The sequence below is a fragment of the Methylomonas koyamae genome (assembly GCF_001644025.1).
GTDB classification, from domain to species: domain Bacteria; phylum Pseudomonadota; class Gammaproteobacteria; order Methylococcales; family Methylomonadaceae; genus Methylomonas; species Methylomonas koyamae_A.
Genome location: NZ_LUUK01000166.1, coordinates 1 through 41,231, shown reverse-complemented (window position 1 = coordinate 41,231; position 41,231 = coordinate 1). Strand labels below are relative to the sequence as shown.

The window sequence follows — 41,231 nt, the reverse complement described above, 5'->3', positions numbered from 1 at the left end:
CGGCCAAGGCAACCGACCTTGCAACTCCGGGAAGGGTTGGCGCCCCGCCTCCGGTTCCTTGACGGAGCGAATCTGCTCCGGAGGTTTTCCAGGCTGTTTGAGTGGGCTTGGTGCCGGAGGTTCCGGCGCCGGCGGGGCGACTCTCTCGGCATTATCATCAGTTTTTTGCAACGATGCCACCAAGGCCTGTAATTTTTTCTCGTCGCCGATTAAACGATCCAATAAATGCCGCTTTTCGGCGTGTTCTTTTTCCAGGCTCGCCAATAATTGCTCGCGCTGGACTTTCAGCGTCCGCATGGTCTCGGCCTCCTCCTGTTTCTTCTCGAGCGAGACTCGCAGCAGTTGGGATTCGGTGTCGTTTCGCGCTTCTAACTGCCCGAGAATCCGGCTATCCTCCTCGATCGCGTGCAGTTTCTGTAAGCGCGCCTTGCCGATATAATCCGAATACACCCGCATCCGCCCAGACAGAGCCGGGTCACGCTGGTTCAGCACGACTTGTAAGCCTTTACTGTCTCCGCCCATCGCGTAGACCGCACGGATCAATCCCGCCAATCCTTTTTCCTGATTACGCAGATCTCTTTGAGTGTCGGCGAGTTTGGTTCGTATCTCTTGCAGCGATTGTTCATGCGCCTTGATCTCCACGCGAATGGTGCGTAACGCGTTGGCAGCCTCGCCATATTGCCGTTCCAGTGTTTGCAGTTGATCTAGCAATCGACTTTTTTCCGCTTCCAGCTCGCGTACGTCGCCGCCGACGTGTTGAATCTTGTCATGAATCTCGGCCAAATCTCGGCTATCGGTATTCTCGGCACAAACCGGAATTGCCAGGCTCAATCCTGCCAGAAGAATCGACAAACGCAGGCAAACACGCATGGTTCAGGCCATAACCCGAAAAAGATAGGACGCTCGCATCAAAACGGGCACGCTCGGCATATGTTCCCGAATATTAGGCGCCATCCTTGCCCCTTGCCGTCCTACCGGAAGCCAAAATCCCCGCGGTTTTACACTTCACCATTCATGGACCATTTATCTATAAGGGAAAATCGCGCCGCCATTTACCGGATTTGCACGAAGACTATATTTTGGCAGCCATGAGCCAAGGTATTGAATTCGAAGGCTCACTCTGTTAGATTTGCACGCCTTTGACTGCTGCGGTTTCTGGCGATAGGCCAAAGGCTTGTGCTTCGGCATTATACAGCACAGAGATGGTGTCATCGCTTGAAAGCACCTGACTCGCCGCCCAATTCTTAGCTCATTTCGGGATCAATGGAAGAAATAGACCACAGCAATTCCTACGACGACCAGGACATCAGTCGCGCCGCCTGCTGCTTGAAAGCGATGTCTCACCCGTTACGCCTCAAAATTCTTTGCGTGTTGGGCAGCAACTCAATTAGCGTCCAGGATATTGTGGAGCAGGTCGGCACTAGCCAGAGCAACATTTCCCAGCATTTGGCCATTTTGCGGGACAAAGGCATCCTTGATTACAAAAAGGAAGCAAACCGCGTTTACTATTTTATCGACGACGAACGCGTAATACACCTGATCCAAATGATGCGCAGCGTGTTTTGCAGCACTTGAATTTTAGTTTCCGAAACCTCAACAGAATTTAACGATGGACCAATATATCGAATTTGCCACCAACCACTATTTGCTTGCCTTTTCGCTGGTCTGCGTCATTTTTTTGCTGATCCAGGATTTGATTTCCAACTCGTTCAATAAATTCGAAAGCATCTCCCCGCTGATTGCGGTGACCAAGATGGACAATACCAACAGCGTGGTGGTGGATGTCCGGGAGTTGAACGAATTCGGCAAAAGCCATATCGAGAACGCCATTAACATCCCATTAGGCAAACTGGAGGAGAAGCTGGCCTCGCTGGAAAAACACAAACAACACCCGGTAATCGTCACCTGCCAAACCGGCGCGCGTTCGGCGGCGGCATGCAAGACGCTGACCAAGGCGGGTTTCGAACAAGTATTTAACATGACCGGCGGAATGCAATCCTGGGAAGACTATAAACTGCCGGTCAAAATCAGCAAAACTCAATCCTAACCCACAACACCGAAGGGAAACTCATGGCCGAAATCAACGCCCAGACCGACAAGCAGTTCGTCATTCAAAAGATTTATACCAAGGACATTTCTTTTGAAACCCCCAACGCGCCGAAAATCTTTACCCAAAAATGGGAACCCACGCTGGACTTGAACCTGGGCACCCATGTCAACGCGATAGACACCTCGGTTTACGAAGTGTCGCTGACCTTGACGGTTACCGTCAAAGTGGGCGAGGCCACCGCATTTTTAGTTGAAGTCAATCAGTCGGGCATTTTCATGATCGCCGGATTCACCGATCAGGAAATGGGGCCGATGCTAGGCAGCTTCTGTCCCAACATTTTGTTCCCTTACGCTCGAGAAGTCATTTCCGACTTGGTCAGCAAGGGCGGCTTCCCACAATTGATTCTGGCTCCAGTCAATTTCGACGCGCTGTATATGCAGCAATTACAACAAGCTCAAGCTCAGCAAGCTCCTGAAGATAAAACCTTAAACTAAGCCGTTTTAATGCCGCCCGCGATCAGCATATTCGGTGCCGGTTCATGGGGAACGGCTCTGGCGATTCAAGCCGCCAGAAACGGCAGCGCCACCATGCTGTGGGCTCACAATCCACGGCATGTGGCCGACCTAAATACCGATCGGCAAAACCGGCGCTATCTGCCGGACAAACCGTTTCCGGCGAACCTGGCCGTCACCAGTAATCTGAAACAGGCGGTTGAATTCGGCGACATTTTGCTGATATCGGTTCCCAGTCACGCGTTCCGGGACACTTTGACCGCAATCAAGCCGATGCTAGACGAGTCGCCGAAAATTGCCTGGGCGACTAAAGGCTTTGACGGCGCGGAAGGTGCGTTACTCAGCGATGTTGCCGCCGACGTTCTGGGACATGGCGCGGCGACGGCGGTACTATCGGGCCCAACCTTCGCTCGGGAAGTCGCCGACGACCTACCCACCGCGCTCACCGTTGCTTCGATTTCCGAACCTTTCGCGGCGGAACTGGCCGGAATTCTCCACAATCAACGCTTTAGAGTTTATACCAGTACCGACATCGTCGGCGTGCAAGTCGGCGGCGCGTGTAAAAATGTCCTGGCGATAGCGGCCGGCATTGCCGACGGCTTGGGATTTGGAGCGAATACGCGCTCCGCGTTGATTACCCGCGGCCTTAGCGAAATTATCCGCCTCGGCATTCGCTTGGGCGGCCAGCCGGATACCTTCATGGGTTTGGCCGGTCTGGGCGATTTAATTCTAACTTGCACCGACGACCAGTCGCGCAATCGCCGCTTCGGATTGGCCTTGGGACAGGGTAAGAGCCAAAGTCAGGCGCTGGCCGACATTAATCAGGCCGTGGAAGGTATCTCCGCCGCGCGCCTGACCCAAACTCTCGCACAAAAACATCTCGTCGAAATGCCCATCACCGAGCAGGTTTACAACGTATTGTTCAATCAGCTCGCTCCGCTACAAGCCGTTCAAAATCTGCTGGGTCGTAATCCGAAGTCGGAATATTGACCTGTCGCACCGACTTCCCGGTCACCCAATACGCAATTCATTTTAAAAACAGGGGTATTACGCCCCACGGATTGTGCGTTGCCTAACAAATTCCCGTTAAGGTTTTGATAAAAATCGAGTTTCACTCGTTTCCCTGGATTTCGGGGTTTTTCCCAGCCAATCCTGTCTAAGTCATTGTAGAAAAAGAAAGAATTTAATCTAAATGCCTCTTGACTAACCCACCGTTGAAAACTATAGTGGTACAAAAGTGCTATAAAGTGGTTTAAAAGGGAATTTTTTGGAAATTTGAGGCGTATCTTGTTTCGAGGCATTAGTTCAATCAGTTTGGATGCGAAAGGGCGCGTTGCGATTCCTACCCGGTACCGGGAGGAGTTACAAGAGTGCTGTGACCGCCAAATGGTTGTGACTGTCGCCGTCGACGACAAATGCATAGGCGAGCCGGGCTGCCTGTGGCTGTACCCGCTTCCCGAGTGGGAAAAACTCGAACAAACCATCAGCAAGCTGCCGACACTTAATAAGATGGCCGGCAAATTGCGCCGATTTGTGATTGGCAACGCTTCCGAATGTGAAATGGATACTCAGGGCCGCTTGTTGCTGCCGGAAAAGCTCAGAGAGTTTGCCGGCATGGAGAAACATATTGTTTTGGTCGGTCAACTGAACAAGTTCGAGATCTGGAACGACGAAGCCTGGAAGGCCAAGGAACAGGAGTGGATGGACGGCAACGACACCGAGGGCCTTGAAGAACTCGGCTCCTTGTCGTTCTGACCGGGATGTCCGGCCACCAGACTGTTTTATACGAAGAAGCCCTGCGGGAACTCCGGATAAAACCTAACGGCGTCTACCTGGACTGCACCTTCGGGAGAGGCGGCCACAGCCGCGGTATCTTGACCCGGCTTGGCGAATCCGGCCGACTATTGGCCACGGACCGCGATTACGATGCGATTGTTAGCGCGACCGCCGACGAACTGAAAGCGGATCCGCGCTTCAGCCTTCATCACGCTTGCTTCTCGGAGCTGGCTACCGTGGCGGAGCAATCGGGCTGTCACGGCAAATTGGACGGCATCTTGATGGATTTGGGCGTTTCTTCGCCGCAACTGGATAAGGCCGAACGCGGTTTCAGTTTTCTCCGCGACGGCCCGTTGGACATGCGCATGGACTCGCAACGCGGCCCGACGGCCGCCGAATATCTGGCCAAGGTAGAAGAATCGGAACTGGCAAGAATTTTTTTCGAATACGGCGAAGAACGCTATTCGCGCAGAATAGCCAAGGCCATTGTCACCCAGCGGCAATCGCACCCGCTGACGACGACAGCGCAATTGGCCAAACTAATAGAAGACAACGTGCCGTTCCGAGACAAACACAAACACCCGGCCACACGCTGTTTCCAGGCCATCAGGATAGAAATCAATCAGGAATTGGAACAGTTACGCACCGCCCTGCGGCTGGCGTTGGAGGCGTTGGCGCCTGAGGGGCGATTAGTCGTGATTTCGTTTCATTCGCTGGAAGACCGCATTGTGAAGAACTTTATCCGCGACGAGGCCGGCGCGAAGCACGACCCAGGCAAATTACCGGTCCGGGAGCGCGATATTGAGCAAGGCCGACTGCGCAAAATCGGCAAGGCGATCCGCGCCCAGTACGACGAATTGCAAGCCAACGCCCGCGCGCGTAGTGCGGTAATGCGCGTGGCGGAGAAACGCTGATGGCTATCGCTCGAAATATTTTCCTGACGGCGTTAGTGGCGATGTTGCTGATCTCGGCGATTGCAGTGATCTACAGCAAGTACGAATCGCGACTGTTATTCATGGAAATTCAGAAAAAGGAAAAGGAACTTGACGATTACGAAGTGGAATGGGGTCGCTTGCAACTGGAATTGACCACCTTGACCGAGGAAAACCGAGTGGAGATCGCGGCCCGGCAAAGGCTGATGTTGACGTTGCCAGCGCAGGACAAAATCATCTACATAAAACCGTAAATGCGTATTACCACGGGGGCGGTCGGGTTGCCGCAAAGTTCAGATTTTGTGATTCGACGCCGCATGTTGTTGACGTTGATGCTGGTGGCGATGTCGGCCTTGATCGGTCGTGCCGTGTATTTGCAGGTGCTAGACAAGGAGTTCCTGCAAGACAAGGGCGACATGCAGCACATCGACATCGTACCGGTGCCGGCCTATCGCGGCCAAATTCAGGATCGAAACGGCGAACCGCTGGCGATCAGCACGCCGGTGCAATCGATCTGGGTCAATCCGCGACAATTGAAAGACGCCGAACAGGACAAGCTGACGCCGATGGCGAAAATCCTCGGCTATCCGGAAAAGGAATTACGGGCGCAGTTAAAAAAAGAGAAAGACGCCAACAAACGCTTTTTGTATCTCCGCCGGCAGATCAATCCGGATGTGGCTGAAAAAGTCAAGGAACTCGATATTACCGGCGTGTATTTCGAGCGCGAGTTCAAGCGCTATTATCCGGCCGGCGCGGTTTCGGGGCATTTGTTGGGATTCACCAACATTGACGATGTCGGCCAGGAAGGCATGGAGCACGGCTACGAACATATCTTGCGCGGCCAGCCCGGCAAAAAGCGGGTGATTAAGGACGGCAAGGGCCAAATTATCAAGGATGTCGAAAATATCGAAGAAGCGGTACCCGGCCGGGATTTGGTCCTGACCATAGACGAGCGCATCCAGTATCTGGCATATCGGGAATTGCAAAACGCCATGCTTCAAAACAAGGCGCATTCAGCCTCGCTGGTCGTGTTGGACGCCAAAAACGGCGACGTGCTGGCCACGGTCAGCCAACCGGCGTTCAACCCGAACAACCGTAAGGAACTGAGCAGCAACCGTTATCGCAACCGGGCGATGGTAGACAGTTTCGAGCCCGGCTCGACGGTCAAGCCTTTCGTCGTCGCGGCGGCTTTGGACGGCGGCTATATCAGCCCGAACGTGATGATAGAAACCCACGGTGCCTATCACCTGGGCCGCAACGTCGTCAAGGACGTGCATAACTACGGCACATTGGATTTGACGCATGTATTGCAAAAATCCAGCAATATCGCGGTCACCCAGATCGCGATGACGATGCCGCCGGAATATTTTTGGGGAATTTACAGCAAACTCGGCTTCGGCACCTCGGCCGGCGTCGGTTTTCCGGGCGAAGCCAGCGGCACGCTATTGGATTATCAGAATTGGCATGAATTCGACCAGGCGACGCTGTCGTTCGGTTACGGCGTTTCGACCTCGGTATTGCAATTGGCCCGCGCCTATACCGCGCTAGCCGACGACGGCGTGCTGCATTCGGTCACCTTGTTGAAGCGCGACGAGGACCCGGACGCCCAACGCGTATTCAAACCGGAAACCGCCCGCCGAGTTCGGGACATGCTGGAACACGTGATCAGCAAGGAAGGCACCGCCTACCAAGCTCGCGTCGAAGGTTACCGCGTTGCCGGCAAGACCGGCACCGTCAAAAAAGCGATGGCCGGCGGCTATACCGAAGACAAATACCTGTCGGTGTTCGTCGGCATGGCGCCGGCCAGCAACCCGCGCTTCATCATCGCGATCGTCGTCGACGAGCCGACCAGCGGCCAGTATTACGGCGGTTTGGTCGCCGCCCCGGCGTTTTCGCGGGTGATGGCCGGCGCATTGCGGGTTTACGGAGTCGAACCGGACGGCGTCGACACCATGCATTTACTGTTGAGCAAACGATGAAATTGACCGAGCTACTTTCAGGCTACGCCACCGCCACCGACGATATCGACATCGCCGGTCTGGCCTTGGACAGCCGGCAAGTTCGCCCCGGCGACGCTTTCATCGCGCTGAACGGCTCGAACCAACACGGACTGACTCATGCCGGCCAAGCGCTGATTAACGGTGCTATTGCCATCGTTTACGACCCGGCCGGCCGGCCGGAACAAGCGGCCGTTACGGCCGGCATCACCGCCGTCGCGGTCGCCGGATTGAGCGAGAGCCTGGGCGACATCGCCGCACGGTTTTACCAAAAGCCGTCCGACCGCTTGACGGTCATCGGCGTGACCGGCACCAACGGCAAGACCACTTGCAGCCAACTGATCGCCCAAGCGCTCGATGCTTGCGGTGTGATCGGCACGTTGGGCTGGGGCGAGGTCGATAATTTGCAGCCGACCGCCAACACCACGCCGGACGCATTGGCGGTGCAACAAATGTTGGCCGAACTGCTGCGGCGAAACAAACGCGCGGTGGCAATGGAAGTCTCATCGCACGGACTGGAACAGGGCCGAGTCAACGGCGTGACATTCGCCGGCGCGGTGTTTACCAATTTAAGCCGCGACCACTTGGATTACCACGGCACGATGGCCGACTACCTGCAAGCCAAGTTGAAGTTGTTCGGATGGCCGACGCTGCAATTCGCGGTAGTCAACCTCGACGACGCCTGCAGCGCCGAAGTTTTGGCGAGCATCGCGCCGAGCGCTACGCACTGGACTTACAGCAAATCCGGCAAAACCCTGGCGGACGCACATGGCGTGGTCGCGGAAAACATCGAGTACCACGCCGACGGCATCGCATTCGACGCGGTGTACCAAAAGCAACGCCTACGCGCGGTAACCGACATCGCCGGCGATTTTAACTTGGAAAACCTGTTGGCGGTGTTGTGCGTATTGCTGGCGACCGGCCATGAGTTTGCAAGCGCGGTCGCCAAACTGGCCGATTTACGCGCGATTGCCGGCCGCATGGAACGCTTCGGCGGCCAGGATAAGCCGACGGTATTCGTAGATTACGCGCACAGCCCCGACGCCTTGGAAAAAGTCTTGCGCGCGGTCAAGGGCGCTCGCCGACTGAAAGTCGTGTTCGGCTGCGGCGGCGATCGCGACAAGGGTAAACGGCCGCAAATGGGGCGTATCGCCGAAACCTGGGCGGATCAGGTCATCGTTACCGACGACAACCCGCGCCACGAAGCTTCGGCCGACATTATCAAAGATATTTTAAGCGGCTGCGAAAGCCAAAAAATTACCGTAATCAACGACAGAGCCACCGCCATCGTCACCACCATACAACAAGCCGAAGCCGACGACTGCATCGTCGTGGCCGGCAAAGGCCACGAAGACTACCAGGACATCGCCGGCGTCAAATGGCCGTTCAGCGACCAGGCCGTGGTTCGCCAAGCGCTGGCCGAATGGAGGGCGCCGTGAACCTAAACCTGATAGACATCGCGGCGGCCGTGGCCGGCAGCTTGACCGGACCGGATCGAACGATAAGCGGCGTCGGCATCGACACCCGTACCTTACAGCCCGGCGATTTATATATCGCGATCAAGGGTCGCCAGTTCGACGGTCACGATTTCACCGCCAATGCGGAAGCGGCCGGCGCGGCGGCGTTGCTGGTCGAGCGCCCGGTCGAATCGAGCCTGCCGCAAATCGTCGTCGCCGACAGCCATTTGGCGTTGGCCGAGTTGGCCGGCCACTGGCGCCGGCAATTACCGGTGCGGGTAGCCGGCGTCACCGGCAGCAACGGCAAAACCACGGTCAAGGAAATGCTCGCCGCCATCTTCGCCACCCAAGGCGAAACACTGGCCACTCAGGGCAATTTGAACAACGACATCGGCGTGCCGCTGACCTTGTTGAAATTACGTGAATCCCACCGGTACGCCGTCATCGAAATGGGCGCCAACCACCCCGGCGAAATTGCCTACACCAGCCGGCGTGTCCAGGCCGACGTCAGCGTCATCACCAACGTCGGCCCCGCCCATATCGAAGGTTTCGGCGATACCGACGGCGTGGCCAGAACCAAGGGTGAAATCGTCCAGAATCTAGGCGCGGCGGGCATCGCGGTTTTAAATCGCGACGACGCCTACTACGACTACTGGCTGAGCTTGGCCGGCCAGCGCAAGACCGTGTCGTTCGGCTTGACGCCAGCCGCCGATATTCGCGCCGAACGGATCGAAACCGCGTTGGACCCGGCAGGCTTCGACACCCATTTCGACCTGATCGCCGGCGCCGAGCGCCTGACCATCCACCTAAAGCTGGCCGGCGCCCATAACGTCAAAAACGCGCTGGCCGCTTCCGCCGTGGCCCTGCAATTCGGCATTCCGCTTGCCGACATTCGGCGCGGCCTGGAACAACTGCGGCCCGTGACCGGCCGCATGCAGGCCTTGCAAGGAAAGCTGGGCAATATCGTCATCGACGACACTTACAACGCCAATCCAGCCTCGTTGAAAGCCGCACTAGACGCGGTACCTGTCCGGCAGCGGCCGCTATGGCTGGCGCTGGGCGCTTTCGGCGAACTGGGGCCGGAAAGCCCGCGACTCCACCGCGAGATGGGCGAATTAATCAAAGCCGCGGGCGTGACGCGCCTGTTCGCGACCGGCGAACTGACTCGCCATACCGTCGCCGCGTTCGGCGCCGGCGGCGATTATTTCGACACACAAAAACAATTAATCGACGCGCTGACGACCGCGCTGGCCGGATCCGAAACCGTACTGGTGAAAGGTTCGCGGGCCCAGAAGATGGAAAACGTCGCGGCGGCGCTCATCCACCCCTTTAGAGCAGCCTAATGTTACTTTTACTCGCAGACTACCTCAGTAGCTTGGACAGCGGTTTCCGGGTACTACACTACCTGACCTTCCGCGCGATTTTGGGCGTGTTGACCGCGTTGGCAATGTCGTTTTTGATCGGTCCGGCGATGATCGAGAGACTAACTCGCCGTAAAATCGGCCAAAGCGTGCGCGACGACGGCCCGCAAAGCCATTTATCTAAATCCGGCACGCCGACGATGGGCGGCACGATGATCTTGTTTTCGGTGGCGATCAGCACCTTGCTGTGCGCCGACCTAAACAACCGTTATGTCTGGGTAGTATTGGTGGTGACCTTGGCGCACGGCGTGATCGGCTTCATCGACGATTATAAAAAAGTGCTGCTCGGCAACAGCGACGGCTTGTCCGCCAGGGCCAAGTATTTCTGGCAATCGGTGGTCGCGCTGGCGGCCGGCATTTATTTGTACAACACCGCGCAAGTCCCCGCCGAAACCCAATTCATCGTACCGTTTTTCAAACACGTCACGCTGGACATGGGGTGGAGTTACGTGGTGCTGACTTATTTCGTCATTGTCGGCTCCAGCAATGCCGTCAATTTAACCGACGGCCTGGACGGCCTGGCCATCATGCCGACCGTGATGATCGCCGCCGCGCTGGCGATCTTCGCCTATTTGTCCGGCCACGCCAATTTCGCTCAATATCTGCAAATCCCGCACATTCCCCGCTCCGGCGAATTGGTGGTGTTTTGCGCGGCGCTGATCGGCTCGGGCCTGGGATTTTTGTGGTTTAACGCCTATCCGGCCATGGTCTTCATGGGCGACGTCGGCGCGCTGGCCCTAGGTGCAGCGTTGGGCATCGTGGCGGTCTTGGTGCGTCAGGAAATCGTGCTAGTCATCATGGGCGGCATCTTCGTCGTCGAAACCGTGTCGGTCATCATCCAGGTTGCGTCCTATAAAACCCGCAAGAAACGGGTATTCCTGATGGCACCCATTCATCACCATTACGAACTGAAAGGCTGGCCGGAACCCCGCATCATCGTCCGCTTTTGGATCGTATCGGTCATCCTGGTGCTGATCGGCCTGGCCACCCTGAAACTGAGATAAGCATGGACATCGACGCGTTACTGGCCAAACTGGAACACCACTTCGCGCTGACCGCGGCGAACAGCAAGCTGTTGATCGTCGGACTGGGCGCGACGGGCCTGTCGGTTGCCCAATTCCTGCAAAAAACCCCGTTGAAATTCGCGGTCGTCGACAGCCGGAAAAATCCGCCGCTGATCGATGTCTTGCGCGAACAAATGCCTGACGTGCCGGTGTTCACCGGCGGTTTCGATCAATCGGCCCTGGCCGTCGCCACCCATCTGGTCATCAGTCCCGGCGTGTCGCTGGCCGAAACAGCGATTCGCCAAGCCATGCAGGCCGGCGTCAACGTCATCAGCGACATCGACTTGTTTGCTTGCGCGACCGACAAGCCGATCGTCGCGATTACCGGCTCGAACGGTAAAAGCACCGTCACCACCATGCTGGGCGACATGGGCAACGCGGCCGAGGTTAAAACCGCGATCGGCGGCAATCTGGGCACGCCGGCGCTGGATTTATTGCAGCAAGACGCCGATCTATACGTGCTGGAATTGTCCAGCTTTCAGTTGGAACGGACCACCGCGCTGAACGCGGCGGCCGCGACGGTGTTGAACGTGACGCCGGATCATCTGGATCGCCACGCCGGCATGGCCGACTACGCCGCCGAAAAACAACGGGTATTCAGGGGCGACGGCGCGATGGTGTTGAATCTCGACGATCCGCTGGTGATGGCGATGCGCGAAGCCGACCGCCCCTGCCTGACCTTCTCGATCCGCGACACCGCCGACTTCTATCTGCGTCGCGGCGAAACCGATTATTTGATGCAGGGCGAGCAAGCCCTGATGGCCGCCAATCGCTTGCGCCTGGAGGGCAGCCACAACCTCGCCAACGCGTTGGCGGCGCTGGCGCTGGGCCAAGCGGTCGGTTTGAGCATGACGGCGATGTGCGACGCATTACGCAAGTTCAAGGGGCTGCCGCACCGAATGCAGAAAATCGCCGAAAAAGCCGGCGCGCACTGGGTCAACGATTCCAAGGCCACCAACGTCGGCGCCTGTATCGCCGCGTTGCAAGGCTACGAACGCAAAGTGATTCTAATTGCCGGCGGCGACGCCAAGGGCGCCGACATGAGCGAACTGGCACCGGCCGTTGCCGAAAAGGCCAAGGCGGTCGTCGCGATGGGCAAGGATGCCGATCTGATCGCCGCCGCGTTGCAAGAGCGCGTGCCGGTCCATTTCGCCGGCAATATGAAGGAGGCGGTCCGGATCGCCGCCGGTCTGGCCTGCGAAGGCGACACGGTCTTGCTGTCGCCGGCTTGCGCCAGTCTGGATCAATACCGTAGCTACGTGGATCGCGGCAACAAGTTCGCCGAAGCGGTGATGGAACTGCCGTCATGCTGAAACCGACCCCGAAGCCCCGCGCGCAAAATCGGCTCCACGTCGATCCGGTGTTAATGCTGGCTTGCTTCAGCCTGCTCGGCGTGGGTTTCATCATGGTCGTGTCCGCCTCGTTGCATTTGGGCGTCAAGATGGCGGAAGACATCTCGCATTTTCCGTTTAAGCAATTGGTGCACATCGCGCTGGGCCTGGGTTTTGCCGCCGCTGTATTGAATGTGCCGATGAAAAGTTGGGAAAAAATGGGCCAGCCGCTGTTCATCGCCGGACTGGTATTGCTGTTGGTGGTGCTGGTGCCGGGCGTCGGCGTCCGCGTCAACGGTAGTATTCGCTGGCTATCGATACTCGGCCTGCGTATCCAGGTTTCCGAAGTGGTCAAATTCATTTCGGTCATTTACATGGCCGGCTATATCACTCGGCACGGCGATCATGTCCGACGCTCGATTTTCGGCCTGCTTCGACCGTTGATGCTGTTCTCGGTAGCCTGCATGCTGTTGCTGCTGGAACCGGATTTCGGTTCGGCGGTGGTCATTTTGATCATCGCCATGGGCATGATGTTTCTGGGCGGCGCGCGTTTGTCGCCTTTCGTCGTACTGGTGGCTTCGGTTTCTATGGCCGCCGCGATGCTGGCCTACACCTCGCCGTATCGCTGGAAGCGGGTGATCAGCTTTCTGGACCCGTGGGAACACGCCAGGGACAGCGGCTATCAGCTGACCCAGGCGCTGATTTCCTTCGGCCGCGGCGAGTTTGCCGGGGTTGGCCTCGGGAACGGTCTGCAAAAACTGTTTTATCTGCCCGAAGCCCACACCGACTTCTTGTTTTCGGTATTGGGCGAGGAACTCGGCTTGTTGGGCGTCATCCTGGTGGTCGGCTTGTTCACGGCGTTGTTGATCCGTGCCTTCGCGATCGGCGAGCAAGCCCAACTCGCCGGCCTGCAGTTCTCCGGCCTGGTGGCTTACGGTCTGGGCATTTGGTTCGGCTTTCAAGCCTTCGTCAACATGGGCGTCAACATGGGCATCCTGCCGACCAAGGGTTTGACCTTACCGCTGATGAGTTACGGCGGCGGTAGCATGATCGTCATGTGCGGGGCGGTGGCGGTGTTGTTTCGGATTCATTACGAGGTGACCGAACACAACAAGAATAACGTGAAAGGGCGGCCGGCATGAGCGGGCGCATTTTAATCATGGCCGGCGGCACCGGCGGCCACGTCTTCCCAGCATTGGCCGTCGCCCAAGAGTTGCGCGAACGCGGCTGGCGGGTCAGTTGGCTGGGCACCGAAAAAGGCCTGGAAGCCAAGGTGGTGCCTACTCACGGTTTCGAAATCGACTGGCTGGCCGTGGCCGGCCTACGCGGCAAGGGCTTGCTCGCTAAGCTGGCCGGCGCCTTGCGTTTACTAAAAGCTTGCAGGCAAGCGCGAACCATCTTGCGGCAACGCCATCCCGACCTGGTTTTAGGTATGGGCGGGTTTGTCGCCGGTCCGGGCGGTTTGATGGCGAAATGGTTGGGCATCCCGCTGATAATCCACGAACAAAATCGGGTGCCCGGCACGACCAACCGCTGGCTAGCCCGTTTGGCGGCCCGCGAGGTATTGGAAGCATTTCCGAATAGCTTCGAAAGTGACGTCGGCGCCATCTGTACCGGCAATCCGCTCAGACAGGCTTTCGCCGAAATCGCCGATAAATCCGAATGGACGCCGAGCGCCGGCAGAAATGTCCGGATTCTGGTGTTGGGCGGCAGTCAGGGCGCGAAAGTCTTGAACGAGACGCTGCCGGACGCCCTGGCCGGCCTGGACAAACTGGACGTCAAACACCAAACCGGCGGCGCCATGCAAGCCGAGGTTGCGGCGCGTTACCGCGAGTTGGCAATGAACGCCGAAGCGCTAGCCTTTATCGACGACATGGCCGGCGCCTACCAATGGGCGGATCTGATCGTTTGCCGGGCCGGCGCGATGACGGTCAGCGAAGCAGCCGCATGCGGGCTGCCGGCGATTTTCGTGCCGTTGCCGCACGCGATCGACGACCATCAGAACGCCAACGCCCGCTATTTAACCGAGACCGGCGCCGCGCTGCTGCTGCCGCAATCCGAATTGAACGCGCAAAATCTGCGCAAGGCTATCCAACAAGCGATGACCGCATTACCTGAAATGAGCCGCGCCGCCAAGGCCCTCGCCCGCCCCGACGCCACCCGAACCGTCGCCGACCTGTGCGCAGAGTTGCTTAGCCTAGAGGCCGCGCCATGAACCGTCCCAGCATTCCCGCCGCCAATCAGGCGCTCGGCGACATCGACAAAATCCATTTCGTCGGCATCGGCGGCACCGGCATGAGCGGTATCGCCGAAGTGTTGAGTAACCTGGGTTACAGCGTGTCCGGCTCCGACATCAAGGCATCGCCGGTGACCGATCGCCTGGCAAGCCTGGGCGTCAAAGTTTATTTCGGCCATCGGGCCGAAAACGTCGCCGATGTCGATGTCGTGGTCACGTCGACCGCCGTAGACCGTAAAAACCCGGAAATCGTCACGGCTTACGAAAATCGGGTTCCGGTGATTCCGCGCGCGGAAATGCTGGCCGAACTGATGCGCTTCCGCTTCGGTATCGCCGTCGCCGGCACCCACGGCAAGACCACGACCACCAGTTTGACGACGATGATGCTTGCCGAGGGCGGCCTGGATCCAACTTTCGTGATCGGCGGGCGCTTGAACAGCGCAGGCGCCAACGCCAAGCTCGGTTTGGGCAAATATCTGGTCGCCGAAGCCGACGAAAGCGATGCCTCGTTTTTGTTCCTGCAACCGATGATGGCGATCGTCACCAACATCGACCAGGACCACATGGAAACTTACGGCGGCAGCTACGGCAAACTGAAGGAAACCTTCCTGAAGTTCTTGCACCAACTGCCGTTCTACGGGTTGGCGGTGATGTGCATCGACGACCCCGGCGTTTGCGACGTGCTACCTAACGTGTCCAAACCGGTGAAAACTTACGGCGTCAGCAGCTACGCCGACGTGCGAGCGGTCGACATCCAGCAAGATGGCCTACGCACCCACTTCACGGTACTGCGCTGGGGCAATTTGCCAGCATTGCAAGTCACGCTGAATTTGCCCGGCTGGCACAACATGCTGAACGCGCTGGCGGCGACCACGATCGCCACCGCGCTGGGCGTGGCCGACGAGGCCATCGTCAAAAGTCTGGCCGAATTCAAGGGCGTAGGTCGGCGGTTTCAAATCAACGGCGACATCGAATTTGCCGGCGGCAAGCTGACGCTGGTCGACGACTACGGTCATCACCCGCGCGAATTGGCCGCGACCTTGGAAGCCTTGCGCCAAGCCTGGCCGACACGCCGCAAAGTGGTGGTATTTCAACCGCACCGCTATACCCGCACCCGCGATCTGTTCGAGGATTTTGTCGAAGTCTTGTCCGGCGTCGACGTGCTGATCTTGCTGGATGTCTATTCCGCCGGGGAAGCGCCGATCACGGGCGCCGACGGCAAGGCTCTGAGCCGTTCGATCCGAACCCGCGGTCAGGTCGATCCGGTGTTCGTGCAAAACCGCGAGGACTTGCCGACGATATTGGCCGGTATCGTTGCCAAGGATGATGTGATTTTGACGATGGGCGCCGGCAACGTCGGCCAGATCGCCGCCGATCTGCCGCAAAAACTGGCCGAGGCGCTGGCCTCCCAGAGGCTGGCAACATGATGGCTACCGCGACCTGGAAAGGCACTTTGCTGACCGACGAGCCGCTGGCCAAGTACACCAGTTGGCGGGTCGGCGGCCCTGCCGAGCGCCTGTATGTACCAGAAAACAAAGCCGACCTGATCGCGTTCATCGCCGAGTTGCCGGTCGAAGAACCCTTGTATTGGTTGGGGCTGGGCAGCAATCTTTTGGTGCGCGACGGCGGTGTCAAAGGCACGGTGGTCCACACCCGGAATCGATTGAAAGACCTGTATTTGCTCGATTCCGAACGCGTCTACGTCGAAGCCGGCGTGCCCTGTGCCCACGTCGCCCGGTTTTGCAGCGATCTGGGGCTGGTCGGCGCCGAGTTTTTGGCCGGGATTCCCGGCACGATGGGCGGTGCGTTGCGGATGAACGCCGGTGCCTTCGGCGGCGAAACCTGGCGTATCGTCGATAAAGTGGAAACGATCAACCGCGCCGGCGCCGTCGCGTTGCGCAATCACGGCGAATTCGAAGTGGCCTACCGCTCGGTGCAAGGCCTGAGAGACGAATGGTTTTTATCGGCCCAATTGCTGTTGCGTAAGGGCGATAGCGAAGCCAGTCAGCAACACATCAAGAGTTTGCTGGAAAAACGCAACGCCAGCCAGCCGACCAACAAGCCCACCTGCGGCTCGGTGTTCAAAAACCCGCCCGGCGATTACGCGGCGCGACTGATCGAAGCCTGCGGCCTGAAAGGCTACGCGGTCGGCGGCGCGGTGGTCTCGGAGAAGCACGCCAATTTTATCGAAAACAGCGGCAAAGCCAGTTCGGCGGACATAGAAACGCTGATCGAACTGATCCAAAACAGGGTACAGGCGCAATTCGGCGTTGCGCTGGAAACCGAAGTTTGCCGGATAGGTGAGAAACAATGAAACCCTTGCAAATCAAAAACCCGAGCGAATTCGGCAAGGTCGCGGTGCTGCTGGGCGGCACCGCCGCCGAGCGGGAAGTGTCGCTGAACAGCGGTAATGCGGTTTACCAGGCGTTGAAAGCCGGCGGCGTCGACGCCGTGGCGATCGATGTCACCGCCAGCCCGATCGACGCGTTGGCCGGCCAGCGCTTCGACCGAGTTTTTAACGTGATCCACGGCCGCGGGGGCGAGGACGGCGTGTTGCAAGCGGTGCTGGAAGCATTGGGATTGCCGTATACCGGTTCCGGCGTGCTGGCCTCGGCGTTGGCGATGGACAAACTGCGCACTAAATTGTGCTGGCAAGGCGCCGGTCTACCCACGCCGCGCTGGTTTTTGCTGACCGGCGATCAGGACCTCGACACCTGCATCAATGCGCTGGGTTTTCCGGTCATCGTCAAGCCGGCCCAAGAAGGCTCCAGCATCGGCATGAGCAAGGCCCACAACCGTGAAGAACTGGCTGCCGCGCTGAAACTGGCCAGCCAATACCGTTGCGATGTGTACGCCGAACAATGGATACAAGGCCAGGAATACACGATAGGCATGCTCAACGGCGAGGCGCTGCCGGCGATCCGTCTGGAAACGCCGCACACTTTTTACGATTTCGACGCCAAATACCGTGCTAACACCACTCAATATCACTGCCCTTGCGGCTTGGACAATGAACGGGAAAAAGACTTGCAAGCCCTGGCATTGAAAGCCTGTCAGACCGTCGGCGTCAGCGGCTGGGGCCGGGTCGATGCCTTCATCGACGACAGCGGCCGGCTGCAATTGATCGAAGTCAATACCGTGCCGGGCATGACCGACCACAGCTTGGTACCGATGGCGGCCAAGGCGGTGGGCATCGATTTCCAAGAACTGGTCTGGCGAATTTTGGAAACCAGTATGGTGGCGAGCGGTGATCAGGCTTAGGACTTTATTGCTCGCGGCCTTGCTGTGCGGCGGCGGTTGGTGGGGCTGGCAAAAAGTCAGTACCGGCATGCTGCGCAACCAGCCGATCCGCTACGTGAAGATCGAGGGCGCCTTTCAATATACCGATAAGGAGCGCCTGAAACAGGTGTTGGCGCCGCAAATGAAGCTGGGTTATTACCATGCCGATATGCAGGCGGTTCATCAGGCCATTAAGGATTTGCCGCTGGTGGACAAGGTGGACGTCAAGCGGGTTTGGCCGGACGCGGTGCATATCAAAATCGTCGAGCACAAGCCGGTGGTTCGCTGGGGAAGCAATGCCTTGCTAAACAAGCAGGGCGATGTGCTGACCCCGGACAATATCGAACCGTTTCGGCATCTGCCGTTGATTACCGGTCCGTCCGGTCAAGAGAAGAAACTGCTGGAAATCATGAAGGGCGTTTATATCGTCTTGAAGGATAAATCGTTGCAGCTGGCGGAGTTTCACGTCAACGAGCGGCGCGCCTGGCGGCTCAAGTTGGCCAGCGGCTTGGAAATGCAGTTGGGCCGCAAGGCGCCGCTGGAAAACATGCAACGCTTTTTAAAAACGATGGATTTGTTGGGCGCCGAGCAAGTGGCCATGATGGCCAGCGTCGATACCCGCTATCCGAACGGATACGCGGTGACCTGGAAACCGGAAGTGGCTGCCATCGATTGGAAAGCCATTGTGGAAAAGAATAAGAACTTGATTTAAACGCTTACAGAGCAAACGAAAATGGCCAAAAAGACAGATCGAAATATTTTAGTGGGGCTGGACATCGGCACGTCCAAGGTCGCGGCCATCGTCGGCGAGTACCGGGGCGGCGATGAAATCGAAATCATCGGCATCGGCACGGCACCGTCCAAGGGCCTTAAAAAAGGCATCGTCGTCAATCTGGAATCGACCGTGCACTCGATCCAACGCGCGGTCGAGGAAGCCGAGCTGATGGCCGGCTGCCAAATCAAATCGGTGTTCGCCGGGATTGCCGGCAGCCATATCAAAAGCCTGAATTCGCACGGCATCGTCGCGATCAAGGAAAAGGAAGTTACCCAGCACGACATCGACCGGGTGATCGATTCGGCGCGGGCGGTGGCGATTCCGGCCGATCAGAAAATCCTGCACATCCTGCCGCAGGAATTCGTGATCGATCAGCAGGAAGGCATCAAGGAGCCGATCGGCATGTCCGGCATCCGTTTGGAAGCCAAAGTACACATGGTGACCAGCAGCGTCAGCGCCGAACAAAACATCGTCAAATGCATCCGCAAATGCGGTTTGGACGTCGACGACATCGTGCTGGAACAACTGGCCTCGTGCTCGGCGGTGTTGACCGACGACGAAAAGGATTTGGGCGTGTGTTTGATCGACATCGGCGGCGGCACCACCGACCTGGCGATTTTTTCGGAAGGCGCGATCAAGCACACCGCGGTGATCCCGATCGCCGGCGACCAGGTCACCAACGACATTGCGGTCGCACTACGTACGCCGACCAAGAACGCCGAGGACATCAAGCGCCAGTTTGCCTGCGCGCTGACCCAACTGGCCGATCCGCAACAAACGATAGACGTGCCCAGCATCGGCGACCGCGAGCCGCGCAAGATCTCGGCGCAAAATCTGGCCGAGATCGTCGAGCCGCGCTACGAGGAATTGATGCTGCTGGTGCAGGCCGAACTGCGCCGCAGCGGTTACGAAGATTTGATCGCCGCCGGCATGGTCATCACCGGCGGCAGTTCGCAAGTGAAGGGTTTGACGGAGTTGGCGGAGGAGATATTCCACATGCCGGTCCGCATGGGTGTTCCGCTGCACGTGTCGGGATTGACCGATGTGGCGGAAAACCCGATTTATTCGACCGCGGTAGGCTTGCTGCTATACGGCAAGGACCATCATGGCCGGGCGTTGGGGTTGAACGAAGAAGGTCTGGATTTGTTTTCGAAAATCAAAAGCTGGTTTCAAGGTAATTTTTAATTGTTTGTCTGGAGGGCGTAAAAATGAAATATGAATTATTGGACAGTAGCGGCACGGCGGTTATCAAAGTCATCGGCGTCGGCGGCGGCGGCGGCAACGCCGTCAATCACATGGTGGAAACCGGCATCGACGGCGTGCAATTCATTTGCGCGAATACCGATGCCCAAGCCCTGAGACAAATGAGCGTGGATACCATCGTGCAACTCGGCGTGGAACTGACCAAGGGTCTGGGCGCCGGCACCCGGCCGGAAGTAGGCCGCGCCGCCGCCGAGGAAACCCGCGAGCGTATTCGCGAAGTCATGGACGGCGCCGACATGGTGTTCTTGACCGCCGGCATGGGCGGCGGCACCGGCACCGGCGCGATCTCGGTCTTCGCCGAAGTCGCCAAGGAACTGGGCGTGTTGACCGTGGCGGTGGTCTCCAAACCCTTCGACTTCGAAGGCACCAAAAAGAAAGCGGTTGCCGAGTCCGGCTTGCGCGACCTGGAAAAACTGGTCGATTCGTTGATCATTATCCCTAACCAAAAACTGCTGCCGACACTGGGCAATAACCGTTCGCTGGTAGATTCGTTCCGGGTCGCCAACGACGTGCTGCTGGACGCGGTACAAGGCATCACCGAGCTGATCACCCATCCGGGTCTGATGAACGTGGACTTCGCCGACGTCCGCACCGTAATGTCCAATATGGGTAGCGCGATCATGGGTACCGGCGTCGCCAGCGGCGAAAACCGTGCCCGTCTGGCCGCCGAAAAAGCCATCGCCTGCCCGCTCTTGGAAGACATCAACCTGCAAGGCGCGCGCGGCATTCTGGTGAACGTCACGTCCAACGGCGACCTGGGCTTGAACGAGTTCGACGAAATCGGCAGCATCATGCATGCGTTCGCGTCCGACGATGCCGACATCAAAATCGGCATGGCGGTCAATCCGGCCATGGGTACCGAAGTTAAGGTCACCGTCGTCGCCACCGGGATGGGCGAAAAAGTCAAGGCGGCCGCGCCGATCAGTCTGGTCAAGAAAGTGGCGGCCGGCGAAGTCGACTACGGTCAATTGGAAAAACCGACCGTGATCCGCCAACAAAAACAGGAATCGGCCCGCGAATCGCGATTCGGCGCTCAACCGCGCAACGATGTCGATCTGGATTACTTGGACGTGCCGGCCTTTTTGAGACGCCAGGCCGACTAAGCAACGCCGGCTTTGCCATGAGGCGACCGGACCGGGGCCAGGGGAGAGCTATCGCATAAACTGTGGTAGACTCCCCGCTTTGTTTTACCTTTTTATCGGCACTTCATGATTAAACAGCGTACCTTAAAAAACACCATCCGGGCCACCGGCGTGGGTTTGCACACCGGCGACAAGGTCTATCTGACTCTGCATCCTTCCGATCCGGACACCGGCATCCGCTTCCGTCGGGTCGATCTGGACCAACCGGTGACAATTTCCGCCCGCCCGGAGAATGTCGGCGAAACCAAATTGTCGACGACGCTGGTACGCGACGGCGTTAAAGTATCCACGGTCGAGCACCTGCTGTCCGCCCTGGCCGGTCTGGGCATCGATAACGCGATCATCGACGTTAGCGCCGCCGAAGTACCGATCATGGACGGCAGCGCCGGTCCCTTCGTGTTTTTGTTGCAATCCGCCGGCGTGGTCGAACAAGACGTGCCCAAGCAATACATTCGCATCAAGCGGGCGATTCGAGTCGAGGAAGGCGATAAATGGGCGGCCTTTGAACCCTTCGAAGGCTTCAAGGTGACATTCACGATCGATTTCGAGCACCCGGCGTTTTCCGAACACTTGAAAACGGCGGTGATGGATTTTTCTTCGACCACCTTCGTCAAGGAAGTCAGCCGCGCCCGTACCTTCGGCTTCATGAAGGACATCGAATTTCTGCGCGAAAACAATCTGGCGCTGGGCGGCAGTCTGGATAACGCCATCGTCGTCGACGACGATAAAGTGTTGAACGAAGACGGTCTGCGCTATGCCGACGAATTCGTCAAACACAAAATCCTCGATGCGATCGGCGACCTGTATTTGCTCGGTCACAGCCTAATTGGCGAATACCAAGGCTTCAAGTCCGGTCATGCGTTAAATAATAAATTGTTGTTGAGCTTGCTCAACGACCGGGATGCTTGGGAAATGGTGACCTTCGACAGTGTCGAGGAAGCGCCGATTTCGTTCATGCACTCCGCTCAGCCATCCGCCCGCGCGGCCGGCTAAATCTCCGCCAATCGGCGGCGGTCAGCGCTCGCGCAACCGCCGCCGCAAGGTCGCTCCCAAGCGGTTTAACGCCGCCGCCAGCTCGTCCCCTTCCGCTCCGCTTTCCGCGGCAATCCGTTCCGCCGTTTCCGGCGTCGGCAAGTTAGCTCGCCGCACGCGCTCAACCGCCTCGGCTTGCAGTATCCTGAGTTGCACGTCGTTGACCGATTGCCGACCGGCTTGCAGACCCAGCGCCAGTATCGCGTCCCGAAAAAACCGAATTTGCGATGCCCAGGCCGCGCTATCCACGTACAGCAACAAGCGGTTACCGGACAGCACGGTATGAAGGACATGCCCCGCCAAGGCTTCCGGCAATACCGCCCTGACTTTAGCCAACAAAGCCTGCTGCTCGCCGAGCCGGGCAAGGCACATCGCCAACGGGCCGATGTCGTATTCGTGAATCGATTTAAACGCGGGTGCGGGTTTCTTCATGCCGGCGGATACCTCTTGGAATCATTGGCGGAGATAGTAACCGGCCCGGCGCGATCCGCCAAACCGGCGGACAGAATCGAGCTGTCCCAAGCTCGGCGTTATGATACGCTGTCAGCATGAGGGTTGGCCGCCGGTGATGGCCGACCGCCGAACCGAAACCACACGTTCAGGAGATTCGAATCATGAAGTCAGCCGTCCGTTTTTTGCTGGCCGTCTGTGTGGCGCTGGCAACGACCCAGCCGGCCGCCGCCGCCGACCTGACCCGGGCCGAAGTTCAACAGCTGTTGGCCAAGGCCGACCAGCAACACCCCGCCGACTTACGCCGCAAGGATTTGAAGGGCGTCGATTTGTCCCATCTGGATTTTCGCCATGCCGACCTGTGGGGCGCCGATCTGCGCCGCGCCGATTTCAATCACAGCAATCTGGCCGGTTTGACGCTGGATTTGACCGTGATGACCGGTATTAATCTAAACGGCGCCAACCTGAGCCGTACCAGCATCTTCGGCGTCAGCCTGATGCATGCCGATCTGCGCGGCGCCGACCTGAGCGGTAGCCGGGTCGTCGCGATCATGGACGGCGCGAACTTGAGCGGCGCCAACATCAGCGGCGCCGATTGGGCCGCCGACATGAAAAACCAATCCATGGGTCTGATGCGCGCCAGCCTGAAAGGTGCCAACCTGAGCGGCGCCAATCTCAGCCAGGCCAAACTCGGCCGAGCCATGCTCAAGCACGCCAAACTGATGCAAGCCAATCTGCGCGGCGCCGATCTCTATTCGGCCGACATGGACGGCGCCGACCTGAGCGGCGCCGACCTGACCGATGCCAATTTTTCGGCGACCAAACTGCACGATGCCATTTTTACCGGCGCTGTCACCGATGGTGCCCGCTTCGACGGCGCCCAACATAAACCCGATTTCCAATAACCGACGAGCTCCGATATGCCAATTCCCGCGCAACTCACCCGGCGTAAATCCGTCGACGCCCTGACCTGCGTCGAGCATGGACTGAAGCAGACCCTGACAGCAAAGGACTTGACGCTGCTCGGCATCGGCGCGGTGATCGGTGCCGGGATTTTCGTGTTGACCGGCATCGCCGCCGCCAAATACGCCGGCCCAGCCATCGTCGTGTCCTTCATTCTGGCCGGCATCGCCTGCGGGCTGGCGGCGATGTGCTACAGCGAACTGGCGGCGATGATTCCGGTCTCGGGCAGCGCCTACAGCTACGCCTACGCGACGATGGGCGAATTGATGGCTTGGATCATCGGCTGGGATTTGGTATTGGAATATGCGTTGGCCAGCAGCACGGTGGCGATAGGCTGGGCCGGTTATCTGACCAGTTTTCTGGATGCGCTGGGGCTGCATCTACCCACTTATCTGACCACGGCCTACTTGGCTAATCCCGAGGCCGGTTTCATTAACTTGCCAGCAGTCTCCGTGATCTTGCTACTGACCGGGCTGCTGGTCACCGGTATCCGCCAATCGGCGATCTTCAACTTCGTGATGGTGTTGATCAAGCTTTCGGTGATCGTGGTATTCATCATTGCCGGTTCCGGACATATTCAAACTCAGAACTGGGCCGACTTCACGCCGTTCGGTTTCGGCGGCGTACTGACCGGCGCCGGCGTGATTTTCTTCGCCTACATCGGCTTCGACGCGGTCTCCACCGCCGCCCAGGAAGCCATCAACCCGCAACGCGACGTGCCGATCGGCATCATCGGCTCGTTGGCGGTCTGTACCTTGCTTTATATTTTGGTGGCCGGGGTGTTGACCGGCATCATTCCGTACACCGAGCTGAACGTGCCGGCGCCGATTGCGCTGGCGGTCGACCATGTCGGCATGAGTTGGTTGTCGCCGATTATTAAAATCGCCGCCATCGCCGGGCTGACTTCGGTGATGCTGGTGTTGCTGATGGGGCAAAGCCGAATTTTCTTCTCGATGGCCAAGGATCAACTGCTACCCCCGCTGTTCGCCCAAGTACACCCTAAATTTCAAACCCCGTATTTATCGACGATTCTGGTCGGCATCGCCGTCTCGTTGCTGGCCGGCTTCATGCCGATCGAGAAACTCGGCGAGTTGGTCAGCATCGGCACGCTGTTCGCGTTCGTGCTGGTGTGCGGCGGAGTCTGGATTTTGCGGAACAGTCATCCGGAAATGGAACGTCATTTTAAATGCCCGGCGGTACCGTACGTGCCGATTGCCGGTATTTTGGTGTGCTTGAGTTTGATGGTAGGCCTGCCGGTCGACACTTGGATCAGGTTGGTGGTGTGGTTGCTGATCGGGTTTTTGATTTATTTCGGTTACGGCATAAAACACAGCCAATTACGCCGCTAGGCTGGGGCGCCGGCCGTGCAATCCCGGTGGAATGCGGGCAAACGCTACGTCCACCGCCAGGAATTCCGACTATATTGTTAGTGCCGAAAGCGCTTCGGTATCGGCCGTCCGCCGCAGTCGATCGGCCGATACCGCAATGCGGGCATCCGTCAGCCCAGGAGTCGTTTATGTTGCAAAGTTTCGGCTACGCCGCCTTCGATCCCCAGTCGCCGTTGCGGCCGTTCGCCTTTCAACGCCGGGAACCGGGCCCTAGCGATGTGTTGATCGACATCGCCTACTGCGGCGTCTGCCACAGCGACTTGCACCAAGTGCGCAACGAGTGGCAAGGTACGACCTTCCCTATCGTACCCGGCCATGAGATCGTCGGCCATGTCGTCGACGTCGGAACCGAGGCCGGGGATTTTAAGCCCGGCGACCGGGTAGGCGTCGGCTGCATGGTGGACTCGTGCGGCACCTGTCCGGATTGCCTGGATCATCAAGAACAGTTTTGCAACGCGACCGTGTTTACCTATAACAGTCCGGACCCGCATACCGGCGCGATGACTTATGGCGGCTACTCGAATCGGATCGTGGTCGACCGGCGTTTTGTGTTGCGGGTGTCGGATACACTGGCGCTAGCCGGCGTTGCGCCACTGCTGTGCGCCGGCATCACCACCTATTCGCCGCTGCGGCATTGGCGGGTCGGAGCCGGCCACAAGGTCGGCATCGTCGGTTTAGGCGGGCTGGGGCATATGGGCGTTAAATTCGCGCACGCCTTCGGCGCCGAGACCGTGTTATTCACCACCACGCCGGAAAAGGCCGCCGACGCGCAACGTTTAGGCGCCCATCAGGCGGTTGTTTCCAAGGACCCGGAAGCGATGCGCCGACATCTCGGCAGCTTCGATTTCATTCTGGATACCGTCGCCGCCGCCCACGACCTGGATGCGTATCTGAGTCTTTTAAAGCGTGACGGTACCTTGTGTCTGGTCGGCGTGCCGGAGCGCCCGCATCCGTCGCCCAACGTCGGCAACCTGATTTTCAAACGCCGTTCGCTGGTCGGTTCCTTGATCGGCGGCATCCGCGAAACCCAGGAAATGCTGGATTTTTGCGCCGAACACCGTATCGTCGCCGATATCGAATTGATCGCAATGCCTGATATCGACACGGCTTATCGGCGCATGCTGAACAACGACGTAAAATATCGCTTCGTGATCGACATGGCGACGCTGCCCGTCCAATAAGCGCGGAGACGGCCATCGCCAATCGTTGCTCCGCGGAACTTTTCGGGCCGAAAATACCGGCCACTTTTATGCCGTTTCCACTCGCGAATTGCCAATGCCGACATCGCCTCGCGCGCTAGCCGCGACCTTGTTTCGCCGTTTCGTATTGACCGCCGCGATCGCGGCCTCGGGTTGGCTTGGTCTGGTTCTGGCGGTACCGCCCGGCTACGCCAGTCCGATCTGGCCGCCGGCGGGTATCGGACTGGCGGCGCTGTTGATTTGGGGAAATCGCGATTGGCCGGCGATTTGGGTGGCGGCTCTGCTGATCAATCTCGGTCACGCCAGCGAGACCCTGGGCCATTTTTCGCCGCAGGTCGGTTACGCCGCGATATCGGTTGCCTGCGGCACCACCTTGCAAACGCTGTTGGCGGCCCAGTTATCGCGACGCTGGCTCTGCCCCGGTGTTCCGGCCTTGAACCGGGGCGGGCAAATTCTCCGCTACACCTTGTTGGCCGGACCGTTGTCTTGCTGGCTGGCACCCAGCGTGGGCGTGACCAGTCTGTGGTATTTCGATCTGCTGACCGAACAGGCCGCGCCGGCGAGTTGGTGGAATTGGTTTGTCGGCGATTGCTTCGGCGCGGTCATTTTGTCGCCGCTGATGTTTTGCCTGTTTGCCCGGCCCCAACCGTTTTGGCGCGGCCGTCTGGCAACGATCGCGCTACCGACGCTGAGTCTGTTGGCGGGTCTGGTCGTGGTTTTCTTTCAGGTACAACGAGTCGAAGAACAGCGACTACGCCAGCAATTCGAGGCGAGCGCCGCCGCAATCGGCAAAGCGCTGGCGGAACACTTCAATCAGGCCGTCACCGCTTCGTTGTCGTTACACAGTCTGTTTCGGGCCTCGAGTTCGGTGGAAGCCGGCGAATTCGCGATATTCGCCGATGGCGTACTGGCCCGGAATCCGGATATTCTGGCCCTGGCTTGGGCGCCGCGAGTTAGCGCGGCCAACCGCGCGGCGTTCGAAGCCAAGCTACGGCTTCGAGCGCCAGCGGCCGATATTAAGGATTTGCAAGCCGACGGCGCGTTGACGCCTGCCGGCACGCGCGATGAATATTACCCGATGTTGTACGTCGAGCCGGCAGCCCCAAATGCCGACCTGAAGGGGATGGATCTCGGCTCCGAACCGAAACGCCGGCAAACTTTGGCCCGAGCCCGGGCCAGCGGCGATCTGAGCGCCGCGACCAACGTGGGTCTGGCGCAATTCGGCGGTCAGGAAAACGGCATGCTATTGGTGATGCCTCTGTTCGAACCCGGCGAAAACGGCGAGCTGGCCGGCTATACCTACACCGTGGTGCGTACCGGCGCGCTGGTCGCGGCCGCGTTGCGGGGCCTGCAAACGCACGGTTTGAATGTGGTGCTTAATGACCCGGACGGCGACGAGGGGGCCTCGGATCTGTTTGGCGTCGCGCACCGCACGATCTCCATGCTGACCGATATTCGACAAAGCCTGACGCTCGGCGATCGCCGTCTGGAAATCGTCGTACAAGCCGACGCCGACTTTATTTCGGAACAATCGTCCTGGCTACCCTGGACCGTCTTGATGGGCGGGGTGTTGTTCGCCGGGTTGTTGAACATCTATCTACTCTCCTCGACCGGACGCGCCGAATTCGTCGAAGCCTTGGTCGAAGCCCGTACCGCCGAATTGGACATCGCCAACGCCAATCTGAAAAAAGCCTTCGCGGATCTGGCCGAACAAGAAGGTAAATTACGCGGACTTTACGAACTGTCGCCGCTGGGTATCGCGCTGCTTGACCCCGCTGGCAACTTGCGGGAGTTCAACGAAGCCTTTCGGGATATCACCGGATACACCAGCGAGGAACTTAACCGCACCGCGCTACCCATGCTGCTTCCCGCCGACCTGACGATAGGCCCCGCCGATAGCAAGCGCTTCAGCCCCTACGAAATCGGGTTTTTACGGCCGGACGGGCGCGAACGGCTATTGCGTTTGAACGGGATGCGGCTGGCGAGCCGCGACGATGCGCCCGCCCTCTGGACCATCGTCGAAGACATAACCGAGGCGCACGCCGGCGCGGAAGTCCTGAGGCAGAGCGAATTGAAATACCGAGAGTTGTTCAACGTTTCGCACGAAGCGGTGATGGTCGTAACGCCCGCCGGATTCGTGGATTGCAATCCGGCCACGCTGGCTCTGTTTGGATACGATAACGCCGCGACCTTTTGCGGTCTGCATCCGGCCCAAGTCTCGCCGCCATTCCAGCCGGACGGTCGCCACTCCTACCCGGCCGCCAACCAAATCATGGCGCAAGCCTTGACCCACGGTTTTCAAGAATTCGAATGGGAACACCTACGCGCCGACGGTACTGCGTTTCCGGCGCAAGTCACCTTGTCCGCGATCTCACTGGACGGTCAGACCGCGTTACAGGCCGTGGTCCGTGACCTTAGCGAGCGAAAGCGCGTGGAGCGCGCATTAATTGCCGCCAAGGAATCCGCCGAAGCAATGGCGCAGTCAAAATCGGCGTTTTTGGCCAATATGTCGCACGAAATCCGCACCCCGATGAATGCCATTCTCGGAATGTCGCTGCTGGCCCTGAACAAACCGGTCAGCGACGAGATTCGCGATTATCTGGAAAAAATCCACGCTTCCGCCGACAGTCTGCTCGGCATACTCAACGACATTTTGGATTTTTCCAAAATCGAAGCCGGCAAATTGGCGATACAGCCGGCACCGTTCAGCCTGCCGACCTTGGTTGAAACCTTGAGAACGCTGTTTGCCGGCAGCGCGGCCGGTAAACAATTGGGTTTCCAGGTGGACTTGGAAGCCGATCTGCCGACGATGGTGATAGGCGACGCACTGCGCGTGCAGCAAGTACTGGCCAATTTGCTCGGCAACGCCGTCAAATTCAGCTACCACGGCGACATCGCGCTACGCTTGCGCCGCGCCGGAACCGCAGGGGAATTGATTCGTTTCGAAGTCGAGGACCACGGAATCGGCATCGCCGAGCAGGATCTGGACAAATTGTTTACACCGTTTTCGCAAATCGACAATTCGATCACCCGCGATTTCGGCGGCACCGGCCTCGGACTGGCGATCAGTCGACAATTGTTAATGTTGATGGGCAGCGATTTTGACGTCCGCAGCAGGCTGGGTAGCGGCACGGTGTTCGGGTTCGAGCTGAATCTGCCTATCGCCGAGACCCTGCCGCCCCCAGCTGTCCCGGAAGCCGGCGCTCGGCATCAAACCGGTCTGGCCGCCGAAATGCGGGCGCGCGGCGCGGCGTTGCGCGGGGCGCGCATCCTGGTGGCGGAAGACAATCCGGTCAATCAACGCGTGGTGTCCGAGTTCCTGCAGCTGGCCGGGATCGCGGTGGATCTGGCCGGCAACGGCCAGCAGGCTGTCGACCTAGTACGTCAACACCGCTACGATGCGGTACTGATGGACATCCACATGCCCTTGGTCAGCGGCTTGGAAGCGACCGCCCGTATTCGAGCCGAATCAAACCAAGCAGACGTTCCGATCATTGCGCTGACCGCCGGCGTGACTAGGGTCGAACAGGAGCGGTGTGCCGCCGCCGGCATGAACGCCTTCATCGCCAAGCCGGTCAAGCCGCTCGAGTTGATCGAACGGCTTTGCGAAGAGCTGGGCCGCCCCTCAATGGTCGACGTTGGGGTAGCGTCAGTCCCGCCGCCGCATGCGCCGGAGTTGGTGAAGTTGAGCGCCGCCGGTTTCGATTTCGGTCCGGTGTTGACGCTGCTCGGCGGCGACGAATCCAGCGTGTTGGAGATGCTGCGCGCCTTTAAAACTCACGCCGAAACCGATATGGCGCGGATCGAGCGGACTGTGGAACGAGGTGATTTGGCTGAAGCTCATCGCTTGTTGCATGCGCTGAAAGGCTCTGCCGGCAATCTAGGCGCCACGGCACTTTACCAAGCGGCGGTCACATTGGACGAAGGGATGAGTCGCGGGATATTGCGGGAAGCCGACTATCGGCGGTTTCGGCTGGCGGGGCGGGAGACTGTGACGGCTCTCGCTAGATTGGATGCGGAGCGGGACGGATAGGCGGCGCGGCTGGCGCACCGCCCAAGCCTTGCGGATTAACGGGCCTTGATCAGTTCGACATCGAAAATCAGCGCCGAATTGGGGCCGATGTCGCGACCGGCGCCGCGCTCGCCGTACGCCAGTTTAGCCGGGATGAACAAACGGTATTTGGCGCCTTCCTTCATCAATTGCAGACCTTCGGTCCAACCGGGAATCACCCGATTCAACGGGAACGAGGCCGGTGCGCCGCGTTTGTAGGAACTGTCGAATTCCTTGCCGTCTATTGTCGTGCCTTGGTAATGGACGGTGACGTTGTCGGTTGGGCCGGGTTGCGCGCCGCTGCCTTCGGTAACGACTTGATATTGCAAGCCGCTGGCCGTGGTGACGACGCCGGGCTTTTTAGCGTTTTCGGCCAAAAAGGCTTCGCCGGCGGCGAGATTTTCAGCGGGGGTAGTGGCGTTGGCCATCGAGAACATGACGAATCCTATAATAAATGCGGTTAAAGTAGCGACGACGCGCTGTTTTACGGTTTTCACGATAACTCCCTGCGGTTTGGTGAACGGTTTAGTTTATCAGTTTTCGGCGTTCAGCTCCTGTCGACAACCGCTTAATTGCGCGTCGTAATTGAGCGCGCGCCGGTGAACTTTTTGCGCGGTATTCAATAGCCAAGGTTTCTGCAAATAGCTGCTACGCCGGTATCCGCCCTGGCCTTCGTGATAAGCCAGATAAAGATGGTGGGTGTCGGACGCGGAAATGCCCAGCATGTCGCGAGTGGTGGCGCAGTACCAGGCCACGAAATCGCAACTGTCGGCAAAGTCTTCGCGATCGGCCCAGTCTTTCCCGGTTTTCCGCCGGTAATCGGCCCAGGTTTCGTCCTTGGCTTGCGGGTAACCGTAGGCGCTGCTGGACCGGAACCAGGGAATAAATCCTAAAATCGTCGGCCTAGGCGGTTCGGCGTCCGCGACGAAGCGGCTTTCCTGATGAATGATGGCCATTTGCACCGCGATGGGCACGCCCCAACGCCGCGCCGAATCGAGCGAGGCCTGGTACCAGTCCTCCTTTTCCCGAAAAATTTCACACAGATTTTCGGTGTTTTTCGGCGGCAGACTGGCGCAGGCCGAGAAAAGCGTTAGACTAACGAAACCGATTAGTTTATTTTTCATGCCCTAATACCCCTAAGTCACTCAGGACTCCCGACCGGAAGCCCCCGCTATCAAAAAGGACAGGCCATGCCCATCGTTGAAAACCGCGCCTACCGAAAAAACCTGACCAGCCAGGGCTTGCTCTATCTCGGGTATCAGGAACATCCGATCAAAATCGTCAATCTCTCGCTGACTGGGCTATTGGCGGAATTGGTGGATACGCCGCCGGGAAACGGCATTAAGGACATATTCAGCGCCCTGCAAGTTTCGCCTATCGTCGATATTTATTTACCGGAAATGCGCGTCGTGGGCGAAGCGGAAGTGGTTAGAGCCGAAGCGACCGAGCAGGGCTTTCAGATTGCGATCGAGTTTCGCCATTTATCCTACGATGCCGACCAGCTACTGTATTCCCGGCGTGCCTACCGCAAGTCGATGACCGAGCCGGGGCATATTGTGCTGGACGGAGTCGATTATGCGTTTAGCACCGAAAACGTTTCGGTCGACGGTTTGATGATCAGGATGTTCGGATTGGTAAAAGTGCAACCGAACAGTATCGCCGACTTCGACTTCAAACATCTGGAACTGCAGGGCCAGGCCAAGGTGATCTGGGTGGAACACGACGAGTTTTCGACGCTGATCGGTCTGCAATACCAACATCTGGCGCGCGGCGATTTCAAGGGTATCCCGAATTTTTCCGTCGCCGGTTTACAAGCCGCGGGCTAGATCGCGCTTGCGCCAGTAGTCCTTGGCAAGCTGTTCGGCCTCCGCTTGACTGCCAGCGCGGCCGAGCAGCTTTAGCGCCACTGCCGCGGTGCCGGTGATCGAGGCCACCGCGAATTCGTCGTCAATCTCGCCGCGCCAGACTCGGGCCAATAATTGCGGGTCCAGTTCTTCGGCTTTCATATGCCGACGCTCGAACAGTGCAGGCCAGACCTCGTCGCTCAGCTCGTCCCCATGCACGCTTTGCACCAAACATTCGACATCCGGGTTACGCTCGGTCTCGCCGCCTTCGCCTTTTAATACCGCCATGTGCGCTTGGTTTAACAACAACGCCGCTTTTTGATGGACCTGGCGATAGCTCGGATGAAATATGCCCTGGATACTGTGACTGGCGTCGAACGGGTTCAGCAATCTGACCAAGGTATGCACCGGCGAGCGCAAGCCCATGACCGGCCGTAGATTGATCATGTCGAACAACTTGGGGCAGATGTGTTCCAACGACAAATAGCTGAAATTACCCCGTTGCAGTTGGTCGGCGGCCTTGGCTATCGACGCCGCCGGCGGTAAGCCCAACGCGTTCAAGACGTTTTCGGTATACAGCCGGCCCTGGGTGTGACCGCCGGCACCGTGCATGAACACCTTGACGCCGTTATCGGCCAGCAGCAAGGTCGACAGCAAAAACCACGGTAAGTGTCGGCGCTTGCCGGCGTAGGACGACCAGTCCAGGTCCACCTGGATGCCATGATCGCAGTGAAAACTCTCCCTCGCGGCCGCGACGAAACCGGCCAGTTCCTCGCAGGTTTCTTCCTTGACCCGCATCAGCATCAAAAACGCGCCGAGCTGGATGGGCTCGACCTGACCGTCGGCCAAAATCATTTTCATCGCCCGATAGGCTTCGTCCTGAGTTAACGGCCGGGCGCCTTTCTTGCCCTTGCCGAGAATTTTGATGAATTCGGCGAACGGGTGTTCTTCGGTAGTCAGCGTCATGACAGGGAAAGCGGGAAGTAGTGGTCGATTAACAACGCGGCGAAGATCAGCATCAAGTAAACGATCGAGTAGCCGAAGGTGCGCATCGCGGTCTTATTGTCCTTCTTGCGCATCATCTGCACCGCGTAATACAAAAAGCCCAGGCCCAACAATACCGCCGACGCCAGGTAAATCAAGCCGGTCATGCCGGTCAGATAGGGCAGCAGCGTGGTGATCAGCAGCAATATCGTATATAGCAAGATTTGCAGGCGGGTGAATTCGACGCCGTGGGTAACCGGCAGCATCGGAATGGAAACCTTGGCGTATTCTTCGCGCTTGGCGATCGCCAACGCCCAGAAGTGCGGCGGGGTCCAGACGAAAATAATCAAGAACAGCAACAGCGCGTGCGGATGTACGTTACCGGTCATCGCCGCCCAGCCCAACACCGGCGGAGCCGCGCCGGCCGCGCCGCCGATCACGATGTTCTGCGGCGTGGCTTTTTTCAGATAGATGGTATAAACAAAGGCATAACCGATTAAGGACAGAAACGTCAGTACCGCCGTCAATACGTTAACCAGTCCCGCCAACAAGCCCATTGCGAACAAACCGATCGCCGCCGCGAACAGCAGTACCTGACGGGAATTCAGCTCGCCGGTCGGCAGCGGCCGGTTGCGGGTACGGGCCATTTCGGCATCGGCCTCTTGGTCGATGAAGTGATTGATCGCCGCCGCCGACGAAGCCGCCAAGCCAATGCCAATCGTGGCATAAACGAACAAGGCCAGCGGCGGCATGCCGGGTACGGCCAGCAACATGCCGACGATCGCGGTAAACACGATCAATGCCACGACTCTGGGCTTGCAGAGTTCCAAATAGTTCTTCCAGGATAACGCGGGTTTGTCCGTCATTCGGCTGCGGATGGATTTCGGTTTCGGCAAACATATAGAATAACAGTGAACCTCTGATTATTAAAACAATCACAGGCGCTCACCATTCCAAGCAACGAGGGAACTATGAAACACAGGCTCGCAGCGTTAGCGCTGCTTTGCCCTGCCATCCTGGCGAGGGCCGAGGACAGCAAGGTACACGAACACGTATTCGGCAATGGCTTGAAACTACTGGTAAAGGAAGACCACCGCTCGCCGGTGGTGGTTTCGCAGGTGTGGTACAAGGTCGGAGCCAGTTACGAACCCGGCGGCATTACCGGCATCTCGCACATGTTGGAACACATGATGTTCAAGGGTACCGAACAATATCCGGCCGGCGAATTCTCCCGAATAATCGCCGCCAACGGCGGCAGCGAGAACGCCTTCACCGGCCAGGATTACACGGCGTATTTTCAGACCTTGGAAAAATCCCGGCTGGAAATCAGTTTTAAGCTGGAAAGCGACCGGATGCGCAACCTGAATCTGAAAGCCGACGAGTTGAAAAAGGAATTGGAAGTCGTCACCGAAGAACGGCGGATGCGCACCGACGACCAGCCGCGCGCCAAAGTCCACGAACAATTCATGGCGACCGCGTTTACCAACAGCCCCTACCAAAATCCGGTGATCGGTTGGCCGTCCGACATCGCCAATTACCAGATCGAAGACCTGCAAGCCTGGTATCAACAATGGTACGCGCCGAATAACGCCACTTTGGTGGTGGTCGGCGATGTCGACGCCAAGCAAGTCGAGCAACTGGCCGAACAATACTTCGCCCCGCTAAAACCCAGCACGATCAAGCCGGTCAAGCCGCAAGCCGAATCCGAACAGCGCGGCGTGCGCCGGATCACCGTCAAGGCGCCGGCCAAATTGCCTTACGTGATGCTGGGCTACAAAGTGCCGGTCTTGAACACCGCCAAACCCGAATGGGAAGCTTACGCGCTGGAAGTGCTGTCCGGCATCCTCGACGGCGGCGACAGCGCCCGCTTGCCGGCCCGTTTGATCAGGGGCAAGCAGGTCGCGGTATCGGCCGGAGCCGGTTACGACCTGACTTCGCGACTGTCCGATTTGTTTCTGTTGGAGGGCACGCCGGCCGAAGGCAAAACCGTATACGACTTGGAATACGCCCTGCTCGACGAGGTTTATCAACTGAAGAACGAGCTGATCGACAAAGAGGAATTACAACGCATCAAAGCTCAGGTACTGGCCAGTTCGGTCTACCAAAAAGACTCCAATTTTTATCAAGCCATGCAACTCGGCACGCTGGAAACGGTTGGCATCGGCTGGCAAAAGTCCGACGACTACGTTGCCAAGGTCAATCAAGTCACCGCCGAACAGGTGCGCGAAGTCGCGCGTAAATATTTGATCGAAGACACCTTGACCGTCGCCTACCTCGATCCGCAGCCGATCACCGAATCGGCCAAACCGAAAAAACTGTCAGGAGTCCGTCATGCGTTTTAATTTATTCGGTCTGATTCTGCTGCTGCTCAGCCAGTCGGCTTGGGCCGCCGCCAAAATCGAACATTGGCAAACCGCGCAAGGCAGCCGGGTTTACTTTGTACATACCGGCGGCCTGCCGATGGCCGACATTCGGGTGGTGTTCGACGCCGGCAGCGCCCGCGACGGCGCGCAATTCGGCATCGCCTCCTTGACCTCGGCCTTGCTCGACAGCGGTGCGGCAAACTTGAGCGCGGACGACATCGCCCAGCGTTTCGAGTCGGTCGGCGCGCAGTACGGCGCCGGCGTCAGCGAAGACATGGCCTGGCTGTCGGTGCGCACCCTGACCGACCGAGCGTTATTCGACAAGGCGTTGGCGACTTTCGAAACCGTGCTCAGCCAACCGGCGTTCAACGAAGCCGATTTTCAGCGCGAAAAAGCCCGCACCTTGGCCGGCCTGAAACATCGAGAGGAATCGCCCGGCGAAATTGCCGGCATCGCGTTCAACAAAGCGGTTTTTGGCGACCACCCCTACGCGCATCCGGAAGCTGGTTTGATCGAAACGGTCGCGCCGTTGACCGCTGCCGATTTGAAAGCCTTTTACCAGCGCTATTATGTGGCCTCTAACGCAATGGTCGTTATCGTTGGCGACTTGAGCCGGCAACAAGCCGAGCAAGCCGCCGACCAATTGTTGACCAAGCTGACACAGGGCGAAAAACCGGCCGAAATTCCGCCGGTAACCATGCCCAGCCAGACCAGCGAACAACACATCGAATTTCCGTCGACCCAAACCCACGTGTTGGTCGGCCTGCCAGGTACTTATCGCAAAGACCCGGATTACTTCGCGCTTTACGTTGGTAATCACATCCTGGGCGGCGGCAGCATGGTGTCGCGTTTGTTCGAAGAAGTCCGGGAAAAACGCGGCCTGGCCTACGGCGCCTACAGCGTGTTCGCGCCAATGTATCGGCAGGGACCGTTCATGATGAGTTTGCAAACCCGCAACGATCAGACCGGGCAGGCCTTGCAGGTGCTGCGGCAAACCTTCGCCGAGTTTTTGGCGAAAGGCCCTAGCGATGCCGAACTGACCGCCGCCAAGCAGAACATTACCGGCGGCTTCGCGCTACGCCTGGATACCAACGCCAAGCTCAGCGACTACGTGGCGATGATAGGCTTTTACCAACAACCCTTGGATTATCTGGACACCTTCCAGAGTAAGGTCGAAGCGGTAAGCGTCGAGCAGATCAAGGATGCCTTCGCGCGCCGGGTGAAACCGGAGTTGCTGCAAACCGTTACGGTCGGCGGCGCGGCCGCCAAACCCACACCCGCGAAGCAAGCCAAAGCAACCGAGGCCGAGGCCGAGGCCGGCGAATAAGCATGGCGAACCGGATACGCATCATCGGCGGCCAGTGGCGCGGCCGGCAAATCCTGTTCGAGGACGCGCCGGGCTTGCGGCCGACGCCGTCCCGGATTCGGGAAACCTTGTTCAATTGGTTGCAGCTTGATGTCGCCGGCAGCCGCTGCCTGGATTTGTATGCCGGTAGCGGCGCGCTGGGTTTCGAAGCGGCCTCGCGAGGCGCCAAGGAAGTCTGGCAAGTGGAAAACCATCCGAACGCCTGCCGCTGGATCAGAGACAACGCCGGCAAGCTCGCGACCAGCTCGATCAACTTGGTCGAGCGGGACGTGTCGACCTTTTTGCAAGGCCCCGCGCGGGCCTTCGATCTGGCGTTTCTCGATCCGCCGTTCGGCCGTGACTTGGCCGGCCCAACTTGCGAGTTGCTGGAAACCGCCGGCTGGTTGAGCGTTTATGCAAAAATCTACGTCGAAACAGAAAGCAATCGACCGCTGCCGGTCTGGCCGGACGGTTGGCGGTTATTGAAGGCCAAGACGGCCGGCGAAGTCGCCTACAGCCTGTTGCAACGCTGCTAAGGCTTTCGCAATCCGGATGGGTTAAAATGCGCGCCTTTTTCCTATGGCCCCAAATCCATGAACATTACCGCGATTTACCCGGGTACCTTCGATCCGGTTACCAACGGCCATCTGGATCTGATCGCCAGAGCCTCCCGACTGTATCGGCAAGTGATCGTCGCGGTGGCGGTCAGCAAGGGCAAGAATCCACTATTCTCGTTGGACGAGCGGGTGGCCTTGATTCGCGAGGTCGCCAGCGAATTCCCGAACGTCACCGTGATCGGCTTCGACACCTTGTTGGTCGATTGCGCCCGTAAGCACCAAGCCAGCGTCATCATTCGCGGCTTGCGGGCCGTTTCGGACTTCGAATACGAATTTCAATTGGCGGGAATGAACCGCCGGCTCAATCCGGATATCGAAACCGTATTCCTGACCCCGGCCGAACAATACGAGTTCATCTCGTCGAGCATGATCCGCGAGATCGCCCAATTGCACGGCGACGTGTCCAGTTTCGTGCCCGAGCCGGTCAAACAACGTTTAATCGCAAAATTTAAATCGGAGTAACCATGGCACTGCTTATTAGCGATGAATGCATCAACTGCGACGTCTGCGAACCGGAATGCCCGAACGGCGCCATTTCGCAAGGCGAGGAAATCTACATCATCAACCCCAGCTTGTGTACCGAATGCGTCGGCCACCACGACAAGCCGCAATGCATGGAAGTCTGTCCGGTGGACTGCATTTCCAAGGACCCCGGCGTCGTCGAGGATCAGGACAGTCTTTACCGCAAGTATTTGAAGCTGACCCGTTAATTTCGGCCGACTCGACGTCCGCTCGCGACCACTAAGTGGACGATGCGACGTCGATACCCGCCGAATGTTGGGATTATCGAAACATGTGATTCGCACCGCCGAGCCTAAGCCGATCGCCAGCCGGTTGCACGACTATTTGGAAATCGCCCGTCTTTACGGTTATTGCGTGAAAGTGGCGCCGAGAAACGGCCGAGTACTAGAGGGCAATGGCGTCGATACCGTCACAATCGCCGACAAGCGCGAGGTTTTATTGTTGGACACCGACGGCATCGAAGCCTTGACTTTGGCGAAGCTGGAAATGCCGACACCGGGTGCGACGTTTACCGACCAAGCGTTTTTGAATAACTTAATTGGCGGCCTGAGCCGCGGCCCTCGGTGTGTCTGTAAATGCCGAGGGAAAAATCTATACGATCTTAATCTTGAACGATTGCGCGGCTTAGCGTGGCGCCGGGGCGGCGCGATTACCCCGCCCCAGCGATACCGACCATTTAGCGCCCGATCGCGTAATAGCCCAAACCGAACTGTTTGACCAACCGGGGTTCGTACATATTCCGGCCGTCGAAGATCACTTTATCCTTCAATTGCTTGCTCAGATCGTCGAAATCCGGGCTGCGGAACTGTTTCCACTCGGTAACGATGATCAGCGCGTCGGCGTCGTTTAAGGTATCGGTCTGTTTAGGGCAATAAACCAGTCCGGCTTTGTCGCCGTAGATGCGGTGGGCTTCTTCCATCGCTTCCGGGTCGTAAGCTCGTACCGTGGCGCCAGCCGCGATCAGGGCTTCCAGCAAGACTCGGCTGGGCGCTTCGCGCATGTCGTCGGTGTTGGGCTTGAAGGCCAGGCCCCACAACGCGAAGGTTTTGCCCTTGACGCCGTCGGGATAGTGCGCGGAGATTTTTTCGAACAAGCGGTGCTTTTGCCGGTCGTTGACATTTTCGACGGCGCTCAACAATTCGGCATGATAGCCGTAGTCGCGAGCGGTGCGTTCCAGCGCCTTGACGTCTTTGGGAAAGCAAGAGCCGCCGTAGCCGCAGCCGGGATAAATGAAGCTGTAACCGATCCGGCTGTCCGAGCCGATCCCGTGACGAACGTGCTCGATGTCGGCGCCCAGACGCTCGGCCAGGTTGGCTAGTTCGTTCATGAAACTGATTTTGGTGGCCAGCATCGCGTTGGCGGCGTATTTGGTCAGTTCGGCGGAGCGAATGTCCATATTGATGACCCGCTCGCGGCTACGGTTGAACGGCGCGTACAAGGCTTTCAGCAACTCGGCGGTGCGCGGATTGTCGGTGCCGATGATGATGCGGTCCGGCTTCATGAAGTCGTCCAGCGCCGAACCCTCTTTCAGGAATTCCGGATTGGATACCACGTCGAATTCCAAGGCTTCGCCGCGTTGCGCCAGGACATCGACCACGACTTGCTTGACTTTGTCGGCGGTACCGACCGGCACCGTGGACTTATCGACGACGATTTTGTAATCGGTCATGTGCTCGGCAACGCTTTTGGCCACCGCCAACACGTATTTCAAGTCGGCGGAGCCGTCTTCGTCCGGCGGCGTGCCGACCGCGATGAATTGAAATAAACCGAAATCCACGGCTTCCTTGACGTCGGTGGTGAAGCTCAAGCGGCCGGCAGCCATGTTGTCCTTAACCATTTCTTCCAGACCCGGCTCGTAAATCGGGATAATGCCTTGTTTCAAACGTTCGATTTTGCTGGCATCGACATCCATGCACATCACTTGGTTACCGACCTCGGCCAAGCAAGCACCCGTTACCAAACCTACATAACCGCTGCCAAACACTGTAATTTTCATTGTTACACCTTGTAAACTAATTGGAATTTCGCTGTTGTTTCAATCGGTACAGCGCCGAAATATCTTCGTCGCCATAACCCTTAGCCATTAACTTGGCGTAGTCCGCCAAGGTCATTACCGTCAACGGACTGGCCATGCCGGCATGCTGCGCCATCTGCTGGGCGATCTTCAGATCCTTGTGATGCAGGGCGAGTTTGAAGCCCGGCGGGAACAAGCCTTGCGTCATCGTTTTGCCCCGGTGATCCAAAAACCAGTTGCCGGCGGCGCCACCGGCGATGACGTCGATCACTTTATCCATCGGCAAATCCTGAGCGTCGGCAAACGCCAGCGCTTCGGTCACGGCCTGATTGATGCCCGCCACCATGATTTGATTGACCGCCTTACAGGCTTGGCCGGCACCGACTCCGCCCAGATGTTCGATGCGCTTGGTCATGGCCGCCAATAGCGGACGAACCCGCTCCAGCACCTGGGCATCGCCTCCCACCATCATCGCCAAGCTGGCGTTACGGGCGCCTTCGACGCCGCCGGACACCGGAGCGTCGAGGAAGTCTGCGTGCCGGGCCGCTAGCCTTTGCGCGGCCTGACGCGCGGTATCACCGGACACCGTGGACATGTCGACCACCACACTCCCGGCCCGCACGGTTTTACAAATCGCGTCGACCACCGCCAATACATCTTTGTCGGCCGATACGCAGACAAACAGCACTTCGACCCGCGCCGCCATTTGCTCGATGCTCTCGCAGGCTTCGATGCCGAGTTCGGCGGCCAGCGCCGAGGCTTTGTCGCCGCTACGATTATAAACCGCCGCCAAGTGGCCGGCCCTGGCGAGGTTAATCGCCATGCCCCGCCCCATGGCGCCCAAACCGATAAAACCCGCTTTCATTCGTACTCCGTTGGCTTGCGTCGGCTAACGCCGTTATTTATCCAGATAAGTATAGGCGTTTAGTCCGACCAGCAATTCTTGCTCGAAAGCGTGCTTTTGCTCGGCGCTTAACGGGGCCTGGTCCAGTTTGCGCCGGTAGGCCGCTTTCAATGCGGTGGTATCGATATGCACGTAATCGAGCAATTCGCTGACATCCTCGCCTTCCATGAATTCGCCGAAGCGGTAACCGTCGCCGTCCAGTTCGACGTTAATCGAATGGGTGTCGCCAAACAGATTATGCATGTCGCCCAGAATTTCCTGGTAGGCGCCAACCATGAAAAAGCCGATCAAATAATCGTCGCCGGCGGCGATGGCATGCA

Annotated in this window: 40 protein-coding genes and 1 pseudogene; 32 read left to right on the top strand and 9 right to left on the bottom strand. The window is 58.4% G+C overall.

Annotated elements, in window-relative coordinates; all coding sequences use genetic code 11:
• Positions 1 to 870 (bottom strand): murein hydrolase activator EnvC family protein (locus tag A1355_RS12340; RefSeq protein ID WP_064028510.1); only part of this gene is annotated, 870 nt, incomplete at its 3' end.
• Between the two features lie 393 nt (positions 871 to 1,263).
• On the opposite strand from A1355_RS12340, the gene A1355_RS12335 reads away from it, so the two are divergent.
• From A1355_RS12335 to lpxC, 21 genes are all read left to right on the top strand, one after another.
• Positions 1,264 to 1,575, top strand: coding sequence for an ArsR/SmtB family transcription factor (locus A1355_RS12335; RefSeq protein WP_064028508.1), 312 nt, complete (start codon positions 1,264 to 1,266; stop codon positions 1,573 to 1,575).
• A 34-nt stretch (positions 1,576 to 1,609) separates the two neighbouring features.
• Positions 1,610 to 2,047, top strand: a complete 438-nt coding sequence (locus tag A1355_RS12330; RefSeq protein ID WP_064028506.1) for a rhodanese-like domain-containing protein — start codon at positions 1,610 to 1,612, stop codon at positions 2,045 to 2,047.
• Between the two features lie 23 nt (positions 2,048 to 2,070).
• A complete protein-coding gene (secB, locus tag A1355_RS12325) occupies positions 2,071 to 2,544 on the top strand; it encodes a protein-export chaperone SecB (protein ID WP_064028504.1) in 474 nt (157 codons plus the stop codon).
• A 9-nt stretch (positions 2,545 to 2,553) separates the two neighbouring features.
• Positions 2,554 to 3,552: an NAD(P)H-dependent glycerol-3-phosphate dehydrogenase gene (locus tag A1355_RS12320; RefSeq protein ID WP_064028502.1), complete on the top strand. Its 999-nt coding sequence runs from the start codon at positions 2,554 to 2,556 to the stop codon at positions 3,550 to 3,552.
• Positions 3,553 to 3,849: 297 nt separating this feature from the next.
• On the top strand, positions 3,850 to 4,317 hold the full coding sequence (mraZ, locus tag A1355_RS12315) for a division/cell wall cluster transcriptional repressor MraZ (protein WP_064028500.1): 468 nt from the start codon (positions 3,850 to 3,852) through the stop codon (positions 4,315 to 4,317).
• A 5-nt stretch (positions 4,318 to 4,322) separates the two neighbouring features.
• Positions 4,323 to 5,252, top strand: a complete 930-nt coding sequence (gene rsmH / locus A1355_RS12310; protein ID WP_064028498.1) for a 16S rRNA (cytosine(1402)-N(4))-methyltransferase RsmH — start codon at positions 4,323 to 4,325, stop codon at positions 5,250 to 5,252.
• The gene (gene ftsL / locus A1355_RS12305) at positions 5,252 to 5,524 is read left to right on the top strand and encodes a cell division protein FtsL (RefSeq protein WP_064028496.1); all 273 of its coding nucleotides are present in this window, start codon (positions 5,252 to 5,254) and stop codon (positions 5,522 to 5,524) included. The genes rsmH and ftsL overlap by 1 nt, the downstream gene beginning before the upstream one ends.
• A complete protein-coding gene (locus A1355_RS12300) occupies positions 5,525 to 7,249 on the top strand; it encodes a peptidoglycan D,D-transpeptidase FtsI family protein (RefSeq protein ID WP_064028494.1) in 1,725 nt (574 codons plus the stop codon). It abuts the gene before it with no gap.
• Positions 7,246 to 8,706, top strand: a complete 1,461-nt coding sequence (locus A1355_RS12295) for a UDP-N-acetylmuramoyl-L-alanyl-D-glutamate--2,6-diaminopimelate ligase (protein WP_064028492.1) — start codon at positions 7,246 to 7,248, stop codon at positions 8,704 to 8,706. Before A1355_RS12300 ends, A1355_RS12295 begins: the two co-directional genes overlap by 4 nt.
• The gene (locus tag A1355_RS12290) at positions 8,703 to 10,067 is read left to right on the top strand and encodes a UDP-N-acetylmuramoyl-tripeptide--D-alanyl-D-alanine ligase (protein WP_064028517.1); all 1,365 of its coding nucleotides are present in this window, start codon (positions 8,703 to 8,705) and stop codon (positions 10,065 to 10,067) included. The genes A1355_RS12295 and A1355_RS12290 overlap by 4 nt, the downstream gene beginning before the upstream one ends.
• Positions 10,067 to 11,149 carry a phospho-N-acetylmuramoyl-pentapeptide-transferase gene (mraY, locus tag A1355_RS12285; protein WP_064028490.1) on the top strand — a complete coding sequence of 361 codons (1,083 nt, stop codon included), beginning with the start codon at positions 10,067 to 10,069 and terminating at the stop codon, positions 11,147 to 11,149. Before A1355_RS12290 ends, mraY begins: the two co-directional genes overlap by 1 nt.
• A 2-nt stretch (positions 11,150 to 11,151) precedes the next feature.
• Positions 11,152 to 12,522, top strand: a complete 1,371-nt coding sequence (gene murD, locus A1355_RS12280) for a UDP-N-acetylmuramoyl-L-alanine--D-glutamate ligase (RefSeq protein ID WP_064028488.1) — start codon at positions 11,152 to 11,154, stop codon at positions 12,520 to 12,522.
• Positions 12,516 to 13,682: a putative lipid II flippase FtsW gene (gene ftsW / locus A1355_RS12275; protein ID WP_064028486.1), complete on the top strand. Its 1,167-nt coding sequence runs from the start codon at positions 12,516 to 12,518 to the stop codon at positions 13,680 to 13,682. The genes murD and ftsW overlap by 7 nt, the downstream gene beginning before the upstream one ends.
• Entirely contained in the window at positions 13,679 to 14,755 is a 1,077-nt protein-coding gene (murG, locus tag A1355_RS12270; RefSeq protein WP_064028484.1) for an undecaprenyldiphospho-muramoylpentapeptide beta-N-acetylglucosaminyltransferase, read from the top strand. Before ftsW ends, murG begins: the two co-directional genes overlap by 4 nt.
• Positions 14,752 to 16,203, top strand: coding sequence for a UDP-N-acetylmuramate--L-alanine ligase (gene murC, locus A1355_RS12265; RefSeq protein WP_064028482.1), 1,452 nt, complete (start codon positions 14,752 to 14,754; stop codon positions 16,201 to 16,203). The genes murG and murC overlap by 4 nt, the downstream gene beginning before the upstream one ends.
• The gene (gene murB, locus A1355_RS12260) at positions 16,200 to 17,090 is read left to right on the top strand and encodes a UDP-N-acetylmuramate dehydrogenase (protein WP_064028480.1); all 891 of its coding nucleotides are present in this window, start codon (positions 16,200 to 16,202) and stop codon (positions 17,088 to 17,090) included. The genes murC and murB overlap by 4 nt, the downstream gene beginning before the upstream one ends.
• Entirely contained in the window at positions 17,087 to 18,037 is a 951-nt protein-coding gene (locus A1355_RS12255; RefSeq protein WP_064028478.1) for a D-alanine--D-alanine ligase, read from the top strand. Before murB ends, A1355_RS12255 begins: the two co-directional genes overlap by 4 nt.
• Positions 18,024 to 18,767 (top strand): cell division protein FtsQ/DivIB, encoded by a 744-nt coding sequence (locus A1355_RS12250; protein ID WP_064028476.1) that lies wholly within the window; start codon positions 18,024 to 18,026, stop codon positions 18,765 to 18,767. Before A1355_RS12255 ends, A1355_RS12250 begins: the two co-directional genes overlap by 14 nt.
• Positions 18,768 to 18,788: 21 nt before the next feature.
• The gene (ftsA, locus tag A1355_RS12245; RefSeq protein WP_064028474.1) at positions 18,789 to 20,015 is read left to right on the top strand and encodes a cell division protein FtsA; all 1,227 of its coding nucleotides are present in this window, start codon (positions 18,789 to 18,791) and stop codon (positions 20,013 to 20,015) included.
• Positions 20,016 to 20,038: 23 nt separating this feature from the next.
• Positions 20,039 to 21,196, top strand: a complete 1,158-nt coding sequence (gene ftsZ, locus A1355_RS12240) for a cell division protein FtsZ (RefSeq protein ID WP_064028472.1) — start codon at positions 20,039 to 20,041, stop codon at positions 21,194 to 21,196.
• Positions 21,197 to 21,301: 105 nt separating this feature from the next.
• On the top strand, positions 21,302 to 22,228 hold the full coding sequence (lpxC, locus tag A1355_RS12235) for a UDP-3-O-acyl-N-acetylglucosamine deacetylase (RefSeq protein WP_064028470.1): 927 nt from the start codon (positions 21,302 to 21,304) through the stop codon (positions 22,226 to 22,228).
• Between the two features lie 21 nt (positions 22,229 to 22,249).
• On the opposite strand, the gene A1355_RS12230 is transcribed toward lpxC, so the two are convergent.
• The gene (locus tag A1355_RS12230; RefSeq protein ID WP_064028468.1) at positions 22,250 to 22,699 is read right to left on the bottom strand and encodes a DciA family protein; all 450 of its coding nucleotides are present in this window, start codon (positions 22,697 to 22,699) and stop codon (positions 22,250 to 22,252) included.
• Between the two features lie 182 nt (positions 22,700 to 22,881).
• Between A1355_RS12230 and A1355_RS12225 the strand changes: the two genes are divergently transcribed.
• From A1355_RS12225 to A1355_RS12210, 4 genes are all read left to right on the top strand, one after another.
• The gene (locus tag A1355_RS12225) at positions 22,882 to 23,622 is read left to right on the top strand and encodes a pentapeptide repeat-containing protein (protein ID WP_064028466.1); all 741 of its coding nucleotides are present in this window, start codon (positions 22,882 to 22,884) and stop codon (positions 23,620 to 23,622) included.
• 15 nt (positions 23,623 to 23,637) lie between these two features.
• The gene (locus A1355_RS12220) at positions 23,638 to 25,029 is read left to right on the top strand and encodes an amino acid permease (protein WP_064028464.1); all 1,392 of its coding nucleotides are present in this window, start codon (positions 23,638 to 23,640) and stop codon (positions 25,027 to 25,029) included.
• 167 nt (positions 25,030 to 25,196) lie between these two features.
• A complete protein-coding gene (locus A1355_RS12215) occupies positions 25,197 to 26,249 on the top strand; it encodes an NAD(P)-dependent alcohol dehydrogenase (protein ID WP_064028515.1) in 1,053 nt (350 codons plus the stop codon).
• A gap of 94 nt (positions 26,250 to 26,343) precedes the next feature.
• Entirely contained in the window at positions 26,344 to 30,300 is a 3,957-nt protein-coding gene (locus A1355_RS12210; protein WP_064028462.1) for a CHASE domain-containing protein, read from the top strand.
• A gap of 35 nt (positions 30,301 to 30,335) precedes the next feature.
• Here A1355_RS12210 and A1355_RS12205 read toward each other — a convergent pair whose 3' ends face one another.
• Positions 30,336 to 30,755: an FKBP-type peptidyl-prolyl cis-trans isomerase gene (locus A1355_RS12205; RefSeq protein WP_231883654.1), complete on the bottom strand. Its 420-nt coding sequence runs from the start codon at positions 30,753 to 30,755 to the stop codon at positions 30,336 to 30,338.
• 96 nt (positions 30,756 to 30,851) lie between these two features.
• The gene (locus A1355_RS12200; protein ID WP_064028457.1) at positions 30,852 to 31,442 is read right to left on the bottom strand and encodes a transglycosylase SLT domain-containing protein; all 591 of its coding nucleotides are present in this window, start codon (positions 31,440 to 31,442) and stop codon (positions 30,852 to 30,854) included.
• A gap of 66 nt (positions 31,443 to 31,508) precedes the next feature.
• Between A1355_RS12200 and A1355_RS12195 the strand changes: the two genes are divergently transcribed.
• A complete protein-coding gene (locus A1355_RS12195) occupies positions 31,509 to 32,144 on the top strand; it encodes a PilZ domain-containing protein (RefSeq protein WP_064028454.1) in 636 nt (211 codons plus the stop codon).
• On the opposite strand, the gene A1355_RS12190 is transcribed toward A1355_RS12195, so the two are convergent.
• Both A1355_RS12190 and cyoE read right to left on the bottom strand, forming a co-directional pair.
• Positions 32,127 to 33,128, bottom strand: coding sequence for a glycosyl transferase family protein (locus A1355_RS12190; protein WP_064028451.1), 1,002 nt, complete (start codon positions 33,126 to 33,128; stop codon positions 32,127 to 32,129). The genes A1355_RS12195 and A1355_RS12190 overlap by 18 nt on opposite strands.
• Positions 33,125 to 34,024 carry a heme o synthase gene (cyoE, locus tag A1355_RS12185; protein WP_064028512.1) on the bottom strand — a complete coding sequence of 300 codons (900 nt, stop codon included), beginning with the start codon at positions 34,022 to 34,024 and terminating at the stop codon, positions 33,125 to 33,127. Before cyoE ends, A1355_RS12190 begins: the two co-directional genes overlap by 4 nt.
• 93 nt (positions 34,025 to 34,117) lie before the next feature.
• On the opposite strand from cyoE, the gene A1355_RS12180 reads away from it, so the two are divergent.
• The 6 genes from A1355_RS12180 to A1355_RS12155 all read left to right on the top strand — a co-directional run bounded on the left by A1355_RS12180 (position 34,118) and on the right by A1355_RS12155 (position 38,710).
• A complete protein-coding gene (locus A1355_RS12180) occupies positions 34,118 to 35,488 on the top strand; it encodes a M16 family metallopeptidase (protein WP_064028449.1) in 1,371 nt (456 codons plus the stop codon).
• Positions 35,478 to 36,836, top strand: a complete 1,359-nt coding sequence (locus A1355_RS12175; RefSeq protein WP_064028447.1) for a M16 family metallopeptidase — start codon at positions 35,478 to 35,480, stop codon at positions 36,834 to 36,836. Before A1355_RS12180 ends, A1355_RS12175 begins: the two co-directional genes overlap by 11 nt.
• Before the next feature lie 2 nt (positions 36,837 to 36,838).
• Positions 36,839 to 37,390, top strand: coding sequence for a 16S rRNA (guanine(966)-N(2))-methyltransferase RsmD (gene rsmD / locus A1355_RS12170; protein ID WP_064028444.1), 552 nt, complete (start codon positions 36,839 to 36,841; stop codon positions 37,388 to 37,390).
• A 57-nt stretch (positions 37,391 to 37,447) separates the two neighbouring features.
• Positions 37,448 to 37,933, top strand: a complete 486-nt coding sequence (coaD, locus tag A1355_RS12165) for a pantetheine-phosphate adenylyltransferase (protein WP_064028443.1) — start codon at positions 37,448 to 37,450, stop codon at positions 37,931 to 37,933.
• 2 nt (positions 37,934 to 37,935) lie between these two features.
• A complete protein-coding gene (locus tag A1355_RS12160; RefSeq protein ID WP_064028440.1) occupies positions 37,936 to 38,181 on the top strand; it encodes a YfhL family 4Fe-4S dicluster ferredoxin in 246 nt (81 codons plus the stop codon).
• 64 nt (positions 38,182 to 38,245) lie between these two features.
• Positions 38,246 to 38,710, top strand: a complete 465-nt coding sequence (locus tag A1355_RS12155; protein WP_082885514.1) for a Rho-binding antiterminator — start codon at positions 38,246 to 38,248, stop codon at positions 38,708 to 38,710.
• Here A1355_RS12155 and A1355_RS12150 read toward each other — a convergent pair.
• The 3 genes and pseudogenes from A1355_RS12150 to A1355_RS12140 form a co-directional block, all read right to left on the bottom strand.
• Entirely contained in the window at positions 38,670 to 39,989 is a 1,320-nt protein-coding gene (locus A1355_RS12150; RefSeq protein WP_064028436.1) for a UDP-glucose dehydrogenase family protein, read from the bottom strand. The two genes, A1355_RS12155 and A1355_RS12150, sit on opposite strands and share 41 nt — an antisense overlap.
• Before the next feature lie 16 nt (positions 39,990 to 40,005).
• Entirely contained in the window at positions 40,006 to 40,872 is an 867-nt protein-coding gene (locus tag A1355_RS12145; protein ID WP_064028434.1) for an NAD(P)-dependent oxidoreductase, read from the bottom strand.
• Between the two features lie 33 nt (positions 40,873 to 40,905).
• Positions 40,906 to 41,231 (bottom strand): annotated as a pseudogene (locus tag A1355_RS12140) (arginine decarboxylase); the annotation flags it as partial.

Excerpts from the sequence above, each read along its gene's own strand:
- A1355_RS12300 (WP_064028494.1), top strand. The coding sequence starts at position 5,525 with ATGCGTATTACCACGGGGGCGGTCGGGTTGCCGCAAAGTTCAGATTTT.
- ftsA (WP_064028474.1), top strand. The coding sequence starts at position 18,789 with ATGGCCAAAAAGACAGATCGAAATATTTTAGTGGGGCTGGACATCGGC.
- A1355_RS12190 (WP_064028451.1), bottom strand. The coding sequence starts at position 33,128 with ATGACGCTGACTACCGAAGAACACCCGTTCGCCGAATTCATCAAAATT.
- rsmH (WP_064028498.1), top strand. The coding sequence starts at position 4,323 with ATGTCCGGCCACCAGACTGTTTTATACGAAGAAGCCCTGCGGGAACTC.
- A1355_RS12220 (WP_064028464.1), top strand. The coding sequence starts at position 23,638 with ATGCCAATTCCCGCGCAACTCACCCGGCGTAAATCCGTCGACGCCCTG.
- murG (WP_064028484.1), top strand. The coding sequence starts at position 13,679 with ATGAGCGGGCGCATTTTAATCATGGCCGGCGGCACCGGCGGCCACGTC.
- A1355_RS12195 (WP_064028454.1), top strand. The coding sequence starts at position 31,509 with ATGCCCATCGTTGAAAACCGCGCCTACCGAAAAAACCTGACCAGCCAG.
- mraY (WP_064028490.1), top strand. The coding sequence starts at position 10,067 with ATGTTACTTTTACTCGCAGACTACCTCAGTAGCTTGGACAGCGGTTTC.
- ftsL (WP_064028496.1), top strand. The coding sequence starts at position 5,252 with ATGGCTATCGCTCGAAATATTTTCCTGACGGCGTTAGTGGCGATGTTG.
- A1355_RS12155 (WP_082885514.1), top strand. The coding sequence starts at position 38,246 with ATGTTGGGATTATCGAAACATGTGATTCGCACCGCCGAGCCTAAGCCG.
- A1355_RS12215 (WP_064028515.1), top strand. The coding sequence starts at position 25,197 with ATGTTGCAAAGTTTCGGCTACGCCGCCTTCGATCCCCAGTCGCCGTTG.
- A1355_RS12335 (WP_064028508.1), top strand. The coding sequence starts at position 1,264 with ATGGAAGAAATAGACCACAGCAATTCCTACGACGACCAGGACATCAGT.
- ftsW (WP_064028486.1), top strand. The coding sequence starts at position 12,516 with ATGCTGAAACCGACCCCGAAGCCCCGCGCGCAAAATCGGCTCCACGTC.
- A1355_RS12145 (WP_064028434.1), bottom strand. The coding sequence starts at position 40,872 with ATGAAAGCGGGTTTTATCGGTTTGGGCGCCATGGGGCGGGGCATGGCG.
- murB (WP_064028480.1), top strand. The coding sequence starts at position 16,200 with ATGATGGCTACCGCGACCTGGAAAGGCACTTTGCTGACCGACGAGCCG.
- A1355_RS12175 (WP_064028447.1), top strand. The coding sequence starts at position 35,478 with ATGCGTTTTAATTTATTCGGTCTGATTCTGCTGCTGCTCAGCCAGTCG.
- A1355_RS12330 (WP_064028506.1), top strand. The coding sequence starts at position 1,610 with ATGGACCAATATATCGAATTTGCCACCAACCACTATTTGCTTGCCTTT.
- coaD (WP_064028443.1), top strand. The coding sequence starts at position 37,448 with ATGAACATTACCGCGATTTACCCGGGTACCTTCGATCCGGTTACCAAC.
- lpxC (WP_064028470.1), top strand. The coding sequence starts at position 21,302 with ATGATTAAACAGCGTACCTTAAAAAACACCATCCGGGCCACCGGCGTG.
- A1355_RS12150 (WP_064028436.1), bottom strand. The coding sequence starts at position 39,989 with ATGAAAATTACAGTGTTTGGCAGCGGTTATGTAGGTTTGGTAACGGGT.
- A1355_RS12295 (WP_064028492.1), top strand. The coding sequence starts at position 7,246 with ATGAAATTGACCGAGCTACTTTCAGGCTACGCCACCGCCACCGACGAT.
- rsmD (WP_064028444.1), top strand. The coding sequence starts at position 36,839 with ATGGCGAACCGGATACGCATCATCGGCGGCCAGTGGCGCGGCCGGCAA.
- A1355_RS12230 (WP_064028468.1), bottom strand. The coding sequence starts at position 22,699 with ATGAAGAAACCCGCACCCGCGTTTAAATCGATTCACGAATACGACATC.
- secB (WP_064028504.1), top strand. The coding sequence starts at position 2,071 with ATGGCCGAAATCAACGCCCAGACCGACAAGCAGTTCGTCATTCAAAAG.
- murC (WP_064028482.1), top strand. The coding sequence starts at position 14,752 with ATGAACCGTCCCAGCATTCCCGCCGCCAATCAGGCGCTCGGCGACATC.
- A1355_RS12205 (WP_231883654.1), bottom strand. The coding sequence starts at position 30,755 with ATGTTCTCGATGGCCAACGCCACTACCCCCGCTGAAAATCTCGCCGCC.
- A1355_RS12160 (WP_064028440.1), top strand. The coding sequence starts at position 37,936 with ATGGCACTGCTTATTAGCGATGAATGCATCAACTGCGACGTCTGCGAA.
- A1355_RS12180 (WP_064028449.1), top strand. The coding sequence starts at position 34,118 with ATGAAACACAGGCTCGCAGCGTTAGCGCTGCTTTGCCCTGCCATCCTG.
- A1355_RS12200 (WP_064028457.1), bottom strand. The coding sequence starts at position 31,442 with ATGAAAAATAAACTAATCGGTTTCGTTAGTCTAACGCTTTTCTCGGCC.
- A1355_RS12255 (WP_064028478.1), top strand. The coding sequence starts at position 17,087 with ATGAAACCCTTGCAAATCAAAAACCCGAGCGAATTCGGCAAGGTCGCG.
- A1355_RS12210 (WP_064028462.1), top strand. The coding sequence starts at position 26,344 with ATGCCGACATCGCCTCGCGCGCTAGCCGCGACCTTGTTTCGCCGTTTC.
- ftsZ (WP_064028472.1), top strand. The coding sequence starts at position 20,039 with ATGAAATATGAATTATTGGACAGTAGCGGCACGGCGGTTATCAAAGTC.
- murD (WP_064028488.1), top strand. The coding sequence starts at position 11,152 with ATGGACATCGACGCGTTACTGGCCAAACTGGAACACCACTTCGCGCTG.
- A1355_RS12320 (WP_064028502.1), top strand. The coding sequence starts at position 2,554 with ATGCCGCCCGCGATCAGCATATTCGGTGCCGGTTCATGGGGAACGGCT.
- A1355_RS12225 (WP_064028466.1), top strand. The coding sequence starts at position 22,882 with ATGAAGTCAGCCGTCCGTTTTTTGCTGGCCGTCTGTGTGGCGCTGGCA.